At 62.0% G+C, this 57,671-nt stretch carries 48 protein-coding genes (1 of these 48 running past the window's edge); 30 read left to right on the top strand and 18 right to left on the bottom strand.

Annotation, left to right across the window (positions count from 1 at the left end):
- The first annotated feature begins 323 nt into the window (after positions 1-323).
- Positions 324-1,211, top strand: coding sequence for a threonine/homoserine exporter RhtA (gene rhtA / locus ACTJKS_RS21195; protein ID WP_108183353.1), 888 nt, complete (start codon positions 324-326; stop codon positions 1,209-1,211).
- Between the two features lie 168 nt (positions 1,212-1,379).
- On the top strand, positions 1,380-1,661 hold the full coding sequence (locus tag ACTJKS_RS21200; protein ID WP_041069802.1) for a hypothetical protein: 282 nt from the start codon (positions 1,380-1,382) through the stop codon (positions 1,659-1,661).
- Position 1,662: 1 nt separating this feature from the next.
- Here ACTJKS_RS21200 and ACTJKS_RS21205 read toward each other — a convergent pair whose 3' ends face one another.
- Positions 1,663-2,241, bottom strand: coding sequence for a TetR/AcrR family transcriptional regulator (locus tag ACTJKS_RS21205; protein WP_086794366.1), 579 nt, complete (start codon positions 2,239-2,241; stop codon positions 1,663-1,665).
- Positions 2,242-2,332: 91 nt separating this feature from the next.
- On the opposite strand from ACTJKS_RS21205, the gene ACTJKS_RS21210 reads away from it, so the two are divergent.
- Both ACTJKS_RS21210 and ACTJKS_RS21215 read left to right on the top strand, forming a co-directional pair.
- Positions 2,333-3,064 carry an SDR family oxidoreductase gene (locus ACTJKS_RS21210; protein ID WP_086794364.1) on the top strand — a complete coding sequence of 244 codons (732 nt, stop codon included), beginning with the start codon at positions 2,333-2,335 and terminating at the stop codon, positions 3,062-3,064.
- Between the two features lie 40 nt (positions 3,065-3,104).
- Entirely contained in the window at positions 3,105-3,701 is a 597-nt protein-coding gene (locus tag ACTJKS_RS21215) for a 2-hydroxychromene-2-carboxylate isomerase (protein WP_108183354.1), read from the top strand.
- A 44-nt stretch (positions 3,702-3,745) separates the two neighbouring features.
- On the opposite strand, the gene ACTJKS_RS21220 is transcribed toward ACTJKS_RS21215, so the two are convergent.
- From ACTJKS_RS21220 to ACTJKS_RS21235, 4 genes are all read right to left on the bottom strand, one after another.
- A complete protein-coding gene (locus tag ACTJKS_RS21220; RefSeq protein ID WP_108183355.1) occupies positions 3,746-5,554 on the bottom strand; it encodes an aminopeptidase P family protein in 1,809 nt (602 codons plus the stop codon).
- 56 nt (positions 5,555-5,610) lie between these two features.
- Positions 5,611-6,777 (bottom strand): aminotransferase class V-fold PLP-dependent enzyme, encoded by a 1,167-nt coding sequence (locus ACTJKS_RS21225; RefSeq protein WP_108183356.1) that lies wholly within the window; start codon positions 6,775-6,777, stop codon positions 5,611-5,613.
- Positions 6,778-6,982: 205 nt separating this feature from the next.
- On the bottom strand, positions 6,983-7,597 hold the full coding sequence (locus tag ACTJKS_RS21230; protein WP_108183357.1) for a LysE family translocator: 615 nt from the start codon (positions 7,595-7,597) through the stop codon (positions 6,983-6,985).
- A 102-nt stretch (positions 7,598-7,699) separates the two neighbouring features.
- Complete coding sequence (locus ACTJKS_RS21235) at positions 7,700-7,957, bottom strand: hypothetical protein (protein ID WP_041069780.1); 258 nt, start codon at positions 7,955-7,957, stop codon at positions 7,700-7,702.
- Between the two features lie 391 nt (positions 7,958-8,348).
- Here ACTJKS_RS21235 and msuE point away from each other — a divergent pair, with 391 nt between their 5' ends.
- The 4 genes from msuE to ACTJKS_RS21255 all read left to right on the top strand — a co-directional run bounded on the left by msuE (position 8,349) and on the right by ACTJKS_RS21255 (position 12,506).
- Complete coding sequence (gene msuE, locus ACTJKS_RS21240) at positions 8,349-8,912, top strand: FMN reductase (protein ID WP_047599911.1); 564 nt, start codon at positions 8,349-8,351, stop codon at positions 8,910-8,912.
- A gap of 10 nt (positions 8,913-8,922) precedes the next feature.
- Positions 8,923-10,062 carry an FMNH2-dependent alkanesulfonate monooxygenase gene (gene ssuD / locus ACTJKS_RS21245; RefSeq protein WP_086794352.1) on the top strand — a complete coding sequence of 380 codons (1,140 nt, stop codon included), beginning with the start codon at positions 8,923-8,925 and terminating at the stop codon, positions 10,060-10,062.
- A 127-nt stretch (positions 10,063-10,189) separates the two neighbouring features.
- Positions 10,190-11,377 carry an acyl-CoA dehydrogenase family protein gene (locus tag ACTJKS_RS21250; protein ID WP_198759961.1) on the top strand — a complete coding sequence of 396 codons (1,188 nt, stop codon included), beginning with the start codon at positions 10,190-10,192 and terminating at the stop codon, positions 11,375-11,377.
- 25 nt (positions 11,378-11,402) lie between these two features.
- Positions 11,403-12,506, top strand: coding sequence for a sigma-54 interaction domain-containing protein (locus ACTJKS_RS21255; protein WP_262948401.1), 1,104 nt, complete (start codon positions 11,403-11,405; stop codon positions 12,504-12,506).
- On the opposite strand, the gene ACTJKS_RS21260 is transcribed toward ACTJKS_RS21255, so the two are convergent.
- Complete coding sequence (locus ACTJKS_RS21260) at positions 12,503-12,868, bottom strand: antibiotic biosynthesis monooxygenase (protein ID WP_003226650.1); 366 nt, start codon at positions 12,866-12,868, stop codon at positions 12,503-12,505. The two genes, ACTJKS_RS21255 and ACTJKS_RS21260, sit on opposite strands and share 4 nt — an antisense overlap.
- Positions 12,869-12,962: 94 nt before the next feature.
- Between ACTJKS_RS21260 and soxR the strand changes: the two genes are divergently transcribed.
- From soxR to ACTJKS_RS21280, 4 genes are all read left to right on the top strand, one after another.
- A complete protein-coding gene (gene soxR / locus ACTJKS_RS21265; protein WP_047295338.1) occupies positions 12,963-13,412 on the top strand; it encodes a redox-sensitive transcriptional activator SoxR in 450 nt (149 codons plus the stop codon).
- Positions 13,413-13,515: 103 nt separating this feature from the next.
- Positions 13,516-13,974 (top strand): VOC family protein, encoded by a 459-nt coding sequence (locus tag ACTJKS_RS21270; protein ID WP_108183360.1) that lies wholly within the window; start codon positions 13,516-13,518, stop codon positions 13,972-13,974.
- 238 nt (positions 13,975-14,212) lie between these two features.
- Positions 14,213-15,088, top strand: a complete 876-nt coding sequence (locus ACTJKS_RS21275; protein ID WP_108183361.1) for an alpha/beta fold hydrolase — start codon at positions 14,213-14,215, stop codon at positions 15,086-15,088.
- A gap of 23 nt (positions 15,089-15,111) precedes the next feature.
- Positions 15,112-16,062, top strand: coding sequence for a LysR substrate-binding domain-containing protein (locus ACTJKS_RS21280; RefSeq protein WP_317453249.1), 951 nt, complete (start codon positions 15,112-15,114; stop codon positions 16,060-16,062).
- A gap of 27 nt (positions 16,063-16,089) precedes the next feature.
- On the opposite strand, the gene leuD is transcribed toward ACTJKS_RS21280, so the two are convergent.
- Both leuD and leuC read right to left on the bottom strand, forming a co-directional pair.
- Positions 16,090-16,704 carry a 3-isopropylmalate dehydratase small subunit gene (leuD, locus tag ACTJKS_RS21285; RefSeq protein WP_108183363.1) on the bottom strand — a complete coding sequence of 205 codons (615 nt, stop codon included), beginning with the start codon at positions 16,702-16,704 and terminating at the stop codon, positions 16,090-16,092.
- Positions 16,701-18,119 carry a 3-isopropylmalate dehydratase large subunit gene (leuC, locus tag ACTJKS_RS21290; RefSeq protein ID WP_262948405.1) on the bottom strand — a complete coding sequence of 473 codons (1,419 nt, stop codon included), beginning with the start codon at positions 18,117-18,119 and terminating at the stop codon, positions 16,701-16,703. The genes leuD and leuC overlap by 4 nt, the downstream gene beginning before the upstream one ends.
- A gap of 408 nt (positions 18,120-18,527) precedes the next feature.
- On the opposite strand from leuC, the gene ACTJKS_RS21295 reads away from it, so the two are divergent.
- Genes ACTJKS_RS21295 through ACTJKS_RS21330 form a run of 8 tightly spaced genes read left to right on the top strand, consistent with a single transcriptional unit; the run spans position 18,528 to position 24,788 of the window.
- A complete protein-coding gene (locus tag ACTJKS_RS21295) occupies positions 18,528-19,718 on the top strand; it encodes a PepSY-associated TM helix domain-containing protein (RefSeq protein WP_262948407.1) in 1,191 nt (396 codons plus the stop codon).
- The gene (locus tag ACTJKS_RS21300) at positions 19,715-20,257 is read left to right on the top strand and encodes a hypothetical protein (protein WP_041069742.1); all 543 of its coding nucleotides are present in this window, start codon (positions 19,715-19,717) and stop codon (positions 20,255-20,257) included. The genes ACTJKS_RS21295 and ACTJKS_RS21300 overlap by 4 nt, the downstream gene beginning before the upstream one ends.
- On the top strand, positions 20,254-20,595 hold the full coding sequence (locus ACTJKS_RS21305; protein ID WP_041069739.1) for a hypothetical protein: 342 nt from the start codon (positions 20,254-20,256) through the stop codon (positions 20,593-20,595). Before ACTJKS_RS21300 ends, ACTJKS_RS21305 begins: the two co-directional genes overlap by 4 nt.
- Positions 20,592-21,167, top strand: a complete 576-nt coding sequence (locus ACTJKS_RS21310) for a DUF6162 family protein (protein WP_262948410.1) — start codon at positions 20,592-20,594, stop codon at positions 21,165-21,167. Before ACTJKS_RS21305 ends, ACTJKS_RS21310 begins: the two co-directional genes overlap by 4 nt.
- A 35-nt stretch (positions 21,168-21,202) precedes the next feature.
- A complete protein-coding gene (locus tag ACTJKS_RS21315) occupies positions 21,203-22,132 on the top strand; it encodes a metal ABC transporter substrate-binding protein (protein WP_262948412.1) in 930 nt (309 codons plus the stop codon).
- Complete coding sequence (locus ACTJKS_RS21320) at positions 22,129-22,974, top strand: metal ABC transporter ATP-binding protein (RefSeq protein ID WP_262948413.1); 846 nt, start codon at positions 22,129-22,131, stop codon at positions 22,972-22,974. Before ACTJKS_RS21315 ends, ACTJKS_RS21320 begins: the two co-directional genes overlap by 4 nt.
- The gene (locus ACTJKS_RS21325; protein WP_003226663.1) at positions 22,974-23,873 is read left to right on the top strand and encodes a metal ABC transporter permease; all 900 of its coding nucleotides are present in this window, start codon (positions 22,974-22,976) and stop codon (positions 23,871-23,873) included. The genes ACTJKS_RS21320 and ACTJKS_RS21325 overlap by 1 nt, the downstream gene beginning before the upstream one ends.
- Complete coding sequence (locus ACTJKS_RS21330; RefSeq protein ID WP_262948416.1) at positions 23,874-24,788, top strand: metal ABC transporter substrate-binding protein; 915 nt, start codon at positions 23,874-23,876, stop codon at positions 24,786-24,788.
- Between the two features lie 143 nt (positions 24,789-24,931).
- On the opposite strand, the gene ACTJKS_RS21335 is transcribed toward ACTJKS_RS21330, so the two are convergent.
- From ACTJKS_RS21335 to ACTJKS_RS21355, 5 genes are all read right to left on the bottom strand, one after another.
- On the bottom strand, positions 24,932-25,156 hold the full coding sequence (locus ACTJKS_RS21335; RefSeq protein WP_047295362.1) for an MbtH family protein: 225 nt from the start codon (positions 25,154-25,156) through the stop codon (positions 24,932-24,934).
- Positions 25,157-25,238: 82 nt separating this feature from the next.
- Entirely contained in the window at positions 25,239-26,651 is a 1,413-nt protein-coding gene (locus ACTJKS_RS21340) for an aspartate aminotransferase family protein (RefSeq protein WP_262948418.1), read from the bottom strand.
- Positions 26,652-26,794: 143 nt separating this feature from the next.
- Entirely contained in the window at positions 26,795-27,280 is a 486-nt protein-coding gene (locus ACTJKS_RS21345) for a GNAT family N-acetyltransferase (protein WP_041069716.1), read from the bottom strand.
- A gap of 208 nt (positions 27,281-27,488) precedes the next feature.
- The gene (locus ACTJKS_RS21350) at positions 27,489-28,811 is read right to left on the bottom strand and encodes an ATP-binding protein (RefSeq protein WP_108183372.1); all 1,323 of its coding nucleotides are present in this window, start codon (positions 28,809-28,811) and stop codon (positions 27,489-27,491) included.
- Positions 28,811-29,491, bottom strand: a complete 681-nt coding sequence (locus ACTJKS_RS21355) for a response regulator (protein WP_007969056.1) — start codon at positions 29,489-29,491, stop codon at positions 28,811-28,813. The genes ACTJKS_RS21350 and ACTJKS_RS21355 overlap by 1 nt, the downstream gene beginning before the upstream one ends.
- A 296-nt stretch (positions 29,492-29,787) precedes the next feature.
- Between ACTJKS_RS21355 and ACTJKS_RS21360 the strand changes: the two genes are divergently transcribed.
- The 4 genes from ACTJKS_RS21360 to dsbG all read left to right on the top strand — a co-directional run bounded on the left by ACTJKS_RS21360 (position 29,788) and on the right by dsbG (position 33,945).
- Positions 29,788-30,471 (top strand): hypothetical protein, encoded by a 684-nt coding sequence (locus ACTJKS_RS21360; RefSeq protein WP_041069709.1) that lies wholly within the window; start codon positions 29,788-29,790, stop codon positions 30,469-30,471.
- A gap of 124 nt (positions 30,472-30,595) precedes the next feature.
- Complete coding sequence (gene dsbD, locus ACTJKS_RS21365) at positions 30,596-32,329, top strand: protein-disulfide reductase DsbD (protein WP_262948423.1); 1,734 nt, start codon at positions 30,596-30,598, stop codon at positions 32,327-32,329.
- On the top strand, positions 32,330-33,199 hold the full coding sequence (locus ACTJKS_RS21370) for a TlpA disulfide reductase family protein (RefSeq protein ID WP_095668688.1): 870 nt from the start codon (positions 32,330-32,332) through the stop codon (positions 33,197-33,199).
- Positions 33,175-33,945, top strand: coding sequence for a thiol:disulfide interchange protein DsbG (dsbG, locus tag ACTJKS_RS21375; protein ID WP_262948426.1), 771 nt, complete (start codon positions 33,175-33,177; stop codon positions 33,943-33,945). Before ACTJKS_RS21370 ends, dsbG begins: the two co-directional genes overlap by 25 nt.
- Before the next feature lie 77 nt (positions 33,946-34,022).
- On the opposite strand, the gene ACTJKS_RS21380 is transcribed toward dsbG, so the two are convergent.
- Positions 34,023-34,835: an alpha/beta fold hydrolase gene (locus ACTJKS_RS21380; protein ID WP_440828986.1), complete on the bottom strand. Its 813-nt coding sequence runs from the start codon at positions 34,833-34,835 to the stop codon at positions 34,023-34,025.
- A gap of 229 nt (positions 34,836-35,064) precedes the next feature.
- Positions 35,065-48,063, bottom strand: coding sequence for a non-ribosomal peptide synthetase (locus ACTJKS_RS21385; protein ID WP_440828987.1), 12,999 nt, complete (start codon positions 48,061-48,063; stop codon positions 35,065-35,067).
- A gap of 369 nt (positions 48,064-48,432) precedes the next feature.
- On the opposite strand from ACTJKS_RS21385, the gene ACTJKS_RS21390 reads away from it, so the two are divergent.
- Positions 48,433-48,987, top strand: a complete 555-nt coding sequence (locus ACTJKS_RS21390; protein ID WP_027613402.1) for an RNA polymerase factor sigma-70 — start codon at positions 48,433-48,435, stop codon at positions 48,985-48,987.
- 97 nt (positions 48,988-49,084) lie between these two features.
- Here the strand turns inward: ACTJKS_RS21390 and ACTJKS_RS21395 are convergent, their stop codons facing one another.
- The 3 genes from ACTJKS_RS21395 to ACTJKS_RS21405 all read right to left on the bottom strand — a co-directional run bounded on the left by ACTJKS_RS21395 (position 49,085) and on the right by ACTJKS_RS21405 (position 51,696).
- Positions 49,085-50,098: a GNAT family N-acetyltransferase gene (locus tag ACTJKS_RS21395; protein ID WP_108183376.1), complete on the bottom strand. Its 1,014-nt coding sequence runs from the start codon at positions 50,096-50,098 to the stop codon at positions 49,085-49,087.
- A gap of 84 nt (positions 50,099-50,182) precedes the next feature.
- Entirely contained in the window at positions 50,183-50,980 is a 798-nt protein-coding gene (locus ACTJKS_RS21400; protein WP_041069688.1) for a substrate-binding periplasmic protein, read from the bottom strand.
- Positions 50,981-51,060: 80 nt separating this feature from the next.
- Positions 51,061-51,696 carry a TetR/AcrR family transcriptional regulator gene (locus tag ACTJKS_RS21405; protein WP_041069685.1) on the bottom strand — a complete coding sequence of 212 codons (636 nt, stop codon included), beginning with the start codon at positions 51,694-51,696 and terminating at the stop codon, positions 51,061-51,063.
- 183 nt (positions 51,697-51,879) lie between these two features.
- Here ACTJKS_RS21405 and ACTJKS_RS21410 point away from each other — a divergent pair, with 183 nt between their 5' ends.
- The 5 genes in view from ACTJKS_RS21410 to ACTJKS_RS21430 are tightly spaced (at most 30 nt apart) and all read left to right on the top strand, a layout consistent with a single transcriptional unit that may run on beyond the window.
- A complete protein-coding gene (locus ACTJKS_RS21410) occupies positions 51,880-53,670 on the top strand; it encodes an acyclic terpene utilization AtuA family protein (protein WP_108183377.1) in 1,791 nt (596 codons plus the stop codon).
- A gap of 12 nt (positions 53,671-53,682) precedes the next feature.
- Entirely contained in the window at positions 53,683-54,552 is an 870-nt protein-coding gene (locus ACTJKS_RS21415) for an SDR family oxidoreductase (RefSeq protein ID WP_041069679.1), read from the top strand.
- Between the two features lie 3 nt (positions 54,553-54,555).
- The gene (gene atuC, locus ACTJKS_RS21420; protein ID WP_108183378.1) at positions 54,556-56,172 is read left to right on the top strand and encodes a geranyl-CoA carboxylase subunit beta; all 1,617 of its coding nucleotides are present in this window, start codon (positions 54,556-54,558) and stop codon (positions 56,170-56,172) included.
- A gap of 30 nt (positions 56,173-56,202) precedes the next feature.
- Positions 56,203-57,360: a citronellyl-CoA dehydrogenase gene (gene atuD, locus ACTJKS_RS21425; RefSeq protein WP_041069673.1), complete on the top strand. Its 1,158-nt coding sequence runs from the start codon at positions 56,203-56,205 to the stop codon at positions 57,358-57,360.
- On the top strand, positions 57,357-57,671 hold the start of the coding sequence (locus tag ACTJKS_RS21430) for an enoyl-CoA hydratase/isomerase family protein (RefSeq protein ID WP_440828988.1). 483 nt of this gene lie beyond the right edge of the window; 315 of the gene's 798 nt are visible here — the first part of the coding sequence; the start codon lies at positions 57,357-57,359; the stop codon falls past the right edge of the window. The genes atuD and ACTJKS_RS21430 overlap by 4 nt, the downstream gene beginning before the upstream one ends.

Consider the following 57,671-nt stretch of genomic DNA (forward strand, 5'->3'; position numbering starts at 1 on the left):
ACCGCTTTCGACCGAGAAGATCGAACCGTCAAAAGAGCCAAACATCACCGCTCTTTCAACTCCTTCCAGGCTTCGATGAACTGAAGCAACCCACTGTCGAAAACCTCGTAACTCATTGAATCTCAAGGAGTTTTCCGTTTCGACTGCGCCGGAAGTGGGGCGAATTATAGAGACTCAGAATCTGCCGTCAACCGTTAATTTCAGTTTTTCTGTCGAGACACCGAAAAAGCCAGCTATATATAGACGCAACGCCTCCGAATGCGCAGTATATTGCCCAACACCTAAAACAATACCCTGCTCTTACCTTCGGACGATGCCTCGCAATGACTGACCAACCTCGCTCCCTGGCCTCAACGCTGTTCCCGGTTGGCCTCTTATTAATAGCCATGGCATCCATCCAGTCTGGCGCCTCTTTAGCCAAGAGCATGTTCCCGGTAGTCGGCGCTCAAGGGACGACCACGCTGCGCCTGGTCTTCGCCAGCGTAATCATGCTGTTGTTGTTGCGCCCATGGCGCGCAAGGCTGACAGCTCAGTCGCTGCGGACAGTGATCGTTTACGGAATGGCGCTGGGCGGGATGAACTTCCTCTTCTATATGTCATTGCGCACCGTACCGCTTGGTATTGCAGTCGCGCTTGAGTTCACGGGTCCGCTGGCCGTCGCCATTTACGCCTCTCGCCGCGCTATCGATTTTCTCTGGATTGCCTTGGCGGCGGTCGGCCTGCTGTTGTTAATCCCGACTGGAGCAACATCCGCGGGAATTGATCTGGTCGGCGCCGGTTACGCCCTGGGCGCCGGCGTGTGCTGGGCGTTGTATATTCTGTTCGGCCAAAAAGCCGGTGCAGACAACGGCGTGACGACTGCGGCTCTGGGCGTGATGATCGCCGCACTGTTTGTCGCGCCGATCGGCATCGTGCATGCCGGCACCGCGTTACTGACCCCGTCGCTGATCCCTATCGCCATTGGCGTCGCCATCCTCTCAACGGCTTTGCCCTATACCCTTGAGATGGTCGCCCTCACCCGCATGCCTGCCCGCACCTTCGGTACCTTGATGAGCATCGAACCGGCCTTCGGCGCATTGTCGGGACTGCTGTTTCTGCGGGAGTACCTCACGCTGTCACAATGGATGGCGATCCTCTGCATTATTCTGGCCTCCGTCGGGGCAACCATGACCATGGGGAGCACCGCCAAGCCCGCCGTTGCGGCAGATTGAGACAGGATTTGACGAAGGTCTGGCAATTGGCGTTCATTTAGGCCATGTTTAGCCCCCTTAACTCAGTGCCAGACATGGATTTTTCGGACAGGGATATCAAACCGCTTAAAGCGCAGGCGAATACAGGCAGACCCGAGCGCCAGACTCGTGGCTACCATAAGGACGGTAATGAAACGAATTTTGATACTGATCGCTGTATTGGCAGTAGCGGGGTGCGCAGCGACCTCTAAGACCCAGGTGAAGCACGGTAAAAAAGGGCTGCACATCAACTGTTCCGGGCTGTCGTCCTCTTGGGACAAGTGCTACACCAGCGCCGCCAATTCCTGCGCCCCCAAAGGCTACAAGGTCATCGCCAAATCCGGGGACGCCGTGGAAGAGCCAGGCGATTACCCGTTCGGTCTCAATCCGGCTGGCTATACCAGCCGCAGCATGATCGTCATCTGCAAGTGAATCACTCTGGCTGCTCGCCTTGTCGAGCAGCCAGTTGACGCCCGATTTCCTCATGACTGGACTGCAATACCGTCTGTTGAATCTCCGGCGTCACCAGCATCCGCGCCACCACCAGTGCTCCGACACATTGCGACAGAATCGACCATGCCAGGCTGTCGCTTTCCAGGATTTGCGCCCAACTGGCTTGCAGCCGACAAATCCACAACTCTGCCTGCTCGCGAACCTGATCATCTGAACGGGCAATTTCCGCGCCCAGCGTCGGCAAGGCACAGCCCGATTCAGGCTGCTCCACGTGAGCCATGCTCAGGTACTGCTTGAGACAGCGTTCCAGCCGCTCACGGTCCTGCGCTCCCTTCCCCCCCAGCCGCTCCAGGCTCTGACACAGTTCGCGCTCGACGATAGCGGTGAACAGCTCGTTTTTCGACGAGAAGTGGCTATAAAACGCCGCGCCACTCAGGCCGATCGCCTTCATCAAACCATCGACACCGACTGTGGAAAAGCCCGAACGCTTGGCTGATAGCGCACTGCTGTTCAGCAATTTTTCTCGGGTTTCCAGCTTGTGACCGGCGGAATACCGCATGTGCTTTCCTCTTGATCGAGCGCCTTGACGTTGTCCGGATCCTAGCATAACGTTCGTTCACTTAACGATCGTTTACTAAAGGGGTTCACCCATGAATAACAACAAGAAGGTCGTATTAGTTGTTGGTGCCGGCGATGCCACCGGCGGAGCGATTGCCAAGCGCTTTGCCAGGGAAGGATTTGTCGCTTGCGTCACCCGGCGCAGTGCCGACAAATTGCAGCCGCTGGTCGACGCGATTTCGGCCGAGGGTGGAGAAGCACATGGTTTTGCCTGCGATGCACGCAAGGAAGAAGACGTCATTGCGTTGATTGAAGAAATCGAAACCCGCCTGGGTCCAATCGAGGCGTTTGTCTTCAACATCGGCGCCAACGTGCCTTGCAGCATTCTCGAAGAAACTGCGCGCAAGTATTTCAAGATCTGGGAAATGGCCTGTTTCTCGGGTTTTCTCAATGCCCGCGAAGTGGCCAAGCGCATGGTCACGCGCCAGCGCGGCACCATTCTGTTCACTGGCGCTACCGCCGGGCTGCGCGGTGCTTCCGGATTTGCCGCGTTTGCCGGCGCCAAACACGGTATCCGTGCACTGGCGCAAAGCATGGCGCGCGAGCTCGGGCCGATGAACATCCACGTCGCGCACGTGGTGGTAGATGGCGCCATCGACACCGACTTCATCCGCAACAGTTTCCCGGAGAAGTACGCGACCAAGGATCAGGACGGTATTCTCAATCCCGAACACATCGCCGAAAACTATTGGTATCTGCACAGTCAGCCACGGGATGCCTGGACCTTCGAACTGGATCTGCGCCCGTGGAACGAACGCTGGTAAGCCCCACCTCCTCCATAACAATAAATAGAGAGCAGCGAAGATGACGAAAACCGTGGAGTTCTATTTTGATCTCGGCAGCCCTGCCACTTACCTGGCCTATACCCAGTTGCCGAAGATCTGTGCCGAGACCGCGAGCCAACTGATTTACATCCCGATGCTGCTGGGCGGCGTGTTCAAGGCGACCGGCAACGCATCGCCGGCGATGATTCCGGCAAAGGGCCGCTATATGTTTCAGGATCTGGATCGCTACGCCAAGCGTTACGGCGTGCCGCTGAAATTCAATCCGCATTTTCCGATCAACACACTGATGCTGATGCGAGCCGTCACCGGCATCCAACTGCGCCAACCGGAACGCTTTCAGGTGTTTATCGATTGTCTGTTCAAGGCATTGTGGGTGGAGGGACGCCCGCTTGATGAGCCGGCAACTGTCGCTGCGGTATTGAGCGAGCACGGCTTCGACCCCAATGAAGTTCTGGCCCTGACCAACGATGAGACAGTAAAGGCAGCCCTGAAGGACAACACCGAAACAGCCATTAAACGCGGGGTGTTTGGCGCGCCGAGCATGTTTATCGGCAACCAGATGTTCTTTGGACAGGACCGCCTCGACTTCGTCGAAGAGGCCCTGCGTCAAGATTAGAAACAACACCCGGGCACTGCCGACAGCGCCCGGGTTTCAGCCATTCAGATCGCCACGGTGCGCGTGTTCAGCCACTCCAGCGCAGCGCCCTCCAGCAACGGACTCAGACGCTCACGCACTTCAGCATGGTAGGCGTTGAACCACTGCTTCTCTTCCTGGGTCAGCAAGGACGGCTCCAGACAGCGCGTGTCGATCGGACACAGGGTCAAGGTTTCAAACTTGAGGAACTCGCCGAACTCGCTGTTCCCCGCCTCGCGGTTCATCGCCAGGTTCTCGATGCGCACGCCCCAACGGCCCGGACGATAAGTGCCCGGTTCGATCGAGGTGATCATCCCCGCCTGCATCGCCGTTTGCGGTGCCGGTGCTGCCTGATAGGCGATCACCTGCGGGCCTTCATGCACGTTGAGGAAATAGCCGACCCCATGACCGGTGCCGTGACCGTAATCCACGCTTTCCGCCCAGATCGGTGCGCGGGCGATGGCGTCGAGCAACGGCGAGAGAATGCCTTTCGGGAACTGCGCCCGCGAAAGAGCAATCACGCCTTTGAGTACCCGAGTGCAGTCACGCTTCTGTTCAACCGTCGGCGTCCCCACTGGCACCATTCGGGTGATGTCGGTAGTGCCGCCCAGGTACTGGCCGCCCGAGTCGATCAGCAGCAAGCCGTCACCCTCGATCACCGCGTGTTCTTCTTCGGTGGCGTGATAATGCGGCATCGCGCCATTGGCGTTAAACGCGGCAATCGTGTTGAAGCTCAGCGACACGTAATCCGGACGACGCTCACGGGCAGCCGTGAGCTTCTCGTCGATGGTCAGTTCGGTGATGCGTTCACGACCCCAGGCCGATTCCAGCCAGGCGAAGAATTCGCACAACGCCGCGCCGTCCTGCTCCATGGCTTTGCGGATGTGCTGCGCATCAGCCTCACTCTTTTGCGATTTGGCGAGCGTGGTCGGGTTCAGGCCTTCGACCAGTTTCACCGCGCTGTCGAGGTTATCCAGCAAACCGCTGGTCACCCGCGCAGGATCCACCAACAGGCTGGCGCCGCCTGGTACAGCGCGCAAGGCGTCGGCGACTTCGCGGTAATCGCGCAGAGTCACGCCATCCTGCTCCAGCACTGCGCGCAACTCGGCGTCGACTTTGCTCAAGGCCACAAACAGGGTCGCTTGCTGTTGATTGATCAACGCGAACGACACAAACACCGGATTGAACGAGACATCGCCACCGCGCAGGTTGAACAGCCAGGCAATGTCGTCGAGGGTGGCGATGAAGTGCCAGTCAGCGCCACGTTCCCGCAAGGTCTCACGCAGTTTGGCGAGTTTTTCGCCACGGCTGACCGTCGCTTGCGGTGGCAGATGTTGATAGATCGGCGCGTCCGGCAGGCTCGGGCGGTCCGCCCAGACTTCATTCAGCAAGTCGATGTCAGTACGCAAACGCGCGCCGCGGGCTTCAAGCTTGCTGCTCAACGTGCGGGCCGAGGCAACGGCCATCACCGCACCGTCGACCGCGACCACGCCACCTTCAGGTGTCTGCTCGGCGAGCCAGTCCAGCGGACTCGGCTGACCCGGTTGCAGCTTGACCAGTTCGATGCCGCTGCCCTTGAGTTCCTTGGTCGCCTGTTCCCAGTAACGACTGTCGGCCCAGACTCCGGCGAAATCAGCAGTCACGATCAAAGTGCCGACCGAACCATGAAAGCCCGACAGCCATTGTCGCCCTTGCCAGTAACCCGGCAGGTATTCCGAGAGGTGCGGGTCCGCCGATGGCACCAGCAACGCATGAATGCCTTCGCGGCGCATCAGTTCACGGGTGTGCGCCAGGCGCTGGGGAACCGTTCCCTCGGTCAAAGTCTGGGTACTCATCATGTCTCCTGCCAATCACTTCATCGTTATTGTTCGTAGCCGTGAAAACCGGCTGGTTAAAGCCCTGTCGCCCAGAATGCCGGGGCACTCGCGCAGGCGCCTTTGATCAGTTCTGCCGCCTGATCGATATCGTCGGCGGTGGTGAAACGGCCGAGGCTCAGGCGAATGGTGCGACCGGCCAGCCGGGCATCGTGTCCCAGGGCCAGCAGCACGTGAGAGGGCGTGTTGCTCGCCGAGTTACAGGCCGAGGTCGCGGAAAAGGCGATCGACTGGCTCAAGGCCGCACTGTTGAATTCACCTTCGCTGAACGTCAGGCTCAGGGTATGCGGGATGCGCTGGCTATCGCTGCCGTTGAGGCGCACGCCAGGCAGGCTCGATAATTGTTCGAGCAAGCGCTCACGCAGCGCCACGATGGATGTTTTCTCCGCATCAAACGCCGCAGCGGCCAAGGCGAATGCCGCGCCCATGCCGGCGATCTGATGAGTGGCCAGCGTCCCGGAGCGCAATCCGCCCTCATGGCCACCACCGTGAATCTGCGCCTGCAAGCGCTGTTGCGCGCCGGGGCCGACGTACAACGCGCCGATGCCTTTGGGGCCGTAGAGTTTGTGTGCCGAAAACGACATCAAGTCCACCGGCCATTGCTGCAGATCAATCGCCACTTTGCCCGCACCCTGCGCGGCATCGACGTGGAACAACGCGCCACGGCCGCGCACGACTTCACCAATGGCCGGGATATCGTTGAGGGTGCCGAGTTCGTTGTTGACCAGCATCAGCGACACCAGAAAAGTGTCGTCGCGCATGGCTTCACTGACCGCTTGCGGGGTGATCAGGCCATCGGCGTCCGGCACCAGATAGGTCACCGCAACGCCGCCGTCCTGCAATTGCCGGGCGGTGTCGAGAATGGCTTTGTGTTCGATCTGACTGGTAATGATGTGGCCACCGGCAACGCCGCGCGCCTGCGCCACGCCCTTGAGGGCGAGGTTGTTGGATTCGGTGGCGCCGGAGGTCCAGACAATCTGCGCGGCCTCAGCGCCCACCAGTTCGGCGACTTGCCGACGGGCCTGCTCGACCGTTTGCCGGGCCTGCTGGCCAAAGGCATGGGAACTGGACGCCGGGTTGCCGAAATTACCGTGAAAACCCAGACAGTCGATCATCACCTGGATGACCCGTTCGTCCACCGGGGTGGTGGCGGCGTAATCGAAATACAGCGGACGTTTATTCATAAAAGACTCGCAGAGCGTGTTCCGGGATCAGGAGGCTCGTGTCTGCAAACGGCACAACGCAGCCTCGTGAGCTGCGCGTTGGTTCGAGAGCGTCATCAATACCTGATCGGATGCCGTTAAAGAAGAACAACTTCATTTAAAAGTGCGTAGGAACGCTCCTGAAGCCGAGCTTAACAGGCATCGGGCCGGCGGTTGAAGCAATGCATCAGTGAAAGCTTTCGAGAAGTAACGGGTACAGCGAAATCACCAACAGCGCCGCCATGCCCCAGTTGAACACGCGCAACCAGCGCGGCTCCTTCAGCACGTTGCGCAACAGCGTGCCACACGCCGCCCAGACGCCGACACTGGGCAGGTTGATGATGGCAAACACGGCGGCAATCACCACCACGTTGGTGAAATAACCCTGCATCGGCGTGTAGGTGCTGATGGCTCCGATGGCCATGATCCAGGCCTTGGGATTGACCCACTGGAACGCCGCCGCGCCGAGATAGCTGATCGGCCTGGCCTCGCCTTCGACGCCCTCGCCCACCGGCCCCGAGTGGGCGATTTTCCACGCCAGGTACAACAGATACGCGGCGCCGACATAGCGCAGCACCGTGTACAGAATCGGGTATGTCTGGAATACCGCGCCCAGGCCAAAGCCCACCGCGACCACCAATACGAAGAAACCGCAGGTGATGCCGAGCATGTGAGGAATGGTGCGGTTGAAGCCGAAGTTCACCCCCGACGCCAGCAACATGGTGTTGTTCGGCCCCGGTGTAATCGAGGTGACAAGGGCAAACAGGGCAAAGCCCAACAGCAGATCAAGCGAAAGGGTCATGGAGGGCAATCCGTCGGGGGTCATTCAGGTGTTGACCCTATCGCACAGCAGCCCGCAAACCCACGGACAGTTAGGCGAAAATACGAGCAGTACAGTGTTCGATCAACTTGGACGACCGTGCAGCTGTATCGCACGTCCGGCGCTCATTTCAGCTTTCTTGTCGAATTGCGATTCGCCCAGCAGTGCGGCTTTCTTCGCGTGATATTCGTCGAAGGACAAGCCGCTGCGATTCAGCGCTTCCATCGCCAGTTCGCGGGTTTCTTCGGCGGTGTAAGGCCGTTGTTCGGGGGAAACATGGGTCGCGCAACCGGCGAGTACGGAGACAGCGAGCAGCAGCGAAACAGTCAGTAAACGATTCATGGGGAGCGTCCTGGCGAGCGGTGGTAGTCGATGGACAAAGGCTACGCCCGCGCCCGGCCGGGCAAAAATCAACGCGCTCAATAGTGGCTATCAGGATTTCAGCTTTATCGCTCTCATATCCCCAAACGATCTATAAATATCGATTATCGTTCTTTTGCGGAATAACCAGCAGTCGCTATAAATCCCTGCACACGGCGAACAACTGTTGCTCCAGCAACTGTTGCCCATGCAACAGCAGATCAACAAACCCGCCTGATATCCGCACAACCGACTCACGCCAGAGCGCTCAGGCCCAAGTAAACCGGGCCTTTAAGGAATTGGTACAGCGCTTGCTCAAGCCTTGGCACTGACTCACTGCTCGCTGAGCAACTGTTGATAAAAGGAACTGATCATGTCGCGTCCCCTGAAAGTCGTCGCCCTCTCCGGCGGCACCTGGCGTCCATCACGCACGCTGGTGCTGACCCAAGCGCTGTTGGCCGAACTGGCCGGGCACTTGCCGGTCGAGAGTCATCTGATCGAGCTCGGTGACATCGCCCGCCCGTTGGGTGGTGCCCTGTCGCGTCAGGAGCTTAGCGCCGAGGTCGAGGCCGAACTGCAAGCCATCGAACAGGCCGATCTGCTGATCGTCGCCGCGCCGGTGTATCGCGGTTCCTACCCGGGACTGCTCAAGCACCTGTTCGACCTGATCGACCTCAACGCGCTGATCGACACCCCGGTGCTGCTCGCCGCCACCGGCGGCAGCGAGCGTCATGCGCTGGTGCTCGATCACCAGTTGCGGCCGCTGTTCAGTTTCTTCCAGGCCGTGACCCTGCCCATTGGCGTGTACGCCACCGAGGCCGATTTCGCCGACTACCAGATCACCAGCGAACCGCTGAAAGCGCGGATCCGCCTGGCCGCCGAACGCGCCGCGCCGCTGTTCGGCACGCAAATCAAACCGTTGCTGAAAATCGCTTAAGGAGCTGTTCATGGATGTTTTCTGGTTCCTGCCGACCCACGGCGACGGGCATTACCTGGGCACCACCCAAGGCGCACGCCCGGTCACCCTGAATTATCTGAAACAAGTGGCGCAAGCCGCCGACAGCCTCGGCTACCACGGCGTGCTGATTCCCACCGGGCGCTCCTGCGAAGACTCGTGGGTGATAGCTTCGGCGCTGGTGCCGTTGACCGAACGCCTGCGTTATCTGGTAGCGATCCGCCCGGGGATCATTTCGCCCACCGTTTCGGCGCGCATGGCGGCGACGCTCGATCGACTGTCCAACGGCCGCCTGCTGATCAACGTGGTGACCGGCGGCGACCCTGACGAAAACCGTGGCGACGGCAGCTTCCTCAGCCACAGCGAACGCTACGAAGTCACCGACGAATTCCTCAAGATCTGGCGCCGGGTGTTGCAAGGCGAATCGGTGGATTTCGAAGGCAAACACCTGAAAGTACAGAACGCCAAGGCCCTCTATCCGCCCGTGCAGAAACCCTATCCGCCGCTGTATTTCGGCGGCTCGTCCGACGCCGCGCATGATCTCGCTGCCGAGCAAGTCGACGTGTACCTGACCTGGGGCGAACCGCCCGCCGCCGTCGCCGAAAAACTTGCCGATGTGCGAGAACGCGCCGCTCGTCATGGGCGCAAGGTGAAGTTCGGTATTCGCCTGCACGTCATCGTTCGCGAGACCGCCGAAGAAGCGTGGAAAGCCGCAGACAAACTGATCGAGCACATCAGCGACGAGACCATCGAGGCCGCGCAGAAATCCTTCTCGCGCTTCGACTCCGAAGGCCAGCGACGCATGGCAGCGTTGCACGACGGGCGTCGCGACAACCTGGAAATCGCCCCCAACCTGTGGGCCGGTGTCGGTCTGGTACGCGGCGGTGCCGGTACCGCGCTGGTGGGCGATCCGCAGCAAGTGGCCGCGCGGATCAAGGAGTACGCCGACCTCGGTATCGAGAGCTTCATCTTCTCCGGTTATCCGCATCTGGAAGAGGCTTACCGCTTTGCCGAACGGGTGTTCCCGCTGCTGCCGGAACCTTACGCGAGCCTGGCCGGACGCGGCGTCACCAACCTGACCGGGCCGTTTGGCGAAATGATTGCCAACGATGTGTTGCCCACCAAGTCCTGACCCAACACAACTCTGTAGGAGCTGCCGCAGGCTGCGATCTTTTGACTTTGTTTTTTACAAGCAAGATCAACAGATCGCAGCCTTCGGCAGCTCCTACAGGACAGTTGTAAAACATAGGAGATTTGGTGTGACCGCCAAACCACAAAGCACCCTGCTCTCCCCGCTGCAGACCGCCCGTCAACTTGCAGCCGAATTTGCCCTGACCGCCGTCGAACGTGACGAGCGCGGCGGCACGCCGAAGGCCGAACGCGATGCCCTGCGCGACAGCGGCCTGCTGGCGCTGAGCATTCCCACCCGTTACGGCGGCCTCGGCGCGACATGGAGCGAAACCCTGCAAGTCGTGCGCGAGTTCGCCAAGGTCGACAGTTCCATCGCCCACGTCTTCGGCTTTCATCACCTGATGCTTGCCACCGTGCGCCTGTTCTCGCGGCCTGAACAATGGCAGCCATGGTTCGAACAGACCGCGCGGCAGAACTGGTTCTGGGGTAACGCCCTCAACCCGCTCGACACCCGCACTGTGGTCAAGGACTTCGGCGGTTGGCGCGAGTTTTCCGGGAAGAAAAGCTTCTGCTCCGGCGCCAGCGATTCGCAGATGTTGATCGCTTCCGCCGTCGACGAAAGTGCCGGCGGCAAGTTGCTGATCGCGGCGATCCCCAGCGGTCGCAGCGGCATCACTCTGCACGACGACTGGAACAACATCGGCCAGCGCCAGACCGACAGCGGCAGTGCCACGTTCGAACGGGTGCGGGTCGAAGAATCCGAGCTGCTGCTTGATCCCGGCCCGTTGAGCACGCCGTTCGCCTGCCTGCGTCCGCTGATCGCGCAACTGACCTTCACCCACATGTTTCTCGGGATCGCCGAAGGTGCCTTTGCAGAAGCCCGGCAATACACCCTGAGCGAAACCCGGCTCTGGCACAAATCCGCCGCTCGCGACGTGCGTGAAGATCCTTACGTGCTCGCGCATTACGGCGAGTTCTGGGTCGCACTGGAAGGCATTCGTCTGCTGGTCGAGCGGGCGGCCGCGCTGCTCGACGAGGCCTGGGCCAAAGGCCCGAACCTGACCGCAGAAGAACGTGGACATCTGGCCACGGCGATTGCCACCGCCAAGGTCGCCGCCAGTCGTCAGGGGCTGGAGATCTGCAGCCGTTTGTTCGAAGTCACCGGCGCGCGTTCAACCCACGCCTCGCTGCGTCTCGATCGGCATTGGCGCAACCTGCGCACGCAGACTCTGCACGACCCGCTCGATTACAAACTCCACGAGCTGGGCGACTGGGCGCTGAACCAGGCGCTGCCAGTGCCGACGTTCTATTCCTGATCTTGCCTTTAATGGAGCGAGTCCCATGCAACTGCTGACCCTTCCGCCCTCACCCGGTCTGGCGACGTCGATCCGTGCCACCGCGCAGGTCTTTGAAGACCCGAAATCCCAGGCCTTGCTGGCGCATCTGAACCAAATCGCGCCGAGCGAAGCCAGCGTCCTGATCATCGGCGAGACCGGCACCGGCAAGGAACTGGTGGCGCGTCATATTCACAATCTGAGCCACCGCCGGCATCGGCCGTTTGTCGCAGTCAACTGCGGCGCCTTCTCCGAATCACTGGTGGAAGCCGAGCTGTTCGGCCATGAAAAAGGCGCTTTCACCGGCGCGCTCAGCGCCAAGGCCGGCTGGTTCGAAGAGGCGGATGGCGGCACCTTGTTCCTCGACGAAATCGGCGATTTGCCAATGGCGATTCAGGTCAAGTTGCTGCGCGTGTTGCAAGAACGCGAAGTGGTGCGCCTCGGCTCGCGCAAAAGCATTCCGATCGATGTGCGGGTGCTGGCCGCGACCAACGTGCAACTGGAGAAAGCGATCAATGCCGGCAACTTCCGCGAAGACCTGTTCTACCGTTTGAACGTGGTCAATCTGGAACTCAGTCCGCTGCGCGAACGGCCCGGCGACATCCTGCCGCTGACCCGGCATTTCATCGAGGCCTACAGCCAGCGCCTGGGTTACGGACGGGTCAACATCAGCCCCGGTGCCGAACAGAAACTGCGCAGCTACAGTTGGCCAGGGAACATCCGCGAACTGGAAAACGTCATCCATCACACCCTATTGATCTGCCGCAATGGCGTGATCGAGCGCGACGATCTGCGCCTGTCCAACCTGCGCATCGAGCGCGCGGACGATCAGCAGTCGAGCGCCGACGATTCACCGGAAGCGTTGCTGGAGCGAGCCTTCCAGAAGCTCTTCGAGCAACAGGCCGGCGCCCTCCACGAAAAGGTCGAAGACGCCTTGCTGCGCGCCGCCTATCGTTTCTGTCATTACAACCAGGTGCACACCGCCGCGCTGCTTGGTCTGAGCCGCAACGTCACGCGCACACGGCTGATCAAGATCGGCGAACTGGCGGTGAACAAGCGGCGGCTCACGGAGAATCTGCACGGTGAACGCCTGATCCAGTTGTCGATCTAGCCGACCAGATTGCAGTGCAGCGCATCGTCATGGCTGCGGGCGATGCTGCTCAACACCTGAAATGAATTGAAGGTCACGGTCTTCGCCTGATGGGCGCGGATCAGCTGCCAGAAATCCTGCTCGCCGCTTTCATAGCGACAGAACGCCGCCTCCCCGGCTTCGCGGCTTTGCCATTGCAGCAAGCTCAGCACCCGCCGACCGTCGTCGCTGACCTGGACGCTGGCGCTGACAAAGCCTGCGTAGCGCTGCGCCAGATGTTCGCTCTGCTGCGACAGCGCCGAAACCAATGCCGGTTGCTGACGCGGCTCGATCTCGAATTCGATCAATTGGGTAAAGCTGCGATTTTTCGCTGAGGTTTGCATGAGAAGTCCCCACTCATCGTAAGCCGAGTCTTGCGACTCGAAGACCTGCAGGGTAAAACCTCTAGTTAAGTCAAGGTCAAGAGCCCTTTGCAAAATGATCACTCCGGAAAACCTGCACAAACAGCTCACCGTCGGCGAAGTCGCCGCGCGCAGCGGTGTCGCGGTCACTGCCCTGCACTTTTATGAAGCCAAAGGCCTGATCAAGAGTCAGCGCAATGCCGGCAATCAGCGTCGTTATCCACGGGCGGTCTTGCGCCGAGTGGCGTTGATCAAGGTCGCGCAACGCCTGGGTATTCCGCTGGCGGAGATTGGCGAGGCGCTGAAGAGACTCCCCGACGACCGCGCACCAACCGCAGCGGACTGGAAAATCCTCTCCGAGCAATGGCGCCGCGAGCTGGATGAACGGATTAATCAGCTGACCTTATTGCGCGACCGGCTTACCGGTTGCATCGGCTGCGGCTGTCTGTCGATGGAAGCTTGCCCGTTGCGCAACCAGGGCGATGTGCTCGGTGAGAAAGGGCCGGGGGCGCACTTTCTCGGCTGACGGCTCGTCGGGGAAAATTTCTGGCCGCGCAGACAGTTCTATAGTGAATCTTCCACAAATCCAGTGGAGCCCTACCTCGCAAAACAAAAACAGGGAGAACGTCATGAGCGTCAAACCCATTCCCGAGGGGTATCACAGCATTACCCCGTACCTCGGCATCCTCAAGGCCGCCGAAGCCATCGAGTTCTACAAGAAAGCCTTCGGCGCCACGCAGGTCATGCGCCTGGACATGCCCGACGGGCGCGTCGGCCACGCCGAGCTGCGCATTGGCGACAGCGCGATCATGCTCGGCACACCGTGCGATCAAGGGCCGTTGAGCGATCCGGACAATGCCGTGTCGGTCGGTTTGCATCTGTATGTCACCGATGTCGACAAGTCCTTTCAACGGGCACTGGAGGCCGGGGCGAAAGCGGTGTCCGAGGTCAAGGATCAGTTTTATGGTGACCGCAGCGGAACGCTGAAGGATCCCTATGGACACGTGTGGTTTCTCGCCACGCGCAAGGAGGACCTGACGGAAGAGCAGATCAAGCAGCGGGCGATGGAGATGTTCAGTCAGGGTTGAGATTTTCAGGGTTTGGGCTGGCCTCTTCGCGGGCAAGCCCGCTCCCACAGGGATCTTTGGTGTTTACACGATTGGTGTCACNAGAAAAACATTGTGGGAGCGGGCTTGCCCGCGAAGGGGCCGGCACTGCCGACACACATCACACTTCATGAACCTGTACACCACGCTTCAACCCTTGCCCCGAATGCCGAACACTTTCAGGATGCATCCCACCCGCACCTGAACAAGGATCAGCCCGATGTTTGCCGGATTCGTCAAAGACCAGCGCCACGTCAACGGCGTCGACATCGCCTATCGCCTCGGTGGCAGCGGCCCGGGGCTGTTGCTGTTGCACGGACACCCGCAGACCCACGTGATCTGGCACAAGATTGCCGAGCAGTTGGCGGAGCATTTCACCGTGGTCGCCGCCGACCTGCGCGGCTATGGCGACAGCGCCCGACCGGCTGCCGATGAACTGCACCGCAACTATTCAAAACGCGAAATGGCCAGAGACAATCTCGAGTTGATGCAGGCGCTGGGCTTCGAACAGTTTTCGATTCTGGCCCACGACCGTGGCGCGCGGGTCGGCCATCGCCTGGCCCTCGACCACCGCGCTGCGGTGCAACGGATGATGCTGCTGGACATCGCCCCGACCCTGGCAATGTACACGCAGACCAACGAAGCGTTCGCCCGCGCCTATTGGCACTGGTTCTTCCTGATCCGCCCGGCGCCGTTGCCGGAAACCCTGATCGAAGCCGATCCCGAATGCTATCTGCGCAGCGTCATGGGCAGCCGCAGCGCCGGACTCACGCCGTTCACCGAGCCAGCGTTCGGCGAATACCTGCGGTGCCTGCAACGTCCCGGCAGCGCCCGGGGCATCTGCGAGGACTACCGCGCCAGCGCCAGCATCGACCTGGAACATGACCGGGCCGACATCGCCGCCGGCCATCATCTTGACTTGCCGCTGCGGGTGCTGTGGGGCGCGCAAGGCACGGTCGGGCGTTGCTTCGACCCGCTCAAGGAATGGCAGCACGTGGCAACCAACGTCAGTGGCAAAGCGCTGCCCGCCGGGCATTATCTGGCCGAGGAAGTACCCGAACTGTTGCTCGCCGAAGCCCTGGATTTCCTGCGCTGAATCGAGCGTTCCCCACCGATGCTATGCTGGCGGCTTGTGCCGCCAGTGCCCGCCCCCACATGTCCCAGAACCAAGACCCCGTGCCCCTGCCCGAAGACCTGCGGGTGCTGCTGACCGTGATCCGCAAGAACGGTTTCGCCGCTGCCGCCGATGAACTGGGCCTGTCCCCGGCCTACGTGAGCAAACGCATCCAGATTCTCGAATCGACCCTCGGCACCCGACTGCTGCACCGCACCAGTCGCCGCGTGTCGCTGACCGAAGACGGCGAGCGGGTGCAGCGCTGGGCCTTGCGCATCCTCGATGATTTCCAGCAACTGCGCGACGACCTCGCCGACGCCCACGACAGCCCACGCGGGCGCTTGCACATCTGCAGCAGTTTCGGTTTTGGCCGTAATCATGTGGCGCCTGCGGTTTCACGGCTGGCCGAGCGGCACCCGCAGCTGCAGATTCGCCTGGACTTGTTCGACCGTGCAGTGGACATCGTCAACGAGGGCTTCGACCTGGAAATCCGCGTCGGCGACGACCTGCCCGGCCAGCACATCGGCCGGCAACTGGTGAGTAATCGCCGGGTGTTGTGCGCAGCGCCCGAATACCTGCAACGCCGTGGCACACCGCAAACGCTGGAGGATCTGCAACAGCATGACTGCCTGGTAATCAAGGAGCGCGACAACGCCTTCGGCGTCTGGCATCTGGATCGTGACGGCACGCAGGAAAGCGTGCGGGTCAGTGGGCCGCTGTCTTCCAACAAAGGCGAGATCGTCCTGCAATGGGCGCTCGACGGACGCGGGGTGTTGCTGCGTTCATTGTGGGATGTGAAACCGTTGCTGGAACAGGGCCGACTGCTGCCGGTGCTGGCCGATTACAGCCAGAGCGCCAACGTCTGGGCGGTGTACCCGACGCGGCTGGCCAACTCCGGAAAGCTGCGGGCGTGTGTGGAGTTCTTGCAGGGGCATTTCAAGGATCTTTCTCTCTAGCCCAGCTCCCACAGGGTCAAAGGGGTGTCAGGCCAGCCATGGGTTGGCGGCCAGGTGTTCTCGTTCGAACGCCTCGATCTGCGCTCGCCGCTGCAAGGTACTGCCAATCGCATCCAGCCCCAGCAATAGCGCGGTCTTGCGCAAGCCGTCAATCTGGAAATCGATGACTTCACCGTCCGCCAGACGAATCTGCTGCGCCTCCAGATCCACACTGATCTGTGCCGTTTCAGGCTGACTCACCAACCGGCCAATGCGCTGTACCTGCGCTTCATCCAGCGTGATCAGCAACACCCCGTTGCGCTGGCAGTTGTCGTAGAAGATCCCGGCGAAACGGCTGCCGATCAGCGCGCGAATGCCCATTTGCTGCAGCCCCCACACCGCGTGTTCGCGGCTGGAACCGCAGCCGAAATTCGCCCCGACCACCAGAAAACTCGCGCCCTGCCACGCCGGTTGGTTCAACACGAATTCCGGGTTGGGCGTGCCGTCGGCGAGAAAGCGCAGATCGAAAAACAGCCCACGATCCAGCCCCTGACGGTCGATGCCCTTGAGGAATTGCTTGGGCATGATCACGTCGGTGTCGACGTTGGCCGCGAGCAGTGGCGCGGCCCGGCCGCTGACTTGCGTGAAGGGTTGCAGACTCATGGGCGTTCTCCAAAGTGGCGGATGTCGGTCAGATGGCCACTGATCGCGGCGGCGGCGACCATCGCCGGGCTCATCAGGTGCGTACGCGCCCCGGCACCCTGGCGGCCTTCGAAGTTACGGTTGGTGCTGGAGGCGCAACGGTCGCCGGGCGCGAGCACGTCATCGTTCATCGCCAGGCACATCGAGCAGCCGGACTGACGCCATTCGAAACCGGCGTCGATAAAGATCTGCGCCAGCCCTTCAGCCTCGGCCTGAGCACGCACTTCGCTGGAGCCGGGCACGATCATCGCCCGCACATGCCCGGCCACCCGCCGCCCGCGCACAACGCTGGCAGCGTCACGCAAATCCTCGATCCGCGCGTTGGTGCAGGAGCCGATAAACGCGTGACTGATGACAATATCGCGCAGCGCCATTCCCGGCTCCAGGCCCATGTAATGCAGGGCGCGGCGCATGTCCTGACGCAGGATCGGATCGTCGATGCTTTGCGGGTCCGGCACCTGCGCGCCGATCGGCGCCGCCTGATCCGGGCTGGTGCCCCAGGTGACCATCGGTTCCAGCAGACTGGCGTCAAGGTGGATTTCGCGGTCGAACACGGCGCCGGGATCGCTGCGCAGTTCACGCCATTTTTCCACGCCGCGCGCTAACAGTTCGCCTTGCGGTGCGCGGGGTTTGCCGTTGAGATAAGCAAAGACTTTTTCGTCCGGCGCCATGAACGCGCCGCGTGCACCGGCTTCGACCGCCATGTTGCAAATGGTCATCCGCGCTTCGACGCTGAGGGCTTCGATGGTCGAACCGCAGAATTCGATGGCATAACCCGTGGCACCTGACGCACCGATCCGGCCGATCAGCGCCATGATCACATCCTTGGACGTCAGCCCCGTTGCCAGCTCGCCCTCCACCGTCACGCGCAGGCTTTTCAGGCGCTTGTAGACCAGCGTTTGCGAGGCCAGCAGGTGCTCGATTTCCGAGGTGCCGATACCAAATCCGAACGCCCCCAGCGCACCGTAGGTGGTGGTGTGGCTGTCGCCGGCGGCGATGACCATGCCCGGCAGAATGAAGCCCTGCTCCGGGGCGATCACATGCTCGATGCCCTGACGTTTATCGAGGATATCCAGCAGTTCGATGCCGAAGTCCCGGCAGTTCTCCGCCAGATACGACACCTGCCGCGCACCGCCGGCATCAGGCATCGCCGCCACCCGTTTGGGGGTGGTCGGGTTGACGTGATCGACCACCGCCAACGCCGTACCCGGCCGCCAGACCTTGCGCCCGGCAGCACGCAGACCGCTGAACGCCTGCGGGCTGGTGTATTCGTTGATCACCTGGCGATCGATATAGAGCAGCACATGGCCCTGATCGTCGAGGCGGCACACGGTGTGCGAATCGATGTGTTTGTCGTAGAGGGTTCTGGGGCTCATCAGGGGGCTCACTCGGGGAATCCAGTGCTTTCCATCATAGGGAGCGCTTTGATCGCATCAATTGCCAGGCAGTGAGAGCGGCGTTCATGAATCGTGTTTGATCGCCTGCCCGCAAAAATCCTGTAGGAGCTGTCGAGTGCAACGAGGCTGCGATCTTTTGATCTGTTGTTTAAAGATCAAGATCAAAAGATCGCAGCGTGCCGCAGCTCCTACAGGGGGATGTCGTCGCCCCCTGCGAAGTGCGAAACATTTGCTTTCATATCACCTTTCGGGATTTGTCCGGCTCATCCGTCCTATAGAGATGCAGGCCGTTCGCACAGGCAACCGCCACGACCGCGCCTTTTGCGGACACCCGCGCTGCGAAGCCCGTAGCCGCGTGCCCTTTCATCGAAATCAAGACGCGCAATCATGTCGAAGAAATCCCGTTCCAAACTGTGGTTCCTGGTGCATAGCTGGCTCGCGCTGCCGATCTGGTTTTTTGTCCTGATCGTCTGTGTCACCGGCACACTGGCGGTGGTCAGCCAGGAAATCGTCTGGCTGGCCAACCCGCAGATGCGCGCCAGTCAACCGTCGGACGATGCGCCGCGGCTCAGTTACGATCAGGTGCTGGCCGCGATCAAACAGGCCGAACCGCAGACACTGGTGGAAAGCATCAGCCGTCCCGACGAGTCGCACTTCGCCCTCGATGTCGAGGTCAGCTACCCCGACGGCCGTACCCAGACGGTCTACGTCAACCCGTACACGGGGGTGATTCAAGGCCCGGCGCCGGACTTCAACTTCAAGGCGTTCACCCGCGCCCTGCACGGCTGGTGGCTGGTCCCGTTCACCAATGGTTTCAGCTGGGGCTGGTACCTGGTGTCGTTCCTCGGCCTGCCGATGCTCGCTTCGCTGGTCACCGGGCTGGTGGTGTACAAGCGTTTCTGGAAAGGTTTCTTCAAACCCACCCTGCGTTTTCGCCACGGTGCGCGGATCTTCTGGGGCGACTTCCATCGACTGAGCGGCATCTGGTCGATCTGGTTCATCGCGGTGATCTCGATCACCGGCACCTGGTTTTTGATCCAGGCCATTCTGGCCGACAACCAGGTGTCCATCAGCAGCGAGCCGATCATTCCCGCCATGTCCCGGGAAAGCGTACCGATGTCGAGCAACGCCAGTCCTCCCCCACGGATCAGCCTCGATCGCGCGGTACAGATCGCCGAACAGCACATCCCCGGGCTGGAAGTCAGCTTCGTCAGCCTGCCGGGCAATGCCTACAGTCACCTGAGCGTTGGCGGTCGCGGCTGGTATCCGCTGATGTTCCAGACCGCCACGCTCAACCCGTACAACGGTGACATGGCCGCCACCCGACTGCTGACTGACCGCTCTTCGCTGGAGTTCGTCACCGAGTCGATGCGACCGCTGCACACCGGTGATTTCGGCGGTCTGTGGATCAAACTGATCTGGTTCTTCTTCGGCCTGCTGCTGAGCATGATGGTCCTCAGCGGCCTGTTGATCTGGACCAAGCGCACCGCGCTGGCCACCGCCAACGCCCTCAAGCGCGAAAATAAAAAGGCCCGCAGCCCCCGCGTCAGCCGTGAACCGGCGGAGGTCAGCCTGTGAGCCCGTCCAATCGCACTGCCCAACCGTCCGCCCTGCGCCGCTTCTGGCACAAATGGCGCTTTCACCTGAACGCCTTGTTGCTGCTGATTCCGCTGGGGTTCATGCCCAAGTACTTCGCCGATGCCGCGCTGTTTCGCGGTGACGTCGGCCTCGGTGAACATGAGGTCGGCGAGATCCAGGTCGGCCCGTGGAGCCTGCGCCTGGCCGAACTGCGTAACGAAGCACCGCGCCTGAGCGGCCCCGCCGGTTACATGAAGGACTTCAATGCCGCCCTCTGCGATGCCTGTGTCGAACAGGTCAAGGCCACCTACCTGCGCATCGGCAAACCGCGCAGCCTGCGCGCCGCCGGGGTGATTTTCTTTGGCACGCCGTATCGCATGGGCGCGCAATTGCCGGTGGCGGAAAAGACCAAGGCCGATGCCGAACTGTGGATCACCATGGAAGGCTGGGACGGCAGCCTGCACCAAGCCTCGATTCCCCTGAGCCAGGCCTCTCCCGCGACCCTCGCCTGGCTGACCAAACAAGGAGCCAAACCATGAACCGCGTTCAACGCCCTTCCCGCCTGCGGTTGCGCGCCGCGTTGCTGCTGCTGTGCGCAGGTTTCAGCGCCGGCGCCCTGGCCCATAACCCGATGTGCGAATGCAAAGCCGTTGATGCCGAGCAGATCAAATGCACCGGCGGCTTCTCCGACGGCAGCGGCGCGCCGGGGGTGACCCTCGATGTGATCGGTTACGACGAAACCATTCTGCTGCCGGGCAAGCTCGGTGCCGACTCGACCGTGACGTTCAAAAAACCGGCGGCCGAGTTTTATGTGCTGTTCGACGCCGGCCCCGGCCACGTCGTGGAAATCGACCAAGCCGACATCGAGGCCCCATGAGTACGCCCACCACCCAAGTCGTCCGCCCGGCCGGTGCCGGCCATGAAACCCTCAATGTTCTGCTGTTGTGTTTGCTGATCCTTGCCGTCGCCGGCTCGGTGGTGGCGTGGCGCGGGGTGTCCCATGAACCGGAACCGGTCGCCAGCCATCAGCTCGATGCGCGGCGCGACCTCAGCGCCGCCGAGCAAGGCATCTATGCCGACCTGCGGGTGACCCTCGACGAAATCCGCCTGCTGCGTGCAGAACAGCAAAGCCTGCCGACGCCACAGACCCTGGCTGAAGAAGGTTTCGCCCCGTTCGCCCAGGACGCCAGTTCGGTCAGCCGAGGCGGTCACGTCTGGCAATTGCTGGCGGACACCGCCTATTTCGGCCACAGCCAGGCGCCCGCCGTCGCCGGTTCGTTCGTGATGCGGCTGAGCGCCGACGCCACTGCCGCGCCGGACATCTGGCTCAACCGCGCTGCCGAGCTGCAGACGCCCACCGACCTGACCGACGCCGCGCTGTCCGCCGCTGGCTGGAAACAGATCGTCGCGCAGTTCGATGCCGGCGTGACCCGCGAGCATCGCCACTGAACCTTCGCCTTCACCCGAGAGAAGACCGCTTGCCCATGCTTATTTCACTGACTCGCCGTCCCCTCCTGCGCACCCTGCTGTTTGGCTTGTGCGCGTGCCTGCTGAGCCCGCTGGCCAGCGCCGAACCGGGCAAACGCCTGCGCATCGGTATCACCCTGCACCCGTATTACAGCTATGTGGCGAACATCGTCGGCGACAAGGCCGAGGTGGTGCCGCTGATTCCCGCCGGTTTCAACCCGCACGCCTACGAGCCACGCGTGGAAGACATCAAGCGCATCAGCGGGTTGGATGTGATCGTGCTCAACGGGGTCGGTCATGACGACTTCGCCGACCGCATGATCGCCGCCAGCGAAACGCCGAACATCAAGACCATCGAAGCCAACGAAAACGTGCCGCTGTTGGCGGCCACCGGTACCGCGGCGCGCGGTGCCGGCAAAGTGGTCAATCCGCACACCTTCCTGTCGATCAGCGCCTCGATTGCCCAGGTCAACAATATTGCCCGCGAGCTGGGCAAGCTCGATCCGGACAACGCCAAGACCTATACCCAGAACGCCCGCGCCTACGGCAAACGCCTGCGGCAGATGCGCGCCGATGCCTTGGCCAAACTGACCGAGGCACCGAACGCCGAACTGCGCGTGGCCACAGTGCATGCGGCTTATGACTATCTGCTGCGCGAATTCGGTCTGGAAGTGACGGCCGTGGTCGAACCGGCCCATGGCATCGAACCGAGCCCGAGCCAGTTGAAAAAGACCATCGACCAACTGCGCGAGCTCGATGTGAAGGTGATCTTCTCGGAGATGGATTTCCCTTCGACCTACGTCGAAACCATCCAGCGTGAGTCCGGGGTGAAGCTGTACCCGCTGTCGCACATTTCCTACGGCGAATACAGCGCCGACAAGTACGAAAAGGAAATGACCGGCAACCTCGACACCGTGGTGCGGGCGATTCAGGAGTCCGGGGCATGACAGCAAAAGAAACCCTCTCTGACACCCCACCATCCCCTGTGGGAGCGGGCTTGCTCGCGAAGGCGCCGGGTCAGCCAACATCTTTGTCGAATGACACACCGCATTCGCGAGCAGGCTCGCTCCCACAAGGATTGGGGCCGACTCTGGATTTTGCAGAAGTCTCTCTGACCCTCGGGCGCACCACGATCCTCGACAACGTGACCTTCCAGGTTCAGCCCGGTCACGTGCACGCTCTGGTCGGCCCCAACGGCGGCGGCAAGAGCTCGCTGATCAAGACCCTGCTCGGGCAGATGCCGCACCAAGGTCAACTGAGCCTGCACTGGCCCGGTCAACCCGGGACCATCGGTTACGTGCCGCAGGCGCTGGAGTTCGATCGTGGCCTGCCGATGACCGTCGACGATTTCATGGCCGCGATGTGTCAGCGCCGGCCGGCTTTTCTCGGTTTGAGCAAGCACTACGCCAACACCATCGGCGAGGCGCTGGAACGGGTCGGCATGCAGGACAAACGCAAGCGGCGCATGGGCGCGCTGTCCGGTGGCGAACGCCAGCGTGTGTTGCTCGCTCAAGGCTTGATCCCGGCCCCGCAATTGCTGGTGCTGGATGAGCCAATGTCGGCGCTCGACGAAGCCGGAATTCAGGTCTTCGAACGCCTGCTCGGCGACTGGCGCGCGGCTGGCATCACCGTGCTGTGGATCGAGCACGATCTGGAAGCGGTCAAGCGTCTAGCCGACCGGGTCACCGGTCTCAACCGCCGCGTGCTGTTCGACGCCACGCCGCAACAGGCGCTGACTCCGGAGCGACTGCTGAGTCTGTTTTCCACCCATCCACGGAGCGCGGTCTGATGAGTTACGAAGCCTTTCGTTTGATGGTTCAGGGCTGGGCGTCGTCCGGTTACCTGCCGGAAGCGCTGGCCTACGGCTTTGTGGTCAACGCATTGCTCGCCGGCCTGTTGATCGGCCCGGTGCTCGGTGGCCTCGGCACGCTGGTGGTGGTCAAGCGCTTTGCGTTTTTCTCCGAAGCGGTCGGCCACGCGGCGCTGACCGGCGTGGCCATCGGCATTCTGCTCGGCGAACCCTACACCGGGCCGTACGGCAGCCTGTTCGGCTACTGCCTGTTGTTCGGCATCCTGCTCAATTACCTGCGCAACCGCACCGGTCTGGCGCCCGACACCCTGATCGGCGTGTTTCTCTCGGTGTCGCTGGCCCTCGGCGCGAGCCTGCTGCTGATTCTGGCCGGCAAGATCAACGTGCACATTCTGGAGAACGTGCTGTTCGGTTCGGTGCTCACCGTCAATGGCAATGACCTGCTGGTGCTGGCCATCGTCGGTTCGTTGGTCATGGCCCTGGCGTTACCGCTGTACAACCGGATCATGCTCGCCAGTTTCAACCCGCAACTGGCGGCGGTGCGCGGCGTCGCGGTGAAGACTCTGGATTACCTGTTCGTGATTCTGGTGACGCTGATCACCGTCGCGGCGGTGAAGGTCATCGGCGCGATTCTGGTCGGCGCATTGCTGGTGATTCCGGCGGCGGCAGCACGCTTGCTCAGCCAGTCGCTCAAGGGCTTCTTCTGGTGCTCGGTGCTGATTGCCACCGTCAGCACCCTGTGCGGAATTCTCGCGCCGATTGTCTTCGATCTGCCGATCCCGTCCGGCGCCGCGATCATTCTGGTCGCCGGCATCGCCTTCGCCCTCGCCGCCATTGCGCGCGGGGTTGTTCCGAGTCTGAAAGGGAACCTTGGATAAATGACTTTCTCACTGCGAAAACTGACCCTGGCCATGGCCCTGTGCGGCGTGGTCGGCAGCCCGTTGCTGGCGGCTGAAAACCCTCAACCGCTACGCGTACTGGCCTCGCTGCCCATCACCTACGGCCTCGGCGAAGTGCTGCTCAAAGGCACCGACGTCAGCCTGGAACGCGCGGCCCCGGCCAATCTGCCGGGCAGCCGTCAGACTGCGTACTTCACCGGTCGCGGCGCACCGGCGCTGGGCAAACTGGCGGGCGATGCCGACGCGGTGATCGGCGTGCGCTCGCTGTGGGCGGATGATCCGCTGTACCCGATCGCACGGCGCAGCAACATTCGCATTGTCGAGGTCGACGCAGCACGTCCGGTGGACGGCGCCCTGCCGGGGATCGCTGTGCAGCCGGGGCTGAAGGTCGATGGCTTGAACAGTCAGCCATGGCTGGCGAGCAACAACATGGGGCGCATGGCCGACGTGATCGCGGCGGATCTGGTGCGCCTGGCGCCGTCGGCCAAACCGAAGATCGAGGCCAATCTGGCGGCATTGAAACAGCGCCTGCTCAAGCTCAGCGCCGACAGCGAAGCGCGCCTGGCCGAGGTCGACAACTTGAGTGTGATGAGCCTCAGCGATCACTTCGGTTACCTGATCGGCAGCCTGAATCTGGAGCTGATTGGCGAGGATCCACGACCCGATAGCGAGTGGACGCCGCAGGACCTGAAGCAACTCACGGCGACGCTGAAGGACAACGATGTGGCGCTGGTGCTGCATCATCGTCAGCCGTCGGAGGCAGTGAAAGCAGCAATTGCCGCGTCGGGCAGTCATTTGCTGGTGTTGAGTACCGATGCAGCGGATCCGGTGGCGGAGCTGGAGGGGAATGTGGATTTGTTGCTCAAGGGGTTGAGCGGCGGGCCTTCGGCATAAGATCAAAAGATCGCAGCCTTCGGCAGCTCCTACAGGGTGTGAGTATTCCCATGTAGGAGCTGCCGCAGGCTGCGATCTTTTGAAGGCCATGAAAAAACCCGCTGACTGTCACCAGTCCAGCGGGTTTGTTTTTACCTGTCAGATTACTGAGCAGCCGTCTGCCCTTCCATCTTCTGGCGCAGGCTCAGCGGACGCATGTCGGTCCAGACCTCTTCGATGTAGGCCAGGCATTCCTTCTTCAGGCCGCTCTTGCCCACGGTGCGCCAGCCTTGCGGCACGGCTTTGTAATCCGGCCAGATCGAGTATTGCTCTTCGTGGTTGACCACGACCTGAAAGAGGATGTCCTCGCGGTCGAATACTGACGTCATGCTGGTTCTCCATCGTTGTGAGGGTGGGCTGCAGCCGAGTGCAGCCGGTTATGTAGAAAGAACGTCCGGCGCTGCGAAAAATTTACTCAGCGGCAGTGGCAGCGGCCAAGGCCCGGCCAAAGATCTCGGCGACACGGTCGATTTCGGCGGCGGTGATCACCAGCGGCGGCAGGAAGCGCACCACCGCGCCATGCCGGCCGCCCAATTCGAGAATCAGCCCGCGCTTGAGGCATTCGCGCTGCACCAGCGGTGCCAGACGTGCGAACGCGGGTGGATGACCGAGCGCATCCGGTGCGCCATTCGGGTCAACCAGCTCGACGCCGAGCATCAAGCCACGCCCGCGAATGTCGCCCAGTTGCGGAAAGTCGCGTTGCAGGATGCGCAGGTGTTCGCCCAGGCGCTCACCCATGGCGGCGGCGTGTTCGCAGACCTTGTGTTCGAGCAGATAACGCATTACCGCGGAACCGGCGGCCATCGCCATCTGATTGCCACGGAACGTGCCAGCGTGGGCACCCGGCTGCCAGGTGTCGAGCCAGTCGCGATAGACCACCACCGCCAATGGCAGGCTGCCGCCGATGGCTTTGGACAACACCACCACGTCGGGGACGATACCGGCGTGTTCGAAGGCAAACATTTTGCCGGTACGGGCGAAACCGCTCTGGATCTCATCGACGATCAGCGCCACGCCAGCCTTCTCGGTTATCCGGCGCAAACCGCGCAGCCACTCGACATCAGCCGGAATCACCCCGCCTTCGCCCTGCACCGCCTCGACAATCACCGCTGCTGGCAACTGCACGCCGGCTTCAGGATCGTTGAGCAGGTTTTCCAGATAACTCAGGTTGGCTTTGATCCCGGCTGCGCCGCCGAGACCGAACGGGCAACGGTAGTCGTACGGAAACGGCATGAACTGCACACCGTTGCTGAGCAAGGCGCCCAGCGGCTTTTTCGGCCCCAGGCTGCCCATCAGGCTCAAGGCGCCCTGGCTCATGCCGTGATAACCGCCGGAGAACGACAGCACCGTGCTGCGCCCGGTGGCGGTGCGTACCAGTTTCAGCGCGGCTTCCACCGCATCGGTGCCGGTCGGGCCGCAGAACTGGATTTTCGCTTCGGCCGCGAGTGCCGGCGGCAGCAAACCGAACAGGTCTTGGACGAACTGATCCTTCACTGGCGTGGTCAGGTCGAGGGTGTGCAGCGGCAGCTCATCGGCGAGCACTTGCTGGATCGCCTCGATCACCACCGGGTGGTTGTGCCCCAAGGCCAGCGTGCCGGCACCGGCCAGGCAGTCAATGAACGTACGCCCTTCGACATCCTCGACGTACAGGCCCTTGGCGCGTTTGAGGGCCAGCGGAATGCGTCGCGGGTAGCTGCGGGCATTGGATTCCTGCTGGCTCTGCCGGGCCAGCAGCGGCGATTCGTTGAACTGGTACAGGGTTTCCGCCGGCGTGGCGGTGATCCGCCCCGACGACTCTTCGATAAGGCTGGTGGCGACTGACATCTCTCGACCCCTCAATACGCTATGGATAGTGACCAAAACAGCACACCGCACAGGTGCGCGTTCCGGTCGCGGGGCGCACATGCAGGTTTTCCTGTTCTGGAAACGCTTAAGCGGGGCGAGGATTTAGACCCTTGATCAAGTTGTCAGCCAGGCAATGCCAACGGCTTGTACAGCGTCACGCGGTGCAAGCCCTGATCGCTGGCGGGTGGCGCCGAATCGCAATAGCCCAGATGTCGATAAAAAGCCGCGCCACTGCGGGTGCTGGCGATGCACGCCTGCGGCACGCCACGAATCCGCAGCCAGCCCTCCAAGTCGCTCATCAGCGCACGTCCTGCGCCACGGCGAAACCATTCCGGCTGCACATGGCAAAAGCCGATGTCACCGCTGGCTGTGGCCATGCCGACCCCCACCGGTTTGTCCTGTAGCAGGGCGACGTTCAGGTAGCAATGCGAGTCGGCAAGGCGCGCACTGATGATGTCGGCGGATTGCCGGTCAATCCAGCGGTTGACCTGCTGCGGGTCGTTGCGGTGTTCCAGCGCACAACCGACGCGAATCGAACGCTCGATGATGCGACTGATGAGGCCGGCGTCGGCAGGTTTCGCTGGACGAATGCAGATCGGTGCTTGCATGGCGCGTTCCCTCAATCCATTGAGTCAGAGCAGCCCCGACCTTAGCGTCGAGAGCTGTGAATCACTAATGGAGAGAAGTTACATTTGATGTAGACCAACACAAATCCCCTGTAGGAGCTGCCGCAGGCTGCGATCTTTTGATTTTGATTTTTTCAAGATCANTCAAAAGATCGCAGCCTGCGGCAGCTCCTACAGGGGGGAAGTGTTTTCAGAGTGACTGCAGCGGCATGGTCAGCTCAACGCGCAGCCCATCCGCGCGGCTGTCGAAATGCAGGGTGCAGGCGCAGCGCTGGACGATAGCCTGGACGATGGCCAGGCCGAGGCCGCAGCCGGTGCTCTGGCCGTTGCGCCAGAAGCGTTGGGTCAGATGCTGCAGATCTTGCGCCGCAATCCCCGGGCCGTGGTCGCGCACCACAAAACGGGCGCGCTGGCCGACGGTTTCCAAGCTCAGCTCGACCTCAGCGTCCGCGGGGGTATGGCGCAGGGCGTTGTCGAGCAGATTGCGCAACGCGGCAATCGACAGCACCGCCGGCATTTGCACCGGCGCACTGGAGAGCTGCTTGGGCAAGTGCAGTTTGATGCGCTGACGCTCACCGCCCGCTGCATCCTGCATCGCCAGTTTCGCCACCTGCTCGGCGCTGCACTGCACGCCATCATCGAACGACAGACTGCCCTCGACCCGCGCCAGCAACAGCAGTTGCTCCAGCGTGCGGTGCATGCGGTCGGCGCCCTCCTCGGCCCGCGCCAGCGACTGATCGCGGGCACTGCCTTCGGTCATGCGCGCCACTTGCAGGTGGGTCTTGATCGCGGTCAGCGGGCTGCGCAGTTCATGCGCGGCGTCACCGGTCAGGCGGCGTTCACGCTCGATGGTCTTGCCGATGCGCTGGAACAGCTGGTTCTGCGTATCGAGCAACGGTTTCAGTTCGCTGGGAAATGACTGCAACTGCAACGGTTCCAGCGAGTCGGCGTTACGCCGCATCAAGGCTTCGCGCAGGCGATTGAGCGGCGCCAGGCCCTGGCCGATGCCCAGCCACAACAGGCACAGACAACCGAGCAACGCCACGCCGACCGGCACCGAGGCCGCCAGCAGGATCGACATGTTCAGCGCTTCGCGTTCAATCTGCCGATCAGCCGTGGTGATCCGCACGTCGCCTCGCGCGAGGGTAAAACTGCGCCACGGCGCGCCATCGATCATCTGGTCATGGAAGCCCATTTTTTCTGCTTCCAGGGTTTGCTCGGGACTGCTGTGACTACGCGCGAGAATCTCCCCGCGCAACGAACTGACCTGACACGCCATGCCGCCGGGAATGTTCAATTGTTCGGCGCTGAAATGGGTGCCCTCGCCCTTGCTCGGCAGCGCCGGCAGTTGCTCCAGCAGCCCGGCGACCATGCGCGCCGAAGCCACCAGCCGCTGATCGAGGGAAAACATCATTTGATTGCGCAAGTCGCTGAGCATCCAGGCCGCGGCCAGGGCCCAGATCAGGGCAAACGCGGCGCCGAGGGTCAGACTCAGGCGCAGACGCAGGCTCATCACTTCTGTTGTTCTCCACCATCGGCCGGCCCAAGGCGATAACCCAGACCGCGCACGGTTTCGACGATGCCCTTGCCGAGTTTGCTGCGCAGGTGGTGGATATGCACGTTGAGGGCGTTGCTCTCCAGTTCATCATTGAAGCCGTAGACGCTGTCCTTCAACTGCTCGGTGGACAACACCCGGCCACGGTTGTGCAACAGCGCCTGCAACAGCGATTGCTCGCGGCGCGACAAATCCACCGGTTGCCCGGCCAGAGTGGTTTCGCGGCTGCTTGGATCGTAGGTCAGCGCACCGTGCTCAATCAGGTTGACGCTACGCCCGGCGACCCGGCGCAGCAGGGTTTGCAGGCGCGCGAACAATTCACGCAGATCGAAGGGTTTGAGCAGGTAATCGTCAGCCCCGGCTTGCAGGCCGTCGACCCGGTCGGTCACCGAATCGCGCGCAGTCAGGATCAGCACCGGAATTTCCAGGCCCTGTTGACGCAGTTGTTGCAGCAACTTGAGGCCATCTTCGTCGGGCAGGCCAAGATCGAGCACCATCACGTCGAATTCGGCGACCTTGAGCATCGCCCGTGCTTTCGAGGCGGTATTGACGTGCTCGACCGTCAAGCCTTGGGCTGTCAGGCCGGCGACGATGCCACTGGCGATCAACTCATCGTCTTCGCAAACCAGTACGTGCATGGTGGTTCCCTGAAATAAAAGGCAAGTCGAACAGAACAGGATTAAGCCGCAATTATGGCAGGGCGACAACCAACACGGCAGCGACTCGTTTGTTCGCCGGGTCCGGACTCAAAACTGCCAACAGACAACTTGCGCAAGAACAAGGCTCAATCAACATAAAAACAAACTAGCCGACATGAAATTCAACACCTTCAAACTATACAAACCCACAACTAAAAACTAATCTCGCTTTCGCAAGTTACATACAACTAATCAAAACTTTAAAAACATAAATCAACCTATTAAAGGAACCATGAATGAGCATTACAAAAAACTTCGTAGCCGTTGACTGGCGCACCGGCCCCGACCGCATTTATTTCTTCTTCCCGGAGAAAAACAGTTATTCCCGTTTCGACTTCGAGGATAACAAAGTACTTTCCGGCTTCCCCAAGCCGGTGGATGGCAAATGGGAAGGCTTCGACAAGACCGCTGCAGACTTGCGCTTTGGCTTTACCACGACGACCACCCACTGGAACGGTGGCGTCGACACGCTCTGGCTGTTCTACGACGAAGGAACAACACCCTCCGTTTGTGAGTTCAGCCAACAATCCGACAAGGCACTCTCGAAAACCCCCATCGCAAAATCAAAGTGGGAAAAAATATTGCCTTACTACGACAAAATCGTTGGCGTCATGTGGGCTGAAAGCACTGCGCAAAGAGAGAGTTACTGGTTCTTGTTAAATGACGGAAACTATCTGATCTACGAAATATACTCAAAGACCCTGGAACTACTACCTCTTAAAGGTTCGCCCTGGGCATCGCTGGAAGAATATAAAAGCCAAATGATGACAGCCGTCACCAATGACTACCCGACCTTCGACACTTACTTTTATGTTTTCCTGAACGACAACCGCTACCTGCGTTATGAACAGAGCGCGAAAAAAGTATTTGGCCCGTATACAATCTCCGACTCAACCTGGCCGGGACTGCTGAAGGACTGAGCCACTCGCAGGCACCAGTGAATCGGCGTCGGGTCGCCCATCCGACATCGTGCGGGGCGGTTAATCATCGGTTAATCGCCACCCGCCACTGTGCACCAGACTTGCACAGGGACAAGGCTCCTCCATGCGTCATTTTTTTCTTTTGTTTGCACTGCTGATCTCCAGCCTGGCCCAGGCCGGGAACAATCCATTCGAGACCAAACCGGAATTTCTGCCGGTCGACAAAGCCTTCGTGCTGACCTCCGAACGCCTGGAATCCGGGGAAACCCAACTGTTCTGGCAGATCACGGACGGCTATTACCTGTACCAGAAACGCCTGAAATTCGACGGTTTGTCGGCAGAGCAGCAGCCGACGTTGCCCGAGGGCGAGTCGCACAGTGACGAATTCTTCGGTGAACAACCGGTGTATCGCCAAGGGCTGGAGGTGAAAGTCCCGGCCTCGGCCAGCGGTCAGATCAAGGTCAGCTATCAGGGCTGCGCCGATGCCGGCCTGTGTTATCCGCCGCAGACCCGGGTCATTGACCTGGGCGGCAAAGCAACACCAACGGCCAGTGCTGAAGCGCCGGATCAAGCCTTGGCCAGCAGCCTGCAACAACGGGCGCTGGGCTGGAGCCTGCTGGTGTTCTTCGGCCTCGGCCTGCTGCTGGCGTTTACCCCGTGTTCATTGCCGATGCTGCCGATTCTGGCGGGCATGATTGTCGGCAGCGGCGCCACCCCGCGTCGTGGTTTCGCCCTGGCCAGCAGCTATGTGATCTGCATGGCGCTGGTGTATGCCGCGATGGGTGTGATCGCCTCGTTGCTCGGCGCCAACCTGCAGGCGTGGCTGCAAAATCCGTGGCTGCTGGGTGCCTTTGCGACGATTTTCGTGGTGTTGGCGCTGCCGATGTTCGGCTTCTTCGAATTGCAATTGCCGGTGGCCTTGCGTGATCGCCTCGAACACGCTTCGCGCAGCCGTAACGGCGGCAGCCTGATCGGCGCCGGAGTGCTCGGCGCGTTGTCCGGTCTGCTGGTCGGCCCGTGCATGACCGCACCGCTGGCCGGCGCCTTGCTGTACATCGCGCAGAGCGGTAATGCGCTGCACGGTGGCTTGATCCTGTTCGCGCTGGGCATCGGCATCGGTGTACCGCTGTTGCTGTTGGTGACCGTCGGCAACCGCTTCCTGCCCAAACCCGGGGCATGGATGAACCTGCTCAAGGGCATCTTCGGCTTCCTGTTCCTCGCGACTGCGTTGCTGATGTTGCGCCCGGTGCTGGACTCGTCGCTGTGGCTGGGCCTGTGCGGCGCGCTGCTGCTGATCGCGGCGTTCTGCGCCTGGAAGCAATCGGAAGGCTTCGGCCGCGTCGCCCAGGTGTTCGGCGCCAGTTCGTTGCTGCTCGGTCTGTGGGGCAGTCTGTTGCTGATCGGTGCCGCTGGCGGCAGTGACGACCCGTATCAACCGTTGCAGGTGTACAGCGCTGGCCGGGTCGCCAGCACCACGCCGAGCGGGCATGACGCGTTCACCACGATCAAGGATCCGGCAGCCCTGCAGCGCGAACTGGATAGCGCCAAGGCTCAGGGCCAATGGGTGCTGCTCGATTACTACGCCGACTGGTGCGTGTCGTGCAAGGTCATGGAGAAACAGGTGTTTGGCAAGGACAAGGTCATGCAGGCGCTGAGCGATGTGCGCCTGCTGCGCCTCGACGTCACTGCCGACAATGCCGCCAGCCGCGAGCTGCTCGGCCGCTACAAAGTCCCGGGGCCACCGAGTTTTGTCTGGATCGGCACCGACGGCGAAGAGCGGCGCAGCCAGCGCATTACCGGCGAAGTCGATGCCGAGACGTTCCTGCAACGCTGGACCACCACCCGAGACGCCAATTAAATGCTGACGTTCACCCTCGGCACCTTTGCCATCGCGCTCAACCACCTGTTGCTGATCAGTGCCTTGGCGCTGGCGACCTTTGTCGGCTGGCGGGTGGCCAAGCGTGGTGGCGATAACCCCGAGTCGGCGCTGTTCAGCCTGTTCCTGCTGGGCATGCTCGCGGCGCGCGTGGCATTTGTCGCCCTGTACTGGGGCCACTATCGCAACGATCCGTGGCAGATCATCGACCTGCGCGACGGTGGTTTCCTCGCCTGGCCGGGGGTGATCGTGCTGCTGCTCGCCGCTCTCTATCGCGGCTGGCGTCGCCCGGGGCTGCGTCGGCCACTGGGTTTTGGCGTGGCCAGTGGTGTAGTGTTCTGGCTGTTGGCGACCCTGTCACTGAATATCTACGAACAAGGCACGCGCCTGCCGGACATCACCCTGCGCAACGCCGCCGGCGAGACCATCCAGCTCAGCGACTATCAGGGCGGCCCGCTGGTGATCAACCTGTGGGCAACCTGGTGCCCGCCGTGCCGGCGCGAGATGCCAGTGCTGGAAAATGCGCAACAACAACGCCCGGACCTGACCTTTCTGTTCGTCAATCAGGCCGAAAGCATGCAAAGCGTTGCCACCTTCCTGGAAACCCAGGGCCTGAGCCTGAACAACGTGCTGTTCGACCGCAGCGGTCGACTCGGCCAGGCCGTGGGTTCCATGGCACTGCCAACTACGCTGTTCTATAGCCCTGACGGTCGCTTGCTGAGCAGCCATCTGGGCGAACTGTCGAACGCCAGTCTGGCCCGCGCCCTGGAAAACTTCGACACCCCGAATCCAACCGCCGCACCGGCCACCTCTGCAAGGAAACTGCCATGCCCCGCCTCCGCCACCTGCTGACGCTGACCCTGGGCACTGCCCTGCTGCACCTGCCGTCGGTGCAGGCTGCCGAAGAATTGCCCGCCGCGATCAAGCAGATCGAAGCCAAGGGCGCAAAAATCGTCGGCCAGTTCGACGCCCCGGACGGCTTGCGCGGCTATGCGGCGCAGTACCAGAACCGTGGCATGGCGCTGTACCTGACGCCGGACGGCCAGCATGTGTTGCTCGGCAATCTGTACGACGCCGACGGCAAGGACTTGAGCAGCGAACCGCTGCAAAAACTGGTCTACGCGCCGATGGCCAAGGAAATCTGGGGCAAGTTCGAAGCCAGCAACTGGATTCAGGACGGCGACAAGGATGCGCCGCGTACCGTGTACCTGTTCAGCGATCCGAACTGCCCGTACTGCAACATGTTCTGGGAACAGGCGCGGCCATGGGTCAAGGCCGGCAAGGTGCAACTGCGGCATATCATGGTCGGGATCATCCGCGAAGACAGCCCGGCGAAATCCGCCGCCCTGCTGGCTGCGAAAGATCCGGCCAAAGCCCTGGAAGACCATGAGAAAGCCGGCAAGGCCAGCACCCTCAAGCCCTTGAAAGACATTCCAAAAGCGGTGCAGACCAAACTCGCCGCCAACATGCAATTGATGGAAGACCTCGAACTGCAGGCGACGCCGGCGATTTTCTACATGGATGACAAGGGTGAGCTGCAACAGCAGCAAGGTGCGCCTTCGCCGGAGAAACTGGCGAAAATTCTCGGGCCGAAATAAGCCAGATCAAGAGATCGCAGCCTGCGGCAGCTCNGGAACGCGTTTTCTGTAGGAGCTGCCGCAGGCTGCGATCTTTTTCAATGTCGCTCAGCCAGGAAGGCGAACAACACCTCAGTAACAAACTGCGGATTCTCCAGACTGGAGATATGCCCCGCCTCCGGCACCAGCACCCACGGGCAGCCGATCAATTCGGCCATTTCCTGTGCTTCGGACGGCGGTCGCGGTTTGTCCTGATCGCCGCACAGCACCAGCGTGGTTGCGGCATTCAATTCGCCCAGACGCGGCAGCAGGTCATCCCGACTGAAGGTGATACGCCCCATGGGCACGATGCTTTCGCGCAGGCGATCCGCGGTGTACGCCGCCAGTTTCGCGCGGAAGTCCTGATACAGCGCCGACTGCGGATCGATGCCCGGGCGGAAGAAGATCGGTACCACGATGTCGAGTAATTGTTCGGAGATCTCGCCGCTTTCCTCGATTTGCTTGAACAGCGAAAAGTAGTACTGGCGGGTGGGTTCCGGCTCCACGCCAACGTACGTATCCATCAGCACCAGGCCATTGAGCCGCTGCGGTGCCGACAAGGCCAGGCGTACGCCCCATATACCGCCGACAGACAGTCCGATCAACGTGACCCGGTCGATACCCAGATGATCGAGCAAGGCCTCGACCTGCCGCGCGATGTCATCCAGCGACGTGGTGCCTGAGGGTAAACGCCCGGACTCACCATGGCCCCACAAATCCAGCGCAATCACCCGATAGTGCGGTGACAGTGCAGCGATCTGCGGCGCCCACATGGCCGTGTCCCACAGATAACTGCCCGCCAGCAACACGGCCGGGCCGGTGCCTTGATCAATGTAGTGCAGCGCTTGTCCGTCAACCGTGAAGAAAGGCATCGACCACCCCCGCGATGAAAAAGAGAACCGGCAGACTGAGCTGCCGGTTGTTGATCGTCAACCCTGGATATGTACGTGAATATGCCGGTTTATCGGTGTTGAATGCACTGACGCCATCGCTGGCAAGCCAGCTCCCACAGTGATCGAATGTGTACACAAATTATGTGCTCACCATGAAACGTGTGGGAGCTGGCTTGCCAGCGATGGGGCCGGAACAGGCGCTGAAGATTTACAAGCCTTCCAGCTCCGCCATCAGATCATTCAAGCGATCCACCCTGTCCTCGGTCATGTCACTCGCCGCCAGGCCTTCGATGTACTCGGCCAGTTCCTGCACCGTGCTGCACTCGAACATCGCTCGCAGCGGCACATCGCGTTGCAGGGTTTTCTGCACCCGCGAGGCGATCTGCGTGGCCAGCAACGAATGCCCGCCCAGCTCGAAGAAGTTGTCGCGTACCCCGACCTTGTCGACCTTGAGCACTTCGGCCCAGATGTCGGCCAGGGTCTGCTCCAGTTCGTTGCGCGGGGCCAGGTAATCCTCGCTCTGCAACTGGCCGATCTCCAGCGCCGGCAAGGCCTTGCGGTCGAGTTTGCCGTTGGCGTTGTGCGGCAGCTGATCGAGCAACAACCAGTGCAGCGGCACCATGTATTCCGGCAGTTCGCTGCGCAGGCGTTGCTTGATCCGCTCCAGACGTTCGCTCGGGTTGAGCGCCGAATCCGCCGCGACCAGATAGCCGACCAGGTGCTTGCCGTTCGCCCCCTCTTGCACGCCGACCGCCGCATCGCGGACTTCCGGTTGTTCGTGCAGACGCGCTTCGATTTCACCCAGTTCGATGCGGTAACCGCGAATCTTCACCTGATGGTCAACCCGGCCGACGTACTCCAGCACCCCGTCACTGCGCCGCCGCGCGAGGTCTCCGGTGCGATACAGACGCTCGCCCGGCGCGCCGAACGGGTTCGGCACAAACACCGGCGCGGTGCGCAACGGATCGCTGACGTAACCGCGACCGACGCCGGTCCCGGCCACGCACAACTCACCCACCGCGCCCAGCGGCACCAGTTCCAGCGCGCCATCGACCAGGTACAGCAAGTTGTTGTCGGTCGGCGTACCGATCGGCAAATAGCTGCCGCGAGTCGAGGCCAGGTCGACGCGGAAGAACGCCACGTCATCGGAGCATTCCGCCGGGCCGTAAGCGTTGACCAGACCGATGTCCGGATAACGCAGCAGCCATTGGTGCGCCAGTTCCGGCGGCATCGCTTCACCGGTCGGCAGCATCCAGCGCAGGCCGTCGAGGCTCAGGCGTTCCGAGGCGAGCATGCCCTGAATCAGCGACGGCACGCTCTCCAGCACGGTGATGCCCTGCGCTTGCACATGCACCAGCAAGCCTTGCGGATCGTGGGCGATGACGTTCGGCACGATGTCCACCCGCGCGCCAAACAACGGCGCGGCGAGGAACTGCCAGACCGAAATATCGAAGCTTTGCGAGGCGGTCTGAGCGATCACGTCGGCGTCCGTCAGTTGCAGATACGGCACCTTGCTCAGCTGGTTGTTGAGCATGCCGCGCTGCTCGACCATCACGCCTTTCGGCAACCCGGTCGAACCTGAGGTGTAGATCACGTAGGCCAGGTTGTCCGGGCCACTGTAGATTCCCGGGTTCTGCAGCGATGTCGCCAGCGCCTGCACGTCTTCCCAGACCAACAGCCGAGGACGGTTGGCGCAGCTGAACTCATCGAGCAAAGTCTGCGCCTGTTGGCGGCAGGCTTCGCTGCACACCAGCACTGGCGTGCGGCTCAGCTCGATGATCCGCTGCAGACGCTGGCTCGGCAGGCCCGGATCCAGCGGCAGGTAACCGGCACCGGCCTTGAAGCTGCCGATGATCATCCCCAAAAGATCCAGATTACGTTCGGCCAGCAACGCTACCGGTTGATCCAACTGCACCCCGGCGGCGACCAGTGCATGGCCGAGGCGGTTGGCGTTCTGGTTCAGCTCGGCATAGCTCAGTTGCTGGTCGAGGCAAGTGGCGGCGATGCGCTGCGGATACGCCGCGACCTGTGCTTCGAACAGCGCCACGTAGCTGTGCTCCAGCGGATAATCGTGGGCGCTCTGGTTGCAGCCGTGCAGCAGGAATTCCTGCTCATCAAAGCCCAGCAGCGGCAAGTCGGCCATGTCGCCGTGGAAACCATCGACCAGCGCCAGCAGCAGGCGCTTGAACTCGCCGAGCATGCGCTCGATGGTCGATTCGTCGAAGTAACGCTGGTCATACGACAGATGCAGACCGAGGTCATCGCCCGGGTAGCACACCGCCGTCAGCGGGAAGTTGGTGTGGGTACGACCGGAGTCCGATGTCGCGTTGAGGCTCTGCGCACGGTCCAGCACCGAGACTTCCACCGGCGCGTTCTCGAACACAAACAGACTGTCGAACAGCGGCTGGCCTTTCGGCAGTTCGCTCTGTTCCTGAATGCTCACCAGCGGCAAGTATTCGTACTCGCGCAGTTGCATGTTGCTGTCGAGCAGTCCGCTCAACCACTGCCGCACGCTGGCGCGTTGGTCGTCCGCCGGGATCTGCACCCGCAGCGCGATGCTGTTGATGAACAGGCCGACGGTGCGTTGCATCTCCGGCAACTCCACCGGGCGCCCGGCCACGGTCACGCCGAACAGCACGTCGCGATCACCGCTCAGGCGTCGCAGCACCAAGGCCCATGCCGCCTGGGCGAAGGTGTTGATGGTCAGTTGATGGGCCTGGGCCAGCTCGCGCAGACGGGCGCCGTCCTCGACATTCAATCGCGTGTAGCGGTCGCCAACGATCATGCCGCCGCTTTCGCCCGCATGTTCACGCAGGAACGGCCGGTCGCTCGGGATCGGCGTGGTGCGCTCGAAACCTTGCAGGTTCTGCTGCCACCACTGGCGCGCCTCGGCCAGGCTCTGGCGTTGCAGCCAGCCGATGTAGTCGCGGTAACGCGGCGGCACCGACAATTGTGCTTCGCGACCTTCACCGAGAGCAGTGTAGATCTCGAAGAAATCGTTCATCAGCAGCGAACGACACCAGGCATCGATGAGGATGTGGTGGTTGCTCATCATGAACCAGTAACGCGCCGCGCCGACCTTGATCAAACGCAAGTGGAACGGTGCCTGATTAAGCAGATCGAACCCGGCCTCACGCTCGCTTTTGAGCAGCGCCTGCAGCTTCGGCTCTTGCTCGTCCTCGGCAACGGCGCTCCAGTCCAGGTACTCGATCGGCGTGCGCCCCGGCGTGTGGATCACTTGCAGCATGTCTTCGCCGACGTTCCAGCAGAACGATGCACGCAACGCTTCATGACGGGCGACCACCGCTTGCCAGGCCTGGGCGAAACGCTCGGAATCCAGCTCGCTGTTGATGCGGTAGCGATCCTGCATGTAGTACAGACCGGTGCCCGGCTCAAGCAAGGTATGCAGCAACATGCCTTCCTGCATCGGCGTCAGCGGATAGACGTCTTCGATCTGCGCCGCTGGCACCGGCAGGGCATCGAGTTGCGCCTGGGTCAGTTTCGCCAGCGGGAAGTCCGACGGTGTCAGGCCGCCGGCTTCGTCCTGCAGGCAATGTTCGATCAGACTTTGCAGCTCGCCGAGGTAAGCGTCGGCCAGGTCATTGATGGTCTGCGCGTCATAACGTTCGGCGCTGAAGGTCCAGCGCAGCAACAGTTCACCGCCATACACCTGACTGTCGATGCTCAGCTCGTTGGGCAGCGGCGCCTGCGGATCGTGGGCTGCACCGACCGGCTCATCCAACGGACGGAACAGCGCATCACTGGCGAAACTCTGGTCGAACTGGCCGAGGTAGTTGAAGGTCACCGGAGCATTCGGCAACGCCGCCATGCTGCGCTGGCTGAGGTCATCGGCCAGATAACGCAGCACGCCATAACCGAGGCCTTTGTGCGGCACCGCGCGCAGTTGCTCCTTGATCGCCTTGATCGAAGCGCCCTGCCCAGCGGCCTCTTCGATGTTGTGCGGGGTCAGGCGCAACGGATAGGCGCTGGTGAACCAACCGACGGTGCGGGTCAGGTCGATCTCGTCGAACAGGGTTTCGCGGCCGTGGCCTTCCAGTTGGATCAATGCCGACGGCTGCCCGCTCCAGCGGCACAGCACGCGGGCCAGCGCGGTCAGCAGCAGATCGTTGACTTGCGTGCGATAGGCGCGCGGCGTCTGCTGCAGCAATTGTCGGGTACGCTCGGCATCCAGGCGTACGCTGACGGTTTGCGCGTGACGATTCTGCTGTCCGCCCTGCGGGTTTTCGCACGGCAGCTCGGCGTTCGGCCCGGCCAGTTGGGTTTGCCACCAGTTCAGTTCCTCACGCAACGATTCGCTGCCGGCATAGGCCTGCAAACGTGCTGCCCAATCCTTGAAGGCACTGGTTTTCGCCGGCAGTTGTACCGACTGTTCGGCGTCGAGCTGGCGATACACGGTTTGCAGATCGTCAAGCAGCACGCGCCACGACACACCGTCGACCACCAGGTGATGGATCGCAATGAACAGGCGTTGCTGACCTTCGGGCCCGTCCACCAGCAAGGCGCGCAGCAGCGGGCCGGTTTGCAGATCGAGACTGCGCTGGGCATCGGCAAACAGCGCTGCGCACTTGTCCATCGCCGCCACCCGCACCTGCCACAACACCTCGGCGTCGGACACCGGTTGATGCGTGGCCTGCCATTGATCGTTGACCTGGGTGAAACGCAGACGCAGGGCGTCGTGCTGCTCGATCACCGTCAGCAGCGCCTGTTCCAGACGATGCGGTTCCAGCGCCACGCTCGGCTCCAGCAGCAGCGCCTGGTTCCAGTGCTGACGCTCAGGAATATCAGTGTCGAAGAACCAGTGCTGAATCGGCGTCATGGGCGACTCGCCGACCACCAGCCCCTGCTCGGCAGTGACTTGCTCGCTGCGGCTGGCGACTGCAGCCAGGGTCTGCACCGTCTGATGCTGGAACAGATCCCGCGGGCTGAAATGAATGCCTTGCTGCCGCGCCCGGCTGACCACCTGAATCGACAGGATCGAGTCGCCACCGAGCTCAAAGAAGTTGTCATTGAGACCGACCTGTTTGACGTTGAGCACCTCGCACCAGATCTGTGCCAGGGTCTGCTCCAACTCGCTGCTCGGGGCGACGTAGTGCTGACGATTCAGCTCGGGATCCGGCGCCGGCAAGGCGCGGCGGTCGAGTTTGCCGTTGGCGGTCAGCGGCATGCTCGCCAGCAGGATCAGGTGCGTCGGCACCATGTAATCCGGCAGTTGCGCCTTGAGGTGTGACTTCAGTGCTTCGCGCAACTCGGCCTGGTGGGTTTCGCTTTGTTCGGCGACATCGCTGACCAGGTAGCCCACCAGTTGCTTGCCGCTCGGCGCATCCAGCGCCAGCACCACCGCTTCGCGGATCGAGTGGTGATCGAGCAGACGGGTTTCGATCTCGCCCAACTCGATCCGGAAACCACGGATTTTCACCTGATGGTCGATCCGCCCCAGATATTCCACCAGCCCGTCGGCACGCTGGCGCACCAGATCGCCGGTGCGGTACATGCGCCCGCCATCGGCGGCAAACGGGTCAGCCACGAAACGCTCGGCGCTGATGCCCGGACGGTCGTGATACCCCTGCGCCAGACCGGCGCCGCCGACGAACAACTCACCGGTCGCGCCTTGCGGTACCAACGCCAGATCGGCATCAAGAATGTACGCCACACGGTCACCGATCACGCTGCCGATCGGCACGCTGCCGGCGCCCTCTTCCAAGACCTCTGGCGCAAGACTGGCGAGCGGCATGACCACGGTTTCAGTCGGGCCATAGGCGTTGAAGAACAGACTCGGTTTGAACGCGGCGCGAATCCGTTGCAAGTGCTCGCCGGTCAGCGCTTCGCCGCCGGTGATGATCATCCGCACCGGCAGAGTTTCATTCTGCGTGGCGAGGAACTGCGCCAGCTGGCTGCCGTAGCTCGGGGTGAAGCCGAGCACATTGATCCGGTGGGTGCGGATCAACCCGCAGATTTCTTCCGCATCCCACTGCCCTTGCGCTCGCAAAACCACCTGCGCGCCGCTGAGCAGCGGTACCAGCAGACGCTCGGTGGCGGCGTCGAAGTTGATCGAATAGAAGTGCAGTTCGCAGTCGTCCGGACGCATGCCGAAACGCTCGATCACCGCCTGGCAATGCATGGCGATTTCACCGTGCGACACCACCACGCCTTTCGGCTGGCCGGTCGAACCCGAGGTGTAAATCAGATAGGCCTGATGCTGCGGCAGGCTGATGAATGGCAGCTCGCTGGCTGGGTGATCGGCCAGTGCCGCGCTGTCATCCTCCAGGCACCAGCGCGCCACGCTCGACGGCAAATCGCCAAGGGCGTTGAACATCGCCCGGTCGCTGAGCAGCAGACCGATGCGGCTGTCTTCGATCATGTAATGCAGACGGTCGAGCGGGTATTCCGGGTCCAGCGGCACATAAGCGCCACCGGCCTTGAGAATCGCCAGCAGGCCGACGACCATTTCCAGCGAGCGCTCCAGCGCCAGACCGACCCGCACCTGCGGACCGACCCCACGCTCGCGCAGGGCCCAGGCCAGACGATTGGCGCGGGCATCGAGTTCGGCGTAGCTCAACGTCTGCCCAGCGAACGTCAGCGCAGGCGCGTCTTTGCGCGCCAGCGCCTGCTCGGCGAACAGATGATGGATGCATTGATCGAGACGCCGTTCGCCCGGTTCGACACCGAGGCTGTCGAGCAGGTGTTGCTGCTCCGTCGGGTCGAGCAGCGGCAACTGGCTCAGACGCTGTTGCGGATCGGCGATCAGCGCTTCCAGCAGATTGCGCCAATGTTTGGCCATGCGCGCAATGGTCGGTTCATCGAACAGATCGGTGCTGTAGGTCAGGCAGCAACCGAGACGATGGTCGAGGTCGGTGACTTCCAGGTTGAGGTCGAACTTGGTCGCCCGCGCATCGTTGGCCAGGTACTCGACGGTCATCCCGGCGAGCATGCGGCTCTGCTGGAACTCCCAGCGCTGCACGTTGCACATCACCTGGAACAACGGGTTGTACGCCGCACTGCGTGGCGGTTGCAGCGCTTCGACCAGATGATCGAACGGCAGGTCCTGATGCGACTGGCCTTCGATCACGGTGTGGCGCACTTGCTCGAACAACTCACCCACCGACATCTGCCCATCGAGCTGGCAACGCAGCACCTGAGTGTTGAGGAATGCGCCGATCAGCCCTTCGCTTTCCGGGCGGATCCGGTTGGCCACCGGCGCGCCGATGCGCAGGTCGGTCTGGCCGCTGTAGCGGTAGAGCAAGGTGGCGAGCGCGGCGGTCATGGTCATGAACAGGGTCAGACCGTTTTGCGCATTGAACGCTCGGACGCGGGCGGCGAGGTCATCACTGAGGTCGAAACGGAACAGTTCACCCTGATGGCTTTGCACCGGTGGCCGCGGACGGTCCCCGGGCAGTTCCAGCAACGGATGTTCGCGACCGAGTTGCGCGGTCCAGTAGTCGAGTTGGCGCTGACGTTCGCCGGACTCCAGCCACTGCCGCTGCCAGACGCTGTAATCGAGGTACTGCACCGGCAACGCTTCCAGAGGCGAGTCGCGTTCATCGACGAAGGCTTCGTACAGCGCGCTGAGTTCGCGGGCAAAAATGTCCATCGCCCAGCCTTCGGTGACGATGTGGTGCAGGGTCAGCACGAAGTAGTGCTCATGCTCGGCGGTCTTGACCAGGCAGGCGCGCAGCAGCGGGCCGCTTTCCAGGTCGAACGGCAGATGCGCTTCTTCGTCGGCCAGTTGCTGGACGTTCTGTTCGCGCTGGTCAGCCGGCAGTTTCGAGAAATCCTTCCAGCCCATGCGCACCCCGGTCTCGGCATGCACCTGCTGACGGGCCACGCCATCGACGCTCGGGAATGTGGTGCGCAGGGTTTCGTGGCGCAGAATCAACGCCTGCAACGCCGCCTCGAAATGCTCGACGTGCAACACGCCGCGCAGGCGCGCCATGCCGCCGACGTTGTACGCCGGGCTGTCCGGCTCCATCTGCCAGAGGAACCACATGCGTTGTTGCGAATAGGACAGCGGCACCGCCTGGCGGCGGTCGACTTTGGCAATCGGCGGCTGTTGGTTGGTCTGGCCGCTGGCCTGGATCAGGCGGATCTGTTCGGCGAAATCACCGAGTTCGCTGTGTTCGAACAAGGCGCGCAGCGGCAACTCGACGTCACAGGCCTGACGGCTGCGCGAGATGATTTGTGTGGCCAGCAACGAGTGCCCGCCAAGGGCGAAGAAATCGTCGCGCAGACCGATCCGTGGCAGACCCAGCACTTCACGCCAGATCGCGGCGATCTGTTGCTCCAGCTCAGTGACCGGTTCGACGTGTTCACGCACTTGCCACTGCGGCTCAGGCAAGGCGCGACGGTCAAGTTTGCCGCTCGGGCTCAGGGGCATTGCATCCAGACGCATCAGTTGCGCCGGGACCATGTATTCCGGCAGCTCGGCGGCCACCGCGGTTTTCAGGCGGGCGATCTGCACGTGCTGATCTTCGCTCGCATCGACAGCGGTGAAGTAGCCGATCAATTGCGCGCCGGCCACGGTTTCGCGCACCAGCACCACGGCCTGGGCGACGCCGTTTTGCGCCAGCAGCCGCGCTTCGATTTCTTCCGGCTCGACGCGGAAGCCGCGCAGTTTGACCTGCTGATCGAGACGCCCGAGGTATTCGATCACGCCGTCAGCGCTCCAGCGAGCACGGTCACCGGTGCGGTACAGACGCGCGCCCTGCTCGCCCAACGGGTCGACCACAAAGCGCTCGGCCGTCAGTGCCGGACGACCAAGGTAACCCCGGGCCAGACCGATGCCACTGATGCACAGTTCACCCGGTACACCGGCCGGCACAGGATTGAGCTCGGCGTCGAGCACGCGGCAGATCACGTTGCCCAGCGGCCGGCCAATCGGCGAGCGCTCGCCATCGGCCGTGGTGCAGTGCCAGTGAGTGACGTTGATCGCGGTTTCGGTCGGGCCGTAACGGTTGTGCAGTTGCACCGCCGGCAGTTGCGCCAGCACGCGGTTGCGCAGTTCCGCCGGCAGCGCTTCACCGCCGGAGAACACCCGACGCAGGCTGGTGCATTCGGCGCTCAGCGGCTCGTCGATGAACAGCGAAAGCAGCGGTGGTACGAAGTGCAGCGTGGTCACGCCATATTCTTGAACAAGCTGCGCGATACGATGCGGATCGCGGTGTTCACCGGGGTCGGCGATCAGCAGACGCGCGCCAGTGATCAGCGGCCAGAAGCATTCCCACACCGATACGTCGAAACTGATCGGCGCCTTTTGCATCAGCACGTCGCTGTCATTCAGGCGATAGCTGTCCTGCATCCACTGCAGCCGTTCGGCCAATGCGGCGTGGGTGTTGCCGACGCCTTTCGGTTGCCCGGTGGAGCCGGAGGTATAAATCACGTAAGCGAGGTTGTCGCCGTGCAGGTGCAGACCCGGTGCCTGGCTCGGCCAGTTTTCCAGGTGCAACGCGTCCATGGCGATCACGCTGACGCCGTCACTGGCCGGCAGACGTTCGAGCAATGCAGTCTGGGTCAACAACAGTTCGACGCCGCTGTCGCGGAGCATGTAGGCCAGACGTTCGGCCGGGTAATCCGGATCCAGCGGCACGTAAGCGCCACCGGCCTTGATGATCGCCAGCAGGCCGATCAGCAGTTGCGGCGAACGCTCGGCAGCGATTGCCACGCACGCGTCCGGGCCGACACCTTTGTCGCGCAGGTAGTGCGCGAGGCGGTTGGCCTGGGCGTGCAATTCGGCGAAGTCGAGGCTACCTCCGTCCCACACCAGCGCGGTGCGTTCCGGGGTCTGCCGCGCCTGTTCGTTGAGCAGTTCCGGCAGCCAGTGTTGCGCCGGGGTGCAGGGGGCGATGCTCCATGCTTGTTGCTGTTCGTGCTCGCACGGCGTCAGCAATGGCAGGTCGCCGATCGCCTGCTGCGGTTGCTCGCAGACGGCGCGCAGCAGGTTGCTGAAATGTTCGGCCAGACGCTCGATGGTCGCCGCCTCGAACAGTTCATCGGCGTAGTCGAAGGACAAGGTCAGGCGCCCGTTGCGATCCTCTTCGCTGTGCAGTTGCAGGTCGAACTTGGCTTCGCGGCTGTGCCACGGCAGTTCTTCGGCGAGCAGGCCCGGCAGACGCTTGAGCGCACTCAGGTCGCGCTGCTGGTGGTTGAACATGACCTGGAACAGTCCCTGTTCGCGAGCCTGCGGGAACGCTTCGAGCAGTTGTTCGAACGGCAGATCCTGATGGGCCTGAGCCCCCAGCGCAGCCTCGCGGGTCTGCGCCAGCAACTCGCCAAACGACTGCCGCGAATCAACCTCGGCACGCAGTACCTGGGTGTTGATGAAGAAGCCGATCAGGCCCTGGGTTTCCAGGCGCGGACGGTTGGCATTTGGGATGCCGATGCGGATATCGCGTTGACCGCTGTAGCGGTGCAGCAGGCTCTGGAACGCTGAGAGCAACAGCATGAATGGCGTCGATTGATGCGCCTGCGCAGTCTGCTTGATCGCGTCGCTGAGGCTCACGCCGAGGCGCACGCTGTGGCGCGCGGCGCTGTGCAATTGTCTGGCCGAGCGCGGGTGATCGGTGGCCAGTTCCAGCACCGGATGGTCGTTGCCCAGTTGGGCTTTCCAGTACGCCAGTTGCCGCTCGCCCTCGCCTTGCGCCAGCCATTCGCGCTGCCAGCTGCCGTAGTCGGCGTATTGAGTGGGCAGCGGCGCAAGTTCGGCGCGCTGGCCTTGGGATGCCGCGGCGTACAGGCGCGAGAATTCATCGATCAGCACGTTCAGCGACCAGCCGTCGGCGATGATGTGGTGCAGCGTCACCAGCAACTGGTGATCTTCGTCGTCGAGGCGCACCAGCGTCACCCACAGCAGTGGGCCTTTTTCCAAGTCGAATTGTGTGCGTGCTTCGTCTTCGCGGATCTGTTGCGCGCGGGCTTCACGCTCGTGCACTGGCAAGTCGCTGAGGTCAATCAGTTGCAGATTGAATTCAGGCGCCGCCTCGACCTGTTGCAGCGCCACACCGTCACGCTCGAAAAAGCGCGTGCGCAGCGATTCGTGGCGTTCGATCAGTTGCTGGAAGCTGGCGCGCACCGCGTCCTCGTCCAGCTCGCCACGCAGACGCAGGGCACCGGGAATGTTGTAGGCGCTGCTGTGCGGGTCGAGTTGCCAAGTGATCCACAGCCGGTTTTGCGCCAGCGATTGCGGCAGTGCTTCAGTGCGCGACAACGGGGTGATTTCGCCTTGGGCGCTGCCGCCGTCCTGTTGCTGTTGCGCCACGGCAGCGGCGAATGCGGACAGGATCGGCGCCTCGAACAGCAGACGCAGGTTCAGCTCCAGGCCCAGTTCTTCGCGCACCTTGGCGATCACTTGAGTTGCTGCAATCGAGTTGCCGCCGAGCAGGAAGAAGTGGTCGTCGGCGTTGACCTGTTTGAGATTGAGTTGCTCGGCCCAGAGCTTGCCGATCAGGGCTTCCAGCTCGGAAGCCGCCAGGGTCGATTCGGTATTTTGCACCTCGGCGGACGGGAACACCGCGTAGCTGTCAAGGCTGCCATCGGCCAGACGCGTGGGGCACGCCGAGCGTTGCAGCTTGCCGCTGGACGTCTTCGGCAATGCGCCGGGGTTGAGCAGCACCACCACGCTCGGCGCTTCCTGACAGGCCTCGGCCACCGCTTGGCGAATGGCTTTGATCAGCGCTTCGGGCGGCAGGATTTTCTGCACGCTGCGGCTGATTTCCGCCGCGATGCCAATGCCTTCTTCACCGCCCTGATTGACCGCGAATGCCGCGACGCGACCTTTGCGCACCACTTCCACTTCACGCTCGACGGTTTGCTCGATGTCCTGCGGATAGAGGTTGTGACCGCGCACGATCAGCATGTCTTTCAGGCGCCCGGTGATGAACAGTTCACCGTCGCGGATGAAGCCCAGATCGCCAGTGCGCAGCCAGGTCTGCCCGGCGTGCTGGACAAAGGTCTTGGCGCTGGCCTCGGGGTTGCGCCAGTAGCCGTGAGCGATGCTCGGCCCGGCGGCCCAGACTTCACCGACGAGGTTGTCGGCTCGTTCTTTGAGCGTGACCGGGTCGGCAATCAGCACCGCGTGATCGGGCTGGCTGATGCCACAACTCATGATCGCACTGCCGTCGCCCGGCTCGGCACGATTTTGCGCCAGCGCTTGATCGTCCACGCGTAACGCAGGAATACCGGTGCCACGCGGTGTGCCGGCAACAAACAGCGTCGCTTCGGCCAAACCATAGGAGGCCATGAAGCTGTCTTCGCTGAAGCCGCACGCGGTGAACTTCTCGGCGAAGCGCTCGAGGGTATCGAGACGGATCGGTTCGGAACCGGAATAGGCTACGCGCCAGCGGCTCAGGTCGAGTCGTTCCAGCGCCGATTCGCTGACCCGCTCGCTGCACAAGCGATAGGCGAAATCCGGCCCGCCGCTGATGGTGCCGCCGTATTGGCTAATCGCTTCAAGCCAGCGCAACGGACGACCGAGGAAGTACGCCGGCGACATCAGGATGCACGGCACGCCGCTGAAAATCGGCTGCAGCAATCCGCCGATCAGGCCCATGTCGTGGTACAGCGGCAGCCAGCTGACGATCACGTCGTCGGGGTTTACGTCGATGCCGAAACCGTGGCGAATCAGCAGCTCGTTGGCCACCAGATTGCCGTGGCTGACCTGCACGCCTTTGGGCAGCGCGGTAGAACCGGAGGTGTATTGCAGAAAGGCGATGTGGTCCTGCGGCAGGGTCGGCTCAATCCAGGACTCGGCCAGCGTGTTGTCGAGCGTATCGACGCACAGCAACGGCGGCGCGCCTTCGATGTGTTGCAAGGCATCGCGCAGGTCGGCGCTGGTCAGCAGCAAACGCGGTTCGGCATCGGCAATGATCGACAGCAGGCGTTCCTGATGATGACGACGGGCGGACTCCGGCGGATAAGCCGGCACCGCGATCACCCCGGCGTACAGGCAACCGAAAAACGCCGCGACGTAATCCGCGCCGCTGGGGAACAGCAGCACCGCGCGATCACCGAACTCAGCCTGGGCCTGCAATGCGGCAGCAATGGTGCGCGCGCGTTGATCCAGTTCGCGGTAACTGAGCACCACGCCCTGCTCCTCGGTTTCGGCGAGAAAGCGCAGGGCCAGGCGCTCCGGCGTGTGTGCCGCTCGGCGCTGGAGGGCTTGGACCAGAGTGCTGGGGAGTTCGAACGCGTCGGTCATGAGGTTTCCTGCCTGAATTCGGCTTGCTAGTGGAATCGAGGGGCTGCGTCACGCCGGTCGAGGGCGTGCAGGGCGTGGTCTGTGCCGACCGCGCAAGGCTTGCGGAATGCTGTCTGGCCGGGGCTGTGCGCCCGAAGCCATTCACCAATGAGAACGGATGACGTCTGCAAATAATTAGTCAGCGGGCAGGATCGCCAACGGGGGCCGGGGTGTGGCGGTGTGTCGCAGTTCTCGATTCGCACCTTTACGGAGCATTAGTTCTCTTTCTCAATTGACAATCATTATCATTCAACATAATTTGTCGCTCGATGTGTAGGACGGCCTCGTCCCCCGGCGTCCCACTAACCTATTGGCAGCAAGGTGATTTCCATGACGGAACAAGTATCCACAAGCAGGTGCGATTCACCGCTACTTCAGGCCTTCGTCGACAATCGACTGATTCTGGTCAAGATCGCAGCGCGCATTACCGGTTGCCGTTCGCGCGCCGAAGACGTGGTGCAGGATGCGTTCTTCCGCTTGCAATCGGCGCCGCCGATCACCTCATCGATCAAGGCGCAATTGAGTTACCTGTTCCAGATCGTGCGCAACCTCGCCATCGATCACTACCGCAAACAGGCGCTGGAACAGAAATACTCGGGCCCCGAAGAGGAAGGGTTGAATGTGGTCATTCAAGGCGCTTCGCCGGAAACCTCGCACATCAATTTCTCGACGCTGGAGCACATCGCCGACGCGCTGACCGAACTGCCCAGCCGCACCCGTTACGCCTTCGAGATGTACCGCCTGCACGGCGTGCCGCAAAAGGACATCGCCAAGGAACTCGGCGTCTCGCCGACCCTGGTCAACTTCATGATTCGCGATGCACTGGTGCACTGCCGCAAGGTGTCGGGCAGCCGTGGGGATGCGGCCTCGATGGGTCGGCGCTAAGTCCGGTTCATCGCAGAAAAAAGATCGCAGCCTTCGGCAGCTCCTACATGAGGTGTATTCCTCTGTAGGAGCTGCCGAAGGCTGCGATCTTTTGCTTTTACGCCAGCTTGCACCGATCAAAAAACCGCTCACGCCCCAGAATCATCAACGCCGCGCGCTTGTGCGGAAAGTCGAACTCCTTCTCGCAGTGGAAGCACTGGTTGTGCATGTGGCCGATCATCTTCGCGTTATCGGCACGCGGTTCAGCGACCACACGCTGGGTCCGCGGATCATCCAGAAACAGGTAGTGCACCAGCGCCGACAGCCAGCTCGCGACCTTGTGCGGGCCACGGTGGTTTTCCTCTCCCACCAGCATGTGAATGCCACGGTCGTAATTGTCGGCGTCGTAGAACGGCGCGATACGGTCTTCCTTGGCCCAGTAGGCCTCGAAATAGGCAAACGGTTGATCGTCGAAACAGCCGATCAGCGTCAGGGTGTGCGGATCGGCATCGAGCTTGCTCAGGTATTCGCGATGCTGCTCGAGACTGCCCTCCTCCTGCCAGAAACTGGCGACACGCGGACTGTTCTGCCAGCGATTGAAACGCGCCAGATCCTGCTCGATCTCCACCGTACGCAGGGAAATCCACGCCCCGAGACGCGCATCGAAACGCCGATAGACCTCGCCACGCGGCTTTGCCGGGCGCAGCGGATGGCGCTTGCCGTGACTGATCACCATTTGTTGCGGGTAGCTGCCGGTCAGCGACGTGCCCAACCAGGGTTGCGGCAACTGCCAGAACAGGGTGCGTTCGCAGCGGTATTCGCCAGCCACTTCGGTGCTGACCAGCAAACCGCTGAGCAACGCTTCAGTGGGTGGTTGATCGAGTTGCCAGAGCAGTTGCTGACAGTCCGGATCGCGTGCGAACAACCAGTAACAGGCCGCCCACAGCGCCTGCCCCACAGGCAGTGCATAACGCTCGTCGAGCTGGATCGGGCCTTTGGCCAGGCGATCCAGGCGCAGGCGAATCAGCGGTTGCCCGTCCAGGCTCAGGCTCAGACGGCTTTCAGTGGCATCGGCTACCAGTTGGCTGCCCGAAGGCAGGGCCAGGGCAGTCAGGTCATTCAGATTGGACATGGGTCGGGCTCACGATAATCGTCGACAGTTCAACGATGGGACGTGAGCCGAGAGGAGAAATTTAGCCGCCTGGATGAAAATCGGTCAGGGATGAGCCACCGGCACCACGGCAATTTTGTAAGGATCGAAGATCTTCAGCATCTGGCCATTGTTGCGCAAACCCTGCAGCAACTTGCCGAACGCCTCGCCAGTGATCGGTGCCGTCGGACGCAGAATGGCGTAATGGTGGTAGACCTGATCGATGCGTTGCGACACCAGCAATTCGTCACGCACTTTTTCGTTGCGCAGCAGATAATCGAACAGGTACGAGCGCGTGACCAGAGCGATGTCGGCGCGCCCGCGCAGCACCATCAGCAGGTTGCTGTCGTGGGAATAGGTCAGCGTCGCGTTGAAGGTATCGGCGAGGTACTTGGGATCGGCGTTGAAGTTGGCGAACTCATAGTGATAACCGCTGTACAGCGCCAGGCGTTTGCCCTTGAGGTCGGCGAAATAGTTCTGCTGGCGACCGTCTTCACGTTGCGCGACGAAAATCTCGGCATCTTCCAGGCCCATATCGACGTCGGTATGAGGAATCTCCTTCCAGCCCCAATCGGGGTTCTCGAAGATCGCCATGTCGATCCGGCCCTGCTTGAAATCACCGAAACGCCGAGGAATCGAAGTCGGTACCAGTACGAACTGATAGTCCGCCTGCAGTGCATTGAGCGCCTCGACCAGTTGCGGCAGCAGGCCAGTGTCGGCACCACTTTCCGGACGCACGGTGTAAGGCGGAAAATGCGCCGCGCCCACCCGAACCAGTTGCGCTGCCTGTGCGGGTAGCACCCAAAATACCGCCAGCGCTACGAGCAAAAGCCCTGCGGTCGTCCGAATTGGCGAAGACTTCAAAACACCCCACTCCCCGAAAAAATGGCAATCAATGCATTCAAGCTAGGCGGTTTCGCCCAGTTAGCCAGTTTCCCGGCCTGTTAGAAAGTGGACTGGCGCTCTTCGAGCACCAGAATCAGCGCTTCATCGGCCAACTGATCAAGGCTCAGGCTGCCGCCGGCACGGAACCAGGTGGTGGTCCAGGACAGTGCGCCGGTGAGGAAACGTCGGGTAATGAAAACATCGCCACGGATAAACCCGGCGTCCTTGGCTTCGCCCAGCACTTGCAACCAGATCTCTTCATAGACGTCACGCAGGGCTAGCACCCGGGCCTGCCCCTCCTCGGACAACGAACGCCACTCGTAGACCAGCACCGCCATCGCTTCGCCGCTGCCGCCCATGATCGACTGCAACTCGCAACGAATCAGCGCCAGCACCCGCTCGCGCACACTGGCGGCTTCGGCCAGCGCGGCGCGCATCAACGCGGTGTTGTAGACGATGGTCTCTTCCATCACCGCACGAAGGATTTCATCCTTGCTTTTGAAGTGATGAAAAATGCTCCCGGACTGAATCCCCACCGCCCCGGCCAGATCGCGCACGGTGGTGCGTTCATAGCCTTTGTTGCGGAACAGGTGGGCGGCCACTTGCAGCAGTTTGCCGCGAGCGCTGTCAGGGTCGGTCAGTTGGCCTTGGTCGACCAGTTCGCGCATGACCCTCAGGGCTTTTTGCTCGTCCACCCGTTCTCTCCTACAGTCGATCAGTCTGTTGCCCCCTGAACGCGCAGGGTTGCGCGCAATTTAAGCCGCAGACCGCGACCAAGCAAGCGCTTGGGCAGAAGATATTTCAGCTGTTTACAAACCAAGCGCTTGCTTGGTAGCCTCCAGACACTTCTGTCGCAGGTTCCTGAGTCGGAGATCACCATGCCCACGACCGTTCGCATCGGATGCGCCAGCGCATTCTGGGGTGACACCAGCACCGCCGCCGCCCAGCTCGTGGCAGGCGGGCGCCTGGATTATCTGGTGTTCGATTACCTGGCCGAGATCACGATGTCGATCATGGCCGGCGCCCGCATGAAGGACCCACAGGCCGGGTTCGCCGGGGATTTTGTCGAAGTGCTCGCGCCGCTCCTGCCGCAACTGGTCGAACAGAAGATTCGCGTGATCAGCAACGCTGGCGGGATCAATCCGAAAGCCTGTGCCGCCGCCCTGCAGGCCGCCTGCGACAAGGCCGGGGTCAGTCTGAAAATCGCCGTGCTGCTCGGCGACGACCTGCAGCCGCAATTCAAGCAACTCGCCACTCAAGGCATCCACGAAATGTTCAACGGCGCGCCGCTGCCGCCGATGTGCGTATCGACCAACGCCTACCTCGGCGCGCCGGGCATCGTCGAGGCTCTGCGCCTGGGCGCCGACATTGTCATCACCGGGCGCGTGGTCGACAGCGCGGTGGTCAGTGCGGCGCTGGTGCATGAATTCGGCTGGGCGTGGCACGACTACGACAAACTGGCCCAGGCCGCGCTGGCCGGGCACATCATCGAATGCGGCGCACAATGTACCGGGGGCAATTTCACCGACTGGCGCGATGTGCCGGATTACGAACACATCGGCTTTCCCATCGTCGACGTCAGCGCCGACGGCCAGTTCATCGTCAGAAAACCCGAGGGCTCCGGCGGGTTGGTGACGCCACTGACGGTTGGCGAGCAGATGCTCTATGAAATCGGTGATCCGCAGGCGTATCTGTTGCCGGATGTGGTCTGCGATTTCACTCAGGTGAAACTGCAGCAACAGGGCAAAAACGCCGTGCATGTGCACGGTGCCAAAGGTTTGCCACCCAGCGATAAATACAAGGTCAGCGCCACTTACCCGGACGGCTTTCGCTGCACCGCCAGTTGCCTGATCGCCGGCATCGATGCGGTGGACAAGGCGCAACGCGTGAGCCAGGCGATCATCGACAAAACCTCGGAAATGTTCAGCCAGCGCGGCTGGCCGCCCTACAGCGAAGTCGATATCGAACTGCTCGGCAGTGAAGCCACTTACGGCCCTCACGGTCAGCGCCGTGACAGCCGCGAGGTGGTGATCAAACTCGCGGTGCGCCATCCACTGAAACCGGCGCTGATCCTGTTCTCCCGGGAAATCGCCCAGGCCGCGACCGGCATGGCGCCCGGACTGACCGGCATCGTCGGCGGACGGCCGACGGTCTATCCGCTGATCCGCCTGTTCTCGTTCCTGATCGACAAAAACGCCTGCACCCTGCAAATCGACATGGCCGGTGAGCAATATCCCTGCGCCCTGCCCGCGCAGACACCACTCGACAGCTACGCTCTGCCAACCCCCGAACAGCCACCCAAACCCCAGGGCCGCGCCGACGCCAGCGTGCCGTTGGTAAAACTGGCGGTGGCGCGCTCCGGTGACAAGGGCAACCACAGCAACATCGGCGTCCTGCCGCGTCGACCGGAATACCTGCCGTGGATCGCCGAAGCGCTGACGCCAGCGGTGATCGTCGACTGGATGCGCCACGTGCTCGACCCGATTCACGGCCGGGTCGAACGCTGGTACCTGCCCGGCACCCACAGCCTGAACTTCCTGCTGGAAAACGCCCTCGGTGGCGGTGGCGTGGCGAGTCTGCGCATCGATCCCCAGGGCAAGGCCTTCGCCCAGCAACTGCTGGAAATCCAGATCCCGGTGCCGCAGAGCATCGCCGAACAACTCGAATAGAGGTTGGGCTTCATGGCTTACGCATCGATTTTCAAAGCCGATCTGTTCAGCGGCCAGACCCTCATCGTCACCGGTGGCGGCAGTGGCATCGGCCGTTGCACCGCCCATGAACTGGCAGCGCTCGGAGCCAGAGTGCTGCTGGTCGGGCGCAAGCCGGAAAAACTGCAGAAAGTCGCCGCCGAAATCACCGAAGACGGCGGCCGCGCGCACTGGCAGGCTTGCGACATCCGTGACGAAGACGCGGTAAAACAACTGGTCGCTGAGTTGATCGCCGAGCACGGGGCGATCCACGGTCTGGTCAACAATGCCGGCGGCCAATACCCGTCGCCACTGGCCGCGATCAATCAGAAAGGCTTCGAAACCGTGCTGCGCACCAATCTGGTCGGCGGCTTCCTGATGGCCCGGGAAGTGTTCAACCAGTCGATGAGCAAACACGGCGGCAGCATCGTCAACATGCTCGCCGACATGTGGGGCGGCATGCCCGGCATGGGCCATTCCGGCGCAGCACGTTCAGGGATGGACAACTTCACCAAGACCGCCGCGTTCGAGTGGGGTTACGCCGGGGTGCGGGTCAATGCGGTGGCGCCGGGGTGGATCGCGTCCAGCGGCATGGACACGTATGAAGGCGCGTTCAAAGCGGTGATCCCGACCCTGCGCGAACACGTACCGCTCAAGCGCATCGGCACCGAATCGGAAGTCAGTGCGGCGATTGTTTTCCTGCTCAGTCCGGCGGCGGCGTTCATCAGTGGCAGCACCTTGAAAATCGATGGCGCAGCCAGCCTCGGCAGCCGTGCATGGCCGCTGCACAAGGCGAGCCACAGCGAGTCGTTCAACGGGTTCCATCGGGCGTACCTGCCGGACGTCCTCAAGGACAAGGAGTAAGCCATGCCGCAGATCCAGTCCCAACTCGATCCGCACAGTGATGCTTTCGCCCGCAACCGCGCGGCAATGCTCGCGGCCATCGAGCAAGTCCAGCAACTGGAACAGAACCTGCTGAACAAGGCTGCCGACGCCAAGGGCAAATTCGACAAGCGCGGGCAATTGCTGCCCCGTGAACGCCTGAATCTGTTGCTCGACCCCGGCGCACCGTTCCTCGAACTGGCGAGCCTGGCCGGCTACAAGCTGCACGACGACAAGGACGGCAGCGCCGCCGGCGGTGGCCTGATTGCCGGCATCGGTTACGTGTCCGGCATACGGGCGATGGTGGTGGCCAATAACAGCGCGATCAAGGGCGGCACGATCTCCCCCACCGGCCTGAAAAAATCCCTGCGCCTGCAACAGATCGCCCTGGAAAACAAACTGCCGGTGATCACCCTCGCCGAAAGCGGCGGCGCCAACCTCAATTATGCGGCGGAGATATTCGTCGAAGGCGCACGCAGTTTTGCCAATCAGGCGCGGATGTCGGCCATGGGTTTGCCGCAAATTACCGTGGTGCACGGCTCGGCGACGGCCGGTGGCGCCTATCAACCGGGGCTGTCGGATTACGTGGTGGTGGTACGCGGCAAGGCCAAGCTGTTTCTTGCCGGGCCGCCGCTGCTCAAAGCCGCGACGGGCGAGGTCGCCACCGATGAAGAACTGGGTGGCGCCGAAATGCACGCACAGGTTGCCGGCACCGCCGAATACCTGGCCGAGAACGATGCCGATGGCGTGCGCCTGGTGCGCGAGATCCTGCGCCTGCTGCCGTGGAACGAACAACTGCCGTGGCTGCCGGAACCGCAATTCAAGGACCCGCTGTACCCGATCGACGAGTTGCTCGGGCTGATTCCCGACGACCCGAAGAAGCCCTATGACGTGCGCGAAATCATTGCGCGGATTGCCGATGAATCGGAGTTTCTAGAATTCAAAGGCGAGTTCGATCAGCAGACCATCTGCGGTCAGTTGAAAATCCAGGGCCGTGCCTGCGGCCTGATCGGCAACAACGGCCCGATCACCCCCGCCGGGGCGAGCAAGGCCGCGCAGTTCATTCAACTGTGCGATCAGAGCCAGACGCCGCTGCTGTTCTTCCACAACACCACCGGGTTCATGGTCGGCACCGAGTCCGAGCAGCAAGGCGTGATCAAACACGGTTCGAAACTGATTCAAGCGGTGGCCAATGCCCGAGTGCCTAAACTGACGATTGTCGTCGGTGGCTCCTACGGCGCCGGCAACTATGCGATGTGCGGGCGCGGTCTCGATCCACGCTTCATCTTCGCCTGGCCCAACAGCCGCACCGCGGTGATGGGCGGCGCGCAGGCCGGCAAGGTGCTGCGCATCGTCACCGAGGCCAAACAGCTCAAGGAAGGCCTGGTGCCGGATCCGAAAATGCTCGACATGCTCGAACAGGTCACCGCGCAGAAACTCGACAGCCAGTCCACCGCGCTTTACGGCAGCGCCAACCTGTGGGACGACGGCCTCATCGACCCGCGCGATACGCGCACCTTGCTCGGTTACCTGCTGGATATCTGCCACGAAGCCGACATCCGTACGCTGCAACCCAACAGCTTCGGCATCAGCCGCTTCTGACTGCCACGGATCCCAAGGAGAACAATAAAAATGATCTTCACCCCGGAACACGAAGCACTGCGCCGCACCGTCCGCCAATTCGTCGAACATGAGATCAATCCACACGTCGATGAATGGGAAAAGGCCGGGCGCTTTCCGATCCACGAGATTTTCCGCAAGGCCGGCGACCTTGGTCTGCTGGGGATTTCCAAACCGGAAAAATTCGGCGGCATGGGCCTCGACTACAGCTATTCGATTGTCGCCGCCGAAGAGTTCGGCACCATTCATTGCGGCGGCATTCCGATGTCGATCGGCGTGCAGACCGACATGTGCACTCCGGCGCTGGCCCGCTTCGGCTCCGATGAATTGCGCGACGAATTCCTCCGCCCCGCGATTACCGGCGAGCAGGTCGGTTGCATCGGCGTCTCGGAAGTCGGTGCCGGCTCCGACGTCGCCGGGCTCAAGACCAGCGCGCGCAAGGACGGCGACGATTACGTGATCAATGGCAGCAAAATGTGGATCACCAATTCACCGAGTGCCGATTTCATCTGCCTGCTGGCCAACACCTCGGACGACAAGCCGCACATCAACAAGTCGCTGATCATGGTGCCGATGAACAGCCCGGGCATCAGCCTCAGCTCGCACCTGGACAAGCTCGGCATGCGCAGTTCGGAGACCGCCCAGGTGTTTTTCGACAACGTGCGTGTGCCGCAGCGCAACCGCATCGGCCACGAAGGCGCCGGGTTCATGATGCAGATGCTGCAGTTTCAGGAAGAACGTCTGTTCGGCGCGGCCAACATGATCAAGGGTCTGGAATATTGCGTCGACAGCACCATCGAGTACTGCAAAGAGCGCAAGACCTTCGGCAACGCGCTGATCGACAATCAGGTGATCCACTTCCGCCTCGCCGAATTGCAGACCGAAATCGAGTGCCTGCGGGCGCTGGTCTATCAGGCCACCGAGCAATATGTGAAGGGTCAGGACGTCACGCGTCTGGCCTCGATGGCCAAGCTCAAGGCCGGGCGCCTCGGTCGTGAAGTCAGCGACAGTTGCCTGCAATATTGGGGCGGTATGGGCTTCATGTGGGACAACCCGGTGGCCCGCGCCTATCGCGATGTGCGGCTGGTGTCGATTGGCGGTGGCGCCGACGAAATCATGCTGGGGATCATCTGCAAACTGATGGGCATTCTGCCGGGGAAAAAGAAATGAGCCCCCTGCCCGATTGCCAGACACTGCTGCTGGAGCGGCATGGCGGCGTATTGCACATCACCCTCAATCGCCCGGACAGCCGCAATGCGATGAGCCTGCACATGGTCGCCGAACTGCGTGCGGTACTGGCGGCGGTGCGCGATGACCGCGGGGTTCGCGCTCTGGTCCTCAGCGGTGCCGGTGGGCATTTCTGTGCGGGGGGCGACATCAAGGACATGGCCAATGCCCGTGCCCAAGGGGCCGACGCTTACCGCGTGTTGAACCGCGCCTTTGGAGCTCTGCTGCAAGAAGCTCAGGACGCACCACAAGTG

The organism is Pseudomonas sp. 22189, assembly GCF_052045635.1.
Lineage (GTDB): Bacteria > Pseudomonadota > Gammaproteobacteria > Pseudomonadales > Pseudomonadaceae > Aquipseudomonas > Aquipseudomonas parakoreensis.

What these genes read in the sequence shown, in the direction of transcription:
- ACTJKS_RS21280 (WP_317453249.1), top strand. Translation starts at nt 15,112, where the DNA reads ATGCTGGCGGCTTGTGCCGCCAGTGCCCGCCCCCACATGTCCCAGAAC.
- ACTJKS_RS21385 (WP_440828987.1), bottom strand. Translation starts at nt 48,063, where the DNA reads ATGACCGACGCGTTCGAACTCCCCAGCACTCTGGTCCAAGCCCTCCAG.
- ACTJKS_RS21410 (WP_108183377.1), top strand. Translation starts at nt 51,880, where the DNA reads ATGCCCACGACCGTTCGCATCGGATGCGCCAGCGCATTCTGGGGTGAC.
- dsbG (WP_262948426.1), top strand. Translation starts at nt 33,175, where the DNA reads ATGCCCCGCCTCCGCCACCTGCTGACGCTGACCCTGGGCACTGCCCTG.
- ACTJKS_RS21205 (WP_086794366.1), bottom strand. Translation starts at nt 2,241, where the DNA reads ATGCGGTATTCCGCCGGTCACAAGCTGGAAACCCGAGAAAAATTGCTG.
- ACTJKS_RS21295 (WP_262948407.1), top strand. Translation starts at nt 18,528, where the DNA reads ATGTCGAAGAAATCCCGTTCCAAACTGTGGTTCCTGGTGCATAGCTGG.
- msuE (WP_047599911.1), top strand. Translation starts at nt 8,349, where the DNA reads ATGTCGCGTCCCCTGAAAGTCGTCGCCCTCTCCGGCGGCACCTGGCGT.
- ACTJKS_RS21415 (WP_041069679.1), top strand. Translation starts at nt 53,683, where the DNA reads ATGGCTTACGCATCGATTTTCAAAGCCGATCTGTTCAGCGGCCAGACC.
- leuC (WP_262948405.1), bottom strand. Translation starts at nt 18,119, where the DNA reads ATGAGCCCCAGAACCCTCTACGACAAACACATCGATTCGCACACCGTG.
- ACTJKS_RS21260 (WP_003226650.1), bottom strand. Translation starts at nt 12,868, where the DNA reads ATGCAAACCTCAGCGAAAAATCGCAGCTTTACCCAATTGATCGAATTC.
- atuD (WP_041069673.1), top strand. Translation starts at nt 56,203, where the DNA reads ATGATCTTCACCCCGGAACACGAAGCACTGCGCCGCACCGTCCGCCAA.
- ACTJKS_RS21340 (WP_262948418.1), bottom strand. Translation starts at nt 26,651, where the DNA reads ATGTCAGTCGCCACCAGCCTTATCGAAGAGTCGTCGGGGCGGATCACC.
- ACTJKS_RS21395 (WP_108183376.1), bottom strand. Translation starts at nt 50,098, where the DNA reads ATGTCCAATCTGAATGACCTGACTGCCCTGGCCCTGCCTTCGGGCAGC.
- ACTJKS_RS21210 (WP_086794364.1), top strand. Translation starts at nt 2,333, where the DNA reads ATGAATAACAACAAGAAGGTCGTATTAGTTGTTGGTGCCGGCGATGCC.
- ACTJKS_RS21310 (WP_262948410.1), top strand. Translation starts at nt 20,592, where the DNA reads ATGAGTACGCCCACCACCCAAGTCGTCCGCCCGGCCGGTGCCGGCCAT.
- ACTJKS_RS21355 (WP_007969056.1), bottom strand. Translation starts at nt 29,491, where the DNA reads ATGCACGTACTGGTTTGCGAAGACGATGAGTTGATCGCCAGTGGCATC.
- ACTJKS_RS21200 (WP_041069802.1), top strand. Translation starts at nt 1,380, where the DNA reads ATGAAACGAATTTTGATACTGATCGCTGTATTGGCAGTAGCGGGGTGC.
- ssuD (WP_086794352.1), top strand. Translation starts at nt 8,923, where the DNA reads ATGGATGTTTTCTGGTTCCTGCCGACCCACGGCGACGGGCATTACCTG.
- ACTJKS_RS21390 (WP_027613402.1), top strand. Translation starts at nt 48,433, where the DNA reads ATGACGGAACAAGTATCCACAAGCAGGTGCGATTCACCGCTACTTCAG.
- dsbD (WP_262948423.1), top strand. Translation starts at nt 30,596, where the DNA reads ATGCGTCATTTTTTTCTTTTGTTTGCACTGCTGATCTCCAGCCTGGCC.
- ACTJKS_RS21370 (WP_095668688.1), top strand. Translation starts at nt 32,330, where the DNA reads ATGCTGACGTTCACCCTCGGCACCTTTGCCATCGCGCTCAACCACCTG.
- ACTJKS_RS21350 (WP_108183372.1), bottom strand. Translation starts at nt 28,811, where the DNA reads ATGAGCCTGCGTCTGCGCCTGAGTCTGACCCTCGGCGCCGCGTTTGCC.
- ACTJKS_RS21380 (WP_440828986.1), bottom strand. Translation starts at nt 34,835, where the DNA reads ATGCCTTTCTTCACGGTTGACGGACAAGCGCTGCACTACATTGATCAA.
- ACTJKS_RS21345 (WP_041069716.1), bottom strand. Translation starts at nt 27,280, where the DNA reads ATGCAAGCACCGATCTGCATTCGTCCAGCGAAACCTGCCGACGCCGGC.
- ACTJKS_RS21235 (WP_041069780.1), bottom strand. Translation starts at nt 7,957, where the DNA reads ATGAATCGTTTACTGACTGTTTCGCTGCTGCTCGCTGTCTCCGTACTC.
- ACTJKS_RS21215 (WP_108183354.1), top strand. Translation starts at nt 3,105, where the DNA reads ATGACGAAAACCGTGGAGTTCTATTTTGATCTCGGCAGCCCTGCCACT.
- ACTJKS_RS21270 (WP_108183360.1), top strand. Translation starts at nt 13,516, where the DNA reads ATGAGCGTCAAACCCATTCCCGAGGGGTATCACAGCATTACCCCGTAC.
- ACTJKS_RS21330 (WP_262948416.1), top strand. Translation starts at nt 23,874, where the DNA reads ATGACTTTCTCACTGCGAAAACTGACCCTGGCCATGGCCCTGTGCGGC.
- soxR (WP_047295338.1), top strand. Translation starts at nt 12,963, where the DNA reads ATGATCACTCCGGAAAACCTGCACAAACAGCTCACCGTCGGCGAAGTC.
- ACTJKS_RS21325 (WP_003226663.1), top strand. Translation starts at nt 22,974, where the DNA reads ATGAGTTACGAAGCCTTTCGTTTGATGGTTCAGGGCTGGGCGTCGTCC.
- ACTJKS_RS21220 (WP_108183355.1), bottom strand. Translation starts at nt 5,554, where the DNA reads ATGAGTACCCAGACTTTGACCGAGGGAACGGTTCCCCAGCGCCTGGCG.
- leuD (WP_108183363.1), bottom strand. Translation starts at nt 16,704, where the DNA reads ATGAGTCTGCAACCCTTCACGCAAGTCAGCGGCCGGGCCGCGCCACTG.
- ACTJKS_RS21230 (WP_108183357.1), bottom strand. Translation starts at nt 7,597, where the DNA reads ATGACCCTTTCGCTTGATCTGCTGTTGGGCTTTGCCCTGTTTGCCCTT.
- atuC (WP_108183378.1), top strand. Translation starts at nt 54,556, where the DNA reads ATGCCGCAGATCCAGTCCCAACTCGATCCGCACAGTGATGCTTTCGCC.
- ACTJKS_RS21225 (WP_108183356.1), bottom strand. Translation starts at nt 6,777, where the DNA reads ATGAATAAACGTCCGCTGTATTTCGATTACGCCGCCACCACCCCGGTG.
- ACTJKS_RS21305 (WP_041069739.1), top strand. Translation starts at nt 20,254, where the DNA reads ATGAACCGCGTTCAACGCCCTTCCCGCCTGCGGTTGCGCGCCGCGTTG.
- ACTJKS_RS21275 (WP_108183361.1), top strand. Translation starts at nt 14,213, where the DNA reads ATGTTTGCCGGATTCGTCAAAGACCAGCGCCACGTCAACGGCGTCGAC.
- rhtA (WP_108183353.1), top strand. Translation starts at nt 324, where the DNA reads ATGACTGACCAACCTCGCTCCCTGGCCTCAACGCTGTTCCCGGTTGGC.
- ACTJKS_RS21360 (WP_041069709.1), top strand. Translation starts at nt 29,788, where the DNA reads ATGAGCATTACAAAAAACTTCGTAGCCGTTGACTGGCGCACCGGCCCC.
- ACTJKS_RS21335 (WP_047295362.1), bottom strand. Translation starts at nt 25,156, where the DNA reads ATGACGTCAGTATTCGACCGCGAGGACATCCTCTTTCAGGTCGTGGTC.
- ACTJKS_RS21315 (WP_262948412.1), top strand. Translation starts at nt 21,203, where the DNA reads ATGCTTATTTCACTGACTCGCCGTCCCCTCCTGCGCACCCTGCTGTTT.
- ACTJKS_RS21255 (WP_262948401.1), top strand. Translation starts at nt 11,403, where the DNA reads ATGCAACTGCTGACCCTTCCGCCCTCACCCGGTCTGGCGACGTCGATC.
- ACTJKS_RS21320 (WP_262948413.1), top strand. Translation starts at nt 22,129, where the DNA reads ATGACAGCAAAAGAAACCCTCTCTGACACCCCACCATCCCCTGTGGGA.